Raw genomic sequence first — 57,671 nt, forward strand, 5'->3', positions numbered from 1 at the left:
ACCGGCGGGCGGTCATCGGTCGCCGCCCGTCGGGCGCGGGTCGTCGAGCGAGGCCAGCAGCGCGGTGGCCCGCGGCGCCTGCAGCGGGGAGAAGTGCGGGTCGAGGTCGAGCGCGGCCCGCAGGTCGACGACGGCGGCGTCACGCTGGCCGAGGGCCGCCTCGATGACGCCGACGTGGTAGCGGAACAGCGCTCGTGGCGTGCCGAGCGCGACGGCGGAGCGCGCATAGCCGAGCGCTTCGCCGTCGCGGCCGAGCCGGTGCAGAGCCCAGGCGTGGGCGTCGTCGACGAACACGCCGGCGCGGCGCGGCTGGGCGGGAGTGAGCGCGGCCAGCGCCGCCGCCGGGTCGCCGTGGTCGGCCTCGAACAACGCGAGCTCCACGTCGACGTCGACGCCCTGCGCGCGGAACAGGGCCGCGGTCGCCCGGGCGAGCGTGTACTGCTCCTGGGCCTCGGGCAGCCGGCCCAGCGACTCGAGCAGTTCGCCGTACTCGATGACGAGCGCCGGCTGCGGCGAGCGGCCGACGGCCGCCCGGTAGTCGGCCAACGCCGCGTCGGTCTGCCCGCGGGCGGCGGCGACGCGCGCCCGGCCGGCGAGCAGCGGGGCCGACACCGGGTCGGCGGCGAGGCCTCGGCGGTAGGCGTCATCGGCGCCGGCCAGATCACCGGTGTCGCGGGCGAGCTCGCCAAGGTGCAGCCAGGCGAAGGCGGCGTCGGCCGGCGAGGTGGCGTCGACCAGCAACCGCCGCAGCGTCTGCCTGGCGGGTTCGACCTCGCCGCGCAGCTCGAAGGCATAGGACGCCCTGGCCAGCGACGACACGTCCGGGCGTAGGTCGACCATCCGCTGCACCGCCTGCCAGGCCTCGGGGTAGCGGCCCAGCTCGACGAGCGCGTCGGCGCGCACGCCCTGGGCGGGTGCGCTGAACTCGTTGACGGCGATCGCGGCGTCGGCGAGGCGCAGCGCCGCCGGGAAGTCGTGCCGGGCGGCGGCCAGCGATGCCTGTCCGGCGAGCGCGAGGTCGTTGCCGCCGGGGTGGACCCGCAACGACTGGGCGAAGGCGTTCTCGGCCCGCGGGTAGGAGGTCGGGTCCCCGGTGACCCTCGCCTGCTCCACGTAGGCGGCGCCGAGCGCCGCCCAGCCCGGCCAGTCTCCGGGCAGGGTGCGCAGCCGCGCGGTCAGCGCGTCGATCTGACGGCCGACCTGGGCCGCCGGATCGGCGCTTCGCCCGCTGGCGGCGGCGCTGTCCCCTGCCGCCCGCCGGCCATCGCCGCCGGTCGGGCCCCAGCCCACCAGCACCGCGGCGGTTGCCGCCCCGGCCAGCACGGCCACGGTGAGCGCGGCGCCGACTGCGGCGCGGCCTGCTCGTCGTCTCATCGTTCGCCCCTTGACGTCCGCGACGGTGGCCGTCGGGCGCGAGTTGGCCCGGCCGGCCAGCCGACGGTTGCCGACGGTCTGCCGATTGCTTCTTCGGCGCCGAGCCGGTCGTGGACCGGTCACCTGACGTGTCAGCCACGCGACACGGCGCATCCACCGACGCGCACCCATCCGCGCCATGACCGGCCTCGAACAGCCCTTGCGAGGCCGGCGAAGAGCCGGCCCGGCGACCCTTCGAGGTGATCCGTGAACCGACAGGCAACCGACCGCGATGTTTCCCCCGATCCACGCCCCCGTTCTCGCCCGCGGCGCGACCCGCGGCGCCGCCTGGCGGGTGTCGCCGCGCTCGCCCTGGGCGTGGCGTCCGCCGTCGTCGCGACCCCGCTCGCCGGCCAGGCGTCCAGCCACCGGGAGGCGCCGCTGATCGCCGCCGACCCGACCGTGGACAACACGGACACCTATGCGTTCGTGAGCCCGGACGCGCCGGACACGGTGACCCTGGTGGCCAACTGGTCACCGTTCTCCGAGCCGGCCGGCGGCCCGAACTTCTTCCCGTTCGCGACCGACGCCCGTTACAACCTGCACGTCGACGCGGACGGCGACGCGAAGGCGGACTCGACCTACCGGTGGACGTTCACGTCCCACTACAAGAACCCGAACACGTTCCTGTACAACACCGGCTCGGTCACGGCGTTGAACGATCCGGACCTGAACTTCACCCAGACGTACAAGCTGGAGCTGGTCCGAGGCGGGAAGACCACGGTGCTGGCCGACAACGTGCCAGTGGCGCCGTCGAACGTCGGTGTCGCCTCGATGCCGGACTACGCGAAGCTGCGGTCCGACGCGGTACGCACCCTGCCCGGCGGCCTGAAGACCTTCGCTGGCCAGGCCGACGACCCGTTCTTCCTGGACCTGCGGGTGTTCGACCTGCTCTACGGCGGTAACGCGACGGAGATCGGGAAGGACACCCTCGCCGGATACAACGTGAACTCGATCGTGCTGCAGGTGCCGAAGAAGGACCTGGCGCTGAAGGGTGACCCGGCCCGAAACCCGGTGATCGGGGCCTGGAGCACCACCGACCGGCGCAGCCTGCGCGTCCTGCCCGGCACAGGCGGGAACGGCCAGCCGGCGAGCGGTGGCGGCTGGTCGCAGGTGTCCCGGCTCGGCTCGCCGCTCGTCAACGAGGTGGTCGTCCCGGTCGGGCAGAAGGACCGGTTCAACAACTCCAACCCGGACCGCGACGCACAGTTCCTGCGCTACGTCACCAACCCGGAGCTACCCAAGCTGATCGAGGCCATCTACCACGTCCCCGCGCCGAAGGAGCCGCGCAATGACCTGGTCGCGGCCTTCCTGACCGGGGTGAGCAAGGCGAACCTCGGCGTCGACCTGAACGCGCACACGCTGAACAAGGACGCCACCCCAAGCAGGATCGTCCCCTATGAGGCGCTGCGGCTGAACATGTCGGTCCCGCCGACGGCGCACCCGCATCGGCTTGGCGTGGTCGGCGGTGACACCGCCGGGTTCCCGAACGGGCGGCGGCTGACCGACGACGTCGTCGACATCGAGCTGCAGGCCGTCCAGGGCGTCCTGCTGCCGAACCCGCCGGCGGCGGCCAAGGCTCTCGGCGACGCGGTGAACGCCAACAACGTGCCCTTCGCCGCCGCGTTCCCCTACGTCGCCCTGCCCACTCCCGGCTCCCGCTGACCCGCGGCTGAGCCACCGCGGGCCTCATCGCGACACCGGACAGGGCCGCGACGCCACAGCGTCGCGGCCCTCGTTCCGGTCATGGACCGAAGGTGTGACCTGGTCGTCGTTCGTCGTTCGTCACGCGTCGCGGAAACGGAGGAGCAGCGCGCCGGTGAGGAGGGCCGCGGCGGCCCAGGCAGCGAGCACTCCCAGGCCGGACCACGGCGCGATGGGCAGGGCACTCAGGTTTGTGGTGGCCTGGATCTCCAGGCCGGCGGTCATGGGGCTGAGCTGCTCGATACGGCGTTGCCAGTGGGGGTTGGCGGTGGCCGCCGCGATGATCGGGAACAGGTACAGCAGGCCGAGGACGACGCCGATCGCGACGGCGGAGTCCCGGACGGCCGCTGCGACACCCAGAGCCAGCAGCGCAACCAGCTCCAGGTAGAGGATCGATCCGCCAGCGGCTCGCAGGACCGACCCGTCCGTCAGGGTCAGCGCCGTGAAACCGTGCGACGGGCCCAGGCCATGGCCGGGCAGCAGCAGCCCGCCGGCCAGCACCGAGCCGAGGACCCCCGCGGTCGCGGCGACCAGGACCGGGACCGTGACCGTGACGGCCTTCGCGGCCAGCAGCGTCAGCCGGCCGGGAACCGCCGTCAGGGTCACCCGGATCAGGCCGGTGCCGTACTCGGCACCGACGGCCGTCGTGGCGAGGACGGCGACCACCGCCTGGCCGAGCTGGACACCCGTGAGGCTCAGCTTCGCGGTGTCGACGGGGCATTCGCCGCCCGGCCTGCAGTGGGTGGCGGCCGCCGCCGCCACGCTGACCGCGATGGTCAGCACGGCGGCGGCGACGAGCAACCAGCCGGGCCCGGCTACGGTCCGCTGCTTGGTCCACTCCGCGCGCAACGCGCGCCGGCCGGTGAGCCAGGCATCTCGCGGCGATGGCCGCTGGTCCTGAGCCGTCAGGACCGGTGCCGTCGCCGTCATGCGTCGCGCCGGCGCAGCAGGACGTACGCGACGGCCAACGCGGCCACGGCGTAGCCACACAGAACGGCGAAGCCGGCCCACGGCGAGAGCGGGAAATAGGCCGGCGGCGAGTACTCGGCCGTGACCTGGGCATAGCGCGGGATGCTCTGCTCGATCGCGAAGCCGGCGGCCGGGGTGACCCGCAGAACCCATTCGCGGGCCTCGACGGGCAGCGCGGGTACCACGCCCAGCAGGTAGGGCAGCACGATCCCGACGACGACGGCGGCGACCGCGCCGGCGCCGCGCCGCAGGATCACCCCGACGGCGAGGGCGAGGACCGCGCAGACGGCGACGAGCAGCGCGGTCCCGACGATCACCCGTACCTCGGTCGGTCCGCTGACGGGCAGCACGTACGACCCCTCGTCGCGGGAGATCCGCGTGCCCATCAGGACCGCGATGGCGACCGCCACCAGCGCGGCGGCGAACGTGGCCGCGCCGATCACGACCGCCTTCGCGGCCAGCACCCGGCCCCGGTTCGGCATCGCGGCCAGGGTGACGCGGACCAGGCCGCGCCGGTACTCGGCGGTCGCGAACATCGCGGCGACGACGACCAGCGTGATCAGCCCGAGGAAGACGCCCGCGAGATGGTCCTCGACCGCCGCGGTCGGGGCGGGGCTGCTGCTCATGCCGGGCACCGCCGGCGCGATGTCGCCGGCCCCGGTGACCGTGATCTGGTCGCCGGCCCGCTCGTAGGAGCCCCGCTGATCGCCGCCCGGCCCCGCCCTCGGTGTGCCGGCGCCGATGCCGGCCCCAGCGCCGTCGCCAGTCCCAGCGCCGTCGCGGTCGCCGGCGATGGCCTGGCCGGTCCAGTCCGTGCCTGGCGTCGCGCCGGACAGGGAGACGTGGTCGAACGTGCCGGTCGCCGTGCTCGAGGTGCCGATCGCGGACGAACCGCCGAAGGACTCGGTGACGACCAGGACGCCGGGTGAGGTGGCGAACAGCCCGACCTGGACCGTCGCCGGCAGGCCGGCCAGGTGGGCGGTGGCCACCTTGGTCCAGGTGACGCCGTCGGCCGAGTCGTAGCCGGTGACCGTGTCGCCGGTGCGGGTGAGCCGCAGCCAGTGCGGTGACGCGGCGGCGACCTCGCCGGGCAGGCCGGCGGCGTCGTGGGTGTAGTTCCACTGCATCCGGGTGCCGTGGCCGCCGGTGGCCGTCATCGCGGCGTAGGCCGACCCGGGGGTCGTGCTCGCCTTGATGATGATGCCGGCCTTGGACCAGGGCTGGGTCGCGTCGACCTCGTCGGCCTGCTGCCCCGGGCTCGCCGGGGCGGTGGGAGGCGCCGAGTACTGGCCGGTCAGTGCGGTCATCCGGACGGTGATCCCGCCGTCTCCGGCGAGCGGCTGGCGCACGAAGTAGAAGGAGTCGGTGACCGCCTGGCCGCCCGGCCCGGTGGGCAGCGGCTGGTAGCAGTCCCGGCCGGATCCCTGTTCGCAGGAGATCGTGCTGTGGACGGCGAACAGCCCGATCACGTCGATGAGCGCGGCGCCGATCAGGAGGGCGAGGACCCAGCCGCGCAGCGTTCGGAACTTGGTCCATTCGGCCCGCAGTAGCCAGCCGAACGTGGACCGCCCATGCGGCCTGGCCGGCGTGGCGACGGGCGGCGACAGCGTGTCGGTCATCGGGTCAGGTCCCTTTCCGTCGCGTCCGCCGGGACGGCCGGCGTCGGGACTGCGGACGTTGGGACGACGGACGTTGGGACGACGGGCGTTGGGGACGCGGGCCGCGCGGCGTACTCGACGGACTCGCGGGTGAGGTCCAGGTAGGCCCGTTCGAGGCTGGCCTGCTCGGCGGCGACCTCGGCGAACGGGACACCGGCCGCGCTCAGCGCCGCGACGACCTCGGCGGCCCGAAGACCGGCGATGGTCAGCGTCTCCGCGCCCGTGGGCATCACCGACGCGCCCGCGCGTTCGAGCGCCACCGCCGCCGCCGGCGGGGCGCTCGTGCGCAGCCGGACCCTGTTTCCGGCCGCGGCCGCGAGCAGCGCCGCCGTGGACGTGTCCGCGATCAGCCGGCCGCGCCCGACGATGAGCAGGTGGTCGGCGGTGTCCTGCAGCTCGCCCATCAGATGGCTGGAGACCAGCACGGTCCGGCCGTCGGCCGCGAGCCCCCGCAGGAAGCCGCGCATCCACACGATCCCCTCGGGATCCATCCCGTTGAACGGCTCGTCGAACATCAGCACCGGCGGGTCGCCGAGCAGCGCCGCGGCGATCCCGAGCCGCTGGCGCATCCCCAGCGAGTAGCCCCCGGCCTTGCGCCGCGCCGCGCTGGCGAGGCCGACGAGGTCGAGCACCTCGTCGACGCGGCGACCGGTGAGGCCCTGCGAGTGGGCCAGCCAGAGCAGGTGGTTGCGGGCGCTGCGCCCCGGCTGCGGCGCCGCGGCGTCCAGCAGCGACCCGACGTGGCTCAGCGGGCGCGGCAGGGTCGCGTACCGCCGGCCGCCGACCAGCGCGGTGCCGGCGTCGGGTGCGTCCAGGCCGACGATCACCCGCATCGTCGTGGACTTGCCGGCCCCGTTGGGGCCGACGAACCCGGTGACCCGGCCGGGCGACACCGTGAACGTCATCCCGTCCAACGCTGTCGTCGACCCGAACCGTTTACGCAGGCTGTCGACCTCAATGCTTGTTCCCATCCGAGTAGCCCTCCCATGCCGTATGCCGTCGGTGGCATGACGGGGTTCTATGGAGCGGGCACTGACATGGGCCGAACGGCGACCGTTATCTCGCTGTTAGGGCCGGTCGGCCATCGTGGGCGGTCGGGGCCGCAGGCGGCGCAGGAGGCGACGATGATCCGGGTACGCCGCACCGTGCGGCTGCGGCTGACGGCGCTGTACAGCGGGCTGTTCGTGGTCTCGGCGATCGTGCTGCTGGCGATCACCAACGGCGTCGGTTCCTCGTCGTCGGCCACGGTCGCCGTGTCGATCTCCCCTGACAGATCCGTCCCGCCGACACAGGAGGCTGCCACCCAGGCCGTTTCCCACGGCTACCTGCTCGGGTCGGCTGTCGCCCTGGCGGTGATGGCGGTCGCGTCGCTCGTGGTCGGCTGGGTCGCCGCCGGTCGGGTGCTGCGCCCGCTGCGGGTGATCACGGCGGCCACCCGGCGGATCTCCGCCGACAGCCTGCACGAGCGGCTCGCCATGACCCGCCCAGATGGCGAGCTCAAGGACCTCTCCGACACCATCGACGCCCTGCTGGAACGCCTTGACGGCGCGTTCACCGCGCAGCGCCGCTTCGTGGCCAACGCCTCTCACGAGCTGCGCACCCCGCTGGCGACCGTCCGCGCGCTCGTCGACGTCGCCGCGGCCAAACCGGGCCCGGTCCCAGCCGAGACGCTCCTGCTCGCCGACCGGGTACGCGTCGAGCTCGACCGGGTCGACGAGCTGCTCGACGGGCTGCTCGCGCTCGCCCGCGGCCAGCACGGGGAGCTGCCCGACCGGGCGACCGTCTCCCTCGACGCGGCCGTCTCGGCGCGACTCGCCCCGCGCGCCGACGCGATTGGCGGCGCCGGCCTGGTGCTGCATCGCGTCCACAGCCTCGACGACGCCTGGGTCGTCGCCAGCCAGCCGCTGCTGTGCCGAATGATCGACAACCTGCTCGACAACGCGATCCGGCACAACCATGACGGAGGCTGGATCGGCGTCACCACCGCCGTGTCCGGCACGACTGCCCGGCTGGTCGTCGAGAACGGCGGCGACGTGCTGGACCAGGCGCAGGTAGCCGAGCTGGCCCAGCCGTTCCGCCGGCTCGGCGTCGAACGGACCGGTTCGGACGCCGCCGGCGCCGGGCTCGGCCTGTCGATCGTCGCCGCGATCACGGCGGCGCACGGCGGCACGCTCGAGCTGCGTGCCCGGGGCGACGGCGGCCTGCTGGTCATCGTCGCGCTGCCGCGGGTGGCCGCGCCAGGCCCGGCGGCCGCGGCGTGAGGGTCCTGGTCGTCGAGGACGCGCGCCGGCTCGCCGCCGTGCTCGTCGAAGGGCTGCGCGACCAGGCGATCGCCGCCGACGTCGCGCACGACGGCCTGGAGGCCGCCGCCAAGCTCGCCGCCACCAGCTACGACGTGGTCGTCCTCGACCGGGACCTGCCCGGCATCCACGGTGACACCCTCTGCCAGCTGATCCTGCAACGCGCCGAGCGGGCGATGGTGCTGATGCTCACCGCCGCGGACTCGCCCGTCGACCGGGTCAGCGGCCTGTCGATCGGTGCCGACGACTACCTCACCAAGCCGTTCCACTTCCCCGAGCTGGTGCTGCGCATCCGCGCGCTCGCGCGCCGCCGGCCCACCGTCCAGCCGGCGACGCTGCGAGCCGCCGGCCTCGAGCTCGACACGATCCGCCGGACCGTCACCCGCGACGGCCGCCCCCTCGACCTGTCCGTCAAGGAGTTCGCGGTCCTGGAGGCGCTGCTACGGGCCAGCCCCGCGTATCTGAGCGCCGAGGACCTCCTCGAACAGGTCTGGGACGAGCACGCCGACCCGTTCACCAACACCGTCCTCGTCACGATCGGCCGCCTGCGCCGCAAGCTCGGCGACCCCCCGGTCATCACCACCACCCCCCGCGTCGGCTACCGGATCGCCGCCGGGGACGGGGCCGGTGACTGACGACAGCGACCACACGGCGGTCATCGCCGGATCGTGCCGGCTCGTGATCAGCTGCGATGCCGGGCCTTCGCCGGCCCGGACAGGTCTGCGCGGGAGGCTCCGTCGTCTCCTCCGCCCAGACCCACTGGACGCACGGGTCGGATGGCAGACCACTAGTGGTGGTGCCCCGGATGGCGCCCGGTGGCCGAGGTCCGCGCGCGGGCTACGCGAAACGATCGCCGCCGAGCTCGGCGCCGACCAGGTTCCCGCCGAGCCAGCCCGCTTCAAGCCCCACGTCAGCGTCACCTACGGCAATGCCACCCCGCCGCCACCGAGGTCATCCGCAGGTTGACCGACCTTCTCCAGCTCCCGTCCATCGAGGTCCCGGTAGCCAGCGTGAGCCTGCTCGAACTCCGCCGCGAACGCCACACCTGCCGCTGGACCACCCGCCACGCTGCCACCTTCACCAACCGGTAGAAGGTCCGCCGCCACCCGAGGCCCGCACGTTGCCGAAAATCTCGTTCTGAGATCAGGTGGCTTCGCCGCGCCGCGTGCCGGCTGCGCGGCGCCGGCACGCTGTGCTCGCCGGCGCGTCGCAGACCCCGATTCGATGGAGCTAGTATTGCGTCCATTCGTGCCAGGGGAGCCCGGGGAACAGACTGTTGGAAGACACGAGAGAGCCCGACCAGGTTGGACCAGTGGATCTAACCTCAGCAAACTCCACAGAAACACGGTGGGACTATTTTGTCTCGTATACAAAAGAGGATCTGGCGTGGGCCGAGTGGATCGCCTGGAATATTGAGTCGACCGACAACAGCGTCCTACTTCAAGCATGGGATGTAGTTCCCGGCAGTCACTGGGCCACGGCGATGCAAGAGGCAATGGCAAAGTCGGATAGAACTATTGCCGTTGTGTCGAGGAACTACCTTGCGTCGGCCTACGGGCGCGTCGAGTGGCAGGCGGCCTTCAGCAAGGATCCCGCCGGGTTCAATCGCAAACTTGTTCCAATTCGGATAGATCGGTGCGATCTCCCCGGCGTACTAGGACAGGTCGTTCACCTTGACCTGTGCGGACTTACCGAAGAAAGTGCTCGAAGTACACTTATTACCAAACTTCGCGCGATTCGAACCGGTCGGGCGAAGCCTAGCGATCCGCCGATATTCCCGGGGCTCTCAAGTTCCCATGAAAGCAGTGAGAATACGAGCATCCTCGCTGCCGCAGGATCAGTATCCGCGAACCAGGTCCACACCATTGGATTCACATCCGACGGTCGGCGGCTAGTTGCCGGCTACCGCGATGGCACGTTCGCATCATGGGTGAGGGGTTACCGAAAAGACAAAGTCGCATGGCTGGAGAAGACCGGAGTTCAGATACCCTCCTTCGACTACACGTCCGATATTGTCGCGATTGCCGGTACGCAAAAATTTGTCGCCAACAGTGAAGAAAACGATGTCTGCCTGATCGACTTTGAGGGCGTTGGAGCTCCGAGGGTGCAGCGCAGTTTCATCCCTGTGACGTGGGCTCAAAACATATCGATCTCCGCCGACGGCACGCTGCTTGGCGCATCAGGGGAAAGGCCTTCTCTCTGGAACATAGAAGATCTCTCCAAACCCAGGCTAATTTTCCAGCTGGCGGAAGCGCCGGAGGTAGAATCCAGGGCCAGGTACATCGACGCGGCCGTGTCCCCGAGTGGCCGGCTATTTTGCTACGCCGACCACGAGGGCGCCATCAATGTGTCAAATATTGCATATAATTCAGTGCACAGCGCACGATGCTTCCGCCCAGCCCGGCCGGATGACGACGTTCCACACATTGTTTTTTCGGCCGACTCGGATAGGTATCTTTTTATCGCGAACTGCAAGGAACTTGAGATCTGGGCGTCCCATGGTCAAAATCCTCAGAGCGTGGGTGCTCTAAAATCCACCGTCGGCGACATTCTCCATGTCGCCTCCTCCCCGAGATCACCTCTGCTGGCAATCTCAGGATACAACGGATTTCAGATATGGGAATTTCGTAACCCCGCATCTCCCGTTCTTCGGTTTACCTTCGATTCTGACGATATGGTATGGTGCACCAGTTTCAGCCCCGATGGCACCCTTCTCGCAACATCCGACGTAGGTGTTGTGAGAAGTTGGAAAATCAATGAATGATCCAGCCGACGCAGGCTGACGGCGGTAAACAGGGCAGGGCTGTGACGGGAACGACGGGAGCAACCCGTTCAAGGGCGCCGGACTGGACCTGTCGAGACAGTGTCGACCCAGCGGGCAGCGGTCGCGGGCGGAGCGCGTCAGCGCAGGCCGCGGGCGAAGACGGGCGGACGGCGCTCGGTGAACGCCTTCACGGCCTCGAGATGGTCCGCGCTGCGGAAGGTGACCGCCTCCATGGCCAGCGCCATCTCGTAGATCCGGTCGACGCGGTCCTCCAGGTCCTTGTTGACCAGCCGCTTGGTGAAGCGCAGCGCGAGGGCGGCGCCCTTGGCGAGCCGGCGCGCGGTCGCGGTCGCCGCCGCCAGGACCTCGCCGGCCGGCACGGCGTGGTTGACCAGGCCGATGCGCTCCGCCTCGACGCCGGTGAGCAGGTCGCCGGTGAGCAGGTACTCCTTCGCCCGGTTCGCGCCGATCAGCATCGGCCACAGCACGACCCCGCCGTCGGCGGCCACGAGGCCCGCCTGCACGTGTGGGTCGCCGATCCGCGCCGTCTCGGAGATGTAGACGATGTCGCAGAACAGCGCGAGCGTCGCGCCGAGGCCGATCGCGTCGCCGTTCACGGCGGCGATCAGCGGCTGGCGCACGGCGAGGATGTTGCGGGCCATCGCGACCGCGTCGACGAACAGCTGGGAGAACCCGTCGTCATAGCCGGCGTCGTTGTTCGCAGCCATCTGGGTGAAGTCGCCGCCGGCGCAGAACCCGCGGCCCTCTCCGGTCAGCACGACGACCTCCGCCTCGGAGTCCGCGGCGATGCGCGCGTACAGCTCGATGAGCTCGCGGTGCATGACGTCGTTGATGGCGTTCCTGCGCTCGGGCCGCGCGAGCGTGACCAGCAGGACGCCGTCCGCCAGCTCGGTCCGGATCGTCGTCAGGCCGTACCTGTCCACCCCAGCCCCATCCCGGCGCCGGCCGCCCGCGCCACGCGGCGGCGGACCCTGGCGCCTGGTCGTCGTAACCCTCGGTCGTGACTCTGGCCGCGCGGCACCGTGCGGCACGGCACCGTGCGGTCCGGCGCGGGAGCGCCGTCAGCCGGCGGCGGCCACCGCCGGCGCGTCGTCGCCGTGCCCGAACAGCCCGCGCCTCTCGAACAGCTCGACGACGAGATCGCCCTGGCGGCCCATCATGTCGGCGTAGGCGGCGGCCGCGCCCTCGCCGTCCTGGCGCTCCACGCACCGCAGGATCGCCGCGGTGCCTACCAGCTCGACGTCGATCGATCCGGGCACGAGCTCGAAGAAGTTGCCCGGGATGATCCCCGACATCGCGCGCAGCAGCGGCGCCAGCCGCGGCGAGCGGGCCAGCTCGACGATCGTGGTGTGGAACTGCCGGTTGTGCCGCCAGACGGCGTAGGGGCGCGGGTCGGCGAGCAGCTCCCGGCGCTGGTCCACCAGCCTCGCGATGATCTCGGGCGTCTGGCGGGCGGCGGCGCGGCGGGCGGCGAAGCCGTAGAGCAGGCCGTACAGCTCGTAGTGGTCGCGGACGATGCTCTCGTCGATGGCGGCGATGAAGGTGCCGCGACGCGGCCGGACCGTCACCCAGCCCTCGTGCTTGAGGGTCAGCAGCGCCTCGCGCACCGGGATCCGGCTGATCCCGAGCGCCGCGGCGATGTCGTCCTGGGGCACGCGGTCTCCCTGGCGCAGCACGCCGTCGAAGACGAGCCGGCGCAGGTAGAGCACGGCCTCCTCGGCGACGGTCCGCTGGCCGCCGACGTCGTCCGGCGGCGGCAGGGCGATCCCGTCGGGGTCCCGCGTCGAAGGTGTCATCGCGCCGCCGTCCTCACCCGTGCCGCCCGCCGCACTCGACCGGTGAACCCGACGGCGACCATAAACGCATCATATATATTTGATCCGGTCGTGCCCAGTCCGACCGGGCACCTTCACCACCGACCGCCCGACCGACGGAGATCCCGACATGCGCCTGGACGACGTCGGCGAGGCCCGCCAGCCCACCCTCGGCAGACCGCTCGACGGCGTCCGGGTGCTCGCGCTGGAGCAGATGCAGGCGGTGCCGTCGGCCACGCTGCTGCTCGCCCGGCTCGGCGCGGACGTCGTCAAGGTCGAGCCGCTCGCGGGCGAGTCGGGCCGCGGGGCGCAGCCGGCCGTGACCGACCCGGCCGGGCGGCCGGCGGGCGCGACGTTCCTGCGCTACAACCTGGGCAAACGCGCCATCGCGCTCGACCTCAAGCGCGAGCGGGGTCGCGACCTGCTGCTGGAGCTGGCCGGGTCGTTCGACGTCGTCGCCGAGAACCTCGGGCCCGGCCGGGCGGACCGCCTCGGCGTCGGCTACGAGGCGATGGCGGCGCGCGACCCGCGGCTGATCTACCTGTCGGTGACCGGCTTCGGCGCGCGGGGAGACTCCCCGTACGCGTCCTGGCCGGCCTACGCCGCGGTGGCCGAGGCGATGTCGGGGATCTACGAGTACTCCCGCCGGCCACACCAGCCACCGGTGATCAACCCGGTGGGTGGCCTCGGCGACAACGGCTCGGGCCTGTACGGCGTCATCGGCGTCCTCGCCGCGCTGCGCCACCGGGACCGGACCGGCCTCGGCCAGCTCGTCGACGTGGCCATGTTCGACGCCATGGTGGCGATCTGCGACGTCGTCGCCAACTACTGGTCGCTGGGCATCCGCCCTGAGCCGGACACGGAGCGCCGCGCCCCCTACCTGGTCAACTCCTTCCGCGCCCGGGATGGCTGGTGCGTGGTCCAGCTGCTGCGCGACCACCAGTTCCCGCGCCTCGCCGAGCTGCTGGGGCACCCGGAGTGGCTGACGGACGACCGCTTCGCCACCCGCTGGGGCTGGCACGACCACTGGGCGGACGTGCTGTGCCCGGCGCTGGAGTCCTGGGCGGCGGACCGGTCCATGTTGTCCGCGGCCGGCGAGCTCGCCGCCGTCGGCGTCACCGCCGCGCCCTGCTTCGGTCCCGAGGACGTGGTGTCCGACCCGCACGTCACCGCGCGGCGCATGCTCGTCGAGATCCCCCGGACGGACGGGGTGGCCCAGCCGGTCCTGGTGGCCGGCAACCCGGTGAAGCTCTCCCGCGTGCCCGACGAGCCCGAGCCGGCGCCGCCGACGCTCGGCCAGCACACCGCCGAGCTGCTCACCGAGGTCCTGGGCCTCGACGCCGCCGCCATCGCCAGCCTCCACGAGGACGGCGTCATCGGCCTCGGCTGATCACGGCCGCAACGGCAGGTCGAAGAGGCGGATGGCGTTACCGCGGGCGATCTTGTGAATGTCGGCGGGGTCGAGGTGGCCGAACTGGGTGGCGGCGGCCTGGCGGCTGTGGGGCCAGGTGCCGTCCTGGTGGGGGTAGTCGGTCTCGAAGAGGATGTTGTCGACGCCGACGCGGTCGAGCAGCTCGATGCCGACCGAGTCCTTGAAGAAGCAGGCGTGGATCTGCCGGTAGTAGTAGGTCGACGGGCGTTCGGGGCACTTCAGCTGGGAGTTGCTCCAGCCGCGGTGGGTCTCCCAGACGTCGTCGATCCGCTCCAGCAGGTACGGGATCCAGCCGATCTGGCACTCCGCGTAGAGGAGCTTCAGGTCCGGCAGGCGGTCGAGGACGCCGGAGAAGGCGAAGTCGGTCAGGCTCGCGGCCGAGTTGCCGAAGATGATCGTCGCCGGGACGGCGTCGGGCGCGTCCGGTGAGGCCTGCGGCGTCTTCGTGCCCGAGCCGATGTGCATGCACAGCACGGTGCCGGTCTCGGCGCAGGCGCGGAAGAACGGGTCCCAGTAGCCGGTGTGGATGCTCGGCAGGCCCAGGTACGTGGGCAGCTCGGTGAACGCGACCGCCCGCACGCCACGGGCCGCGTTGCGTCGCACCTCGGCGGCGGCGAGCTCGGCGTCCCACAGCGGCACCAGGCACAGCGGCACCAGCCGGCCGCAGCCTCCACTACCGCTACTGCCGCCGCCGCACCACTCCTCCACCATCCAGTCGTTGTAGGCGCGCACGGACAGCAGCGCGAGATCGCGGTCCTTGCCCCACAGGAAGATCTGGCCGGCGAACCGCGGGTAGTTCGGGTAGCACAGCTGCGCCTCGACGCCGTTGAGCTCGTTGTCCGCGACCCGCGCGGCCGGGTCCCAGCAGCCGCGCCGCATCTCGTCGAAGGTCACGCCCGCCAGGCTGATCTCGTCGGCCGGGTAGCCGGCGGCCGCGATCAGTCGCTTCACCGAGTACCGGTGGTCCTCGTAGAACCACCAGGCGACCGGCGGGCCCTCCGTGCCCGGCTCCTCGATGTAGCTGCCGCCGTCGAGCTTCGGGCGCCCGGACGGGAGGTACCGGACGTGGGGCCCCGTCTCCCGGTAGCGCGCCGGCAGCCGCGAGGTCCACAGGTCCGGCGGCTCGACGACGTGCGCGTCCACGTCGATGATCATCGGGATCGCAGCGGCCCCCCGGCCGTCGCCGCCGGGATCGTCACGTCCGTCGGTCATCCGGGCTCCTCCCAGCACGCGACCAGCCAGCCGGCGACCAGGACCAGCCACGACCCGATCAGCCCACGATCTTGATCAGGCCATAGGCCTGGTCTGGTCGCGAGCTCGACCGCGAGCAATGATCGTATGTTTGATACATGATATTAGCGAGAGTGGTGAGCTCGCAATGGAGGAAGGCCGACCATGCTTGACCGACGGCTGCTCGCGCCGCATGCCCTGGCCACCTGGGCGGCGAGAACCCCGGACGCGCCAGCGCTGATCCACGTGGACGGCGCACGCCTGACCTACGCCGAGTTACTCGCCGAAAGCCACCGCTGGGCCACCTGCTTACGCGGGCTCGGAGTCGGCGCGGGCACCCACGTGGCGACGATGCTCCCCGACGGGTTCGATCCGCACCTGGCGATGCTCGGCCTGTCGTGGCTGCGCGCGGTCGAGGTCCCGCTCAACACCGCCTACGTCGGCCCGATGCTGCGGCACGCGCTGGCGGTGTCCGAGTCGACGGTCCTGATCACGACCAGCGCGATGCTGCCCCGGGTCGCGGCAGCCGCGGGCGCGGGCCCACGGGCGCTGCCGCTGCTCGCCACCGTGCTCCTCGCTGACGGCGCGGACGGTCTCGCTGACGACGCAGCCGGTCTCGATCGGGGCAGCGCCGGGTCGCTGCCATCCACTGTGGCGGTCGTCGACCTCGGCGCGGCGCTCGCCACCACCGAATCGGCGGCCGGTTTCGAGGGCCCAGCCGTGTCCGACGTCAGCAGCCTGCTGTTCACGTCCGGCACGACCGGCCCATCCAAGGCGGTGATCACTCCCTGGGGCCTGACCTACCAGATGTGGTCCTGGGTACCGGAGGACACGCTCGCCGCCGGGGAGGCGCTGTTCTCGGCCATGGCGCTGTTCCACAACTCCGGCCGGTCCGGCTTCAACTACGTGCTCGGCCGCGGCGGCTGCCTGGTGACGCGGCAGAAGTTCAGCGCCGCGCGGGTGTGGGACGACGTGCGCCGTCACGGCTGCGTCGCGCTCGCCCTCGTCGGCCCGCTGACCGCGCTGCTGCGCGCCGCGCCGCCCCGCCCGGATGACGCCGACAACCCGGTGCGCGGCGTCATCCTCGGCCCGATGATCCCGCGGATGGCCGACTTCGAGCGCCGCTTCGGCGTCCGGGTGGCGACCTGCTACGGCCAGACGGAGGTGGGCGCGCCGCTGGCCACCGGCTGGGACCACGGCCCGTGGGAGAACACCGGCACCCGCCGCGCGAGCTGGCCGGACTTCGAGGCGCGCGTCGTGGACGAGCGCGACGAGCCGGTCCCCGCCGGCCGGGTGGGCGAGCTCGTCGTGCGTGCCCGGGAGCCGTGGTCGCTGTGCCTCGGCTACCACGGGATGCCCGAGGCGACGGCCGAGGCCTGGCGCGGCGGCTGGTTCCACACCGGCGACGCGTTCCGCGCCGACGAGGCCGGCCACTACTACTTCGTCGACCGGCTGCGCGACACCATCCGCCGCCGCGGCGAGAACATCTCCTCGTTCGAGGTCGAGGCCGCGGTGGCGGCGCACCCCGGGGTGCGCGAGTGCGCCGCGGTGGCCGTGCGCACCGAGCTCGGCGACGACGAGGTCCTCGTCGCCGTCATCCCGACAGGCCCGGCGGACGCGGCAGGCCCAACGAACTCGACGGACCCGACAGACTTGGCGGACCCGGCGGCCGAGGGCTTCGACCCGGCCGGTCTGCTGGCGTTCCTCGACGGCCGGCTGCCCGCGTTCATGCTGCCGCGCTACGTCGACGTGGTCGCCGACCTGCCCCGCACCGAGACGACCGGCCGGGTCCGCAAGCACGAGCTGCGCGCCCGCGGCCTGCCCCCGACGGCCTGGGACCGGCTCGCCACCTCCCCCGCGTGACCCCGGCGGCGCCGCCTCGACGGCTACGACGGGCTACATCGGCAGGTAGACGTTCTTGGCGCGGACGAACTCGTCGAGGCCGGCGCGGCCGCCCTCCTTGCCGTACCCGCTGCGACCGAAGCCGCCGAACGGGGCGCTGGCGGGCAGCGCGGCGAAGCCACCCAGCGAGATGTAGCCGGCGTCGAGCCGGGCCGCGACCCGGTGGGCGCGGCGCAGGTCGGTGGTGTGGACGTAGCCGGCGAGGCCGTAGGGCGTGCCGTTGGCGAGCGCGACCGCCTCGTCCTCGTCGCGGAACGTCAGCACCGACAGGACCGGCCCGAAGACCTCCTCCTGGGCGATCTGGGCGGCCGGGTCGACGCGGTCGAGAATGGTCGGCGCGAGGAAGAAGCCATCGGCCAGCGCCGGGTCCGCCGACGCGTCCGCCGGGCCGCCGCCGAGCAGCAGCTCGCCGGCCGGCGTCGGCCCGGCGAGCGCCCGCCCGAGCATGCCGAGGATGCGGTCGCGCGCGGCGGCGCTGACAACCGGCCCGACGGCGGTCGCCGGGTCGAGCGGGTCGCCGACGGGCAGGGCGGCCGCGGTCACGACGGCCGTCGCCACCACCTGGTCGTGGACGGACTCGTGGACGATGAGCCGGGTCGGGAACACGCAGCCCTGACCGGCCATCCCCATGCACACCGTGCCGGCGAACCGGCCGGCCGCCGCGAGGTCCGCGTCGGGAAAGACGATGTTGCCGGACTTTCCGCCGAGCTCCAGGACGACCGGCTTGATGCTCTGGGCGGCGTCGGTGAGGATCGCGCGGGCGGCCCGCTGCCCACCGGTGAAGCTGATCTTGTCGACGCCCGGGTGGCGCACGAGCGCGGCTCCGGCCACCTCGTCGCCGGGGACGACGTTGACGACGCCGGCGGGCAGGCCGGCCTCCAGCGCCAGCTCACCGAACAGCAGGGACGAGAACGGCGCCAGCTCCATCGGCTTGACGACGACCGTGTTCCCGGCGGCCAGCGCCGCGCCCGCCTTGCGGGCGACCGACGAGATGCCGCCGTTCCAGGTCGAGATGATCCCGATGACGCCGTACGGCTCGGTGAGCGTGTAGTCGAACGCGTTCTCCGGGAAGATCGGGATGACCCGCCCCTCGAGCTTGTCCGCGTACCCGGCGTAGTACTCCAGGTAGTCCGCGGCCCGGCGGGGCAGCGCGGCCGCGGTCGCCGCCGGGACGGCGCACTCCAGGGTGAGCACGCCGCCGATCCGCTCGGCGTCTCGGCGCACCAGGGCCGCGAGCCGCAGCAGCGCGCCGCGCCGCCCGTCCGGCCGAAGGTCTCGCCAGCGCACGGCCGCGGCTCTCGCGGCGTCGACGGCGGCGCCGACCTGGCCGGGCCCGGCGAGGGTGACGGCCGCCTGCTCGCGGCCGGTCGCCGGGTTGACGTGCGCGTACGTCCCGGCGTCGCCGTCCGGGCGGTCGTCGCCGACGAGCAGCCGCCCCGGCGGCAGCAGTTCCTTCGCGAGAGCGGCGTGACGGTCCACGTCGACCGGCATCCATGCCTCCAGCAGAGCTCGATTCTGGTGGGAGTGCCGTCGATCCCGGTCAGAACGGGGACGGCAGGCGCTCCATCGGGACGGCGATGACGGTCGAGCAGTCGGCGGCGCAGGCGGCGCGCAGCACGGCGGGCAGGTCGGCGACGTCGTCTACCTGGACGCCCTCGGCGCCGAACGCCCGGGCGAGCGCCACCCAGTCGGGGTTGCGCAGCACGGTGCCGAGCTCGCGGCCCGCGTACTTCTCCCGCTGGTCGCGGTTGGAGTTGCCGTACGCGCCGTCGTCGAAGACCACGGTGACGGTGTGGATGCCGTGCTGGACGGCCGTCGCGAGCTCGTTGGACGTGAACAGGAACCCACCGTCGCCGACCACGGTGACGACGGGCCGGTCCGGCGCGGCGACCTTCGCGCCGAGCGCCGCCGGGTAGGCGAACCCGAGTGTGCCCATGTAGGAGGTGCTCAGGTACGTCCGCGGCTCGTACACCGGATACGCCAGGTGGCAGGCGTAGGCCACGGTCGTCGTGTCGGCGACGAGGATGCCGTCCGCCGGGATCCCGGCGCGCAGCGCGTCGACCAGCGCGAACTGCGGCCCGATCGCGTCGAGCTGGGCGCGCACCGCGCGCCGCGCCTCACCAGCCGCCGCCGCGCGGGCCGGGTCCAGCGGCCGGGCCGGGAGCAGCTCGGCGAGCGCGGCGAGCGCGAGCCGGGCGTCACCCGGCACCGCCATGGTCTGCTGGGCCGGCACGTTGCGCCCGAACGCCGCCGGGTCGGCATCCACGTGGACGACCTTCTGCCCGGGACGCGGGTTGATCCCCTGGACGCGGCTGCCCACGGCGAGGATCACGTCGGCGGACTCCAGCACCGGCCGCAGCCGCCGGTTCACCCAGGCCGTGCCGACGGACAGCGGGTGACGGTCGTCGATCGCGCCCTTGCCCTCCCGGGTCGTGACGACGGGGGCGGACAGCAGCTCGGCGACCCGGCGCAGCTCCTCGGCCGCCCCGGCGCCGACGACCCCGCCGCCGGCGAGCACCAGCGGCGCCGACGCGGCGGCGAGCACCGCTGCCGCCGCCTCCAGGTCCGCGGGATCCGGGACGACGGGCGCGGGGACGGCCGGCGCCAACGGCGGCGCCGCGGCGGTCGGCTCGGCGAACGCCTCCGGAGGGATCTCCACCTCGACCGGCCGCGGCACCCCGGCCAGCAGCTGGGTGAACGCCTCGTGCAGCGCGGGGGCGACGGCGTCCGCCTCGATCGCCCTGGCGGCCCACTTCGTCACCGGCCGGACGATGTCGAGCTGGTCGTGCACGTCGTGGAGCAGGCTCAGGCCGCGGCCGATGCCATGCCGGTTGATCTGCCCGGCCAGCAGGAGCACCGGCGAGCAGCAGGCGTAGGCGGTGGCCAGGCCCGAGGCGGCGTTGTAGACGCCGACGCCCGGGACCACCATCGCGACCCCGGGGCGCCCGGCCGTGCGGGCGTAGCCGTCGGCCATGTAGGTCGTCGCCTGCTCGTGCCGGGTGACGACGTAGCGGATCTCGGGGACGTCGACGAGCGCGTCGAGCGCCGCCATCAGCTGGTCGCCCGGCAGGCCGAAGATCACCTCGACGCCCTCGGCGCGCAGCTGCGCCGCCATCGCCGCGCCGCCGGTCATCGTCGCCGCGGGCGCCGCCGCCCGGTCGGTCACCGTCACGCCGCCCGTCACCGCCCCGCCAGTACCGATGTCGCCGCCGCCAGCGGCGGCCGCGGCGCCGGCGGATCGATTCCGGGCGGGCTCGCCTCTAGCGATCACCTCATGAATCATATATCTAATATGCAAAATGCGCGACCAGCCGGGGAGGGCACGACCTCATGACCACGACAGCCTCGAAGGTCGCGGTCGAGCGGCGGGCGGGCGCGCTGGGCGCGCTGGTCACCGGCGTCGACCTCGCCGCCGGCATCGACGACGAGACGTTCTCCGTCGTCCGCCAGGCGTTCCTCGACCACCAGGTGATCTGCCTGCGCGGCCAGGAGAACCTCACCCCCGCCGGCCAGCTGGAGTTCGCCGCCCGCTGGGGCACCATCTCGATCCACCCCTACGTGGCGTCGCTGGAAGGCCACCCCGGCCTGATGCGGATCTACGACCCGAACCCGGTCACCCAGACCTGGCACGCCGACACCACGCACACCGCCCGCCCGCCGGGGATCACCCTGCTGCTCGCGCGGACGATCCCGCCGTACGGCGGCGACACCATGTGGTCGAACATCCAGCGGGTCTACGAGGACCTCTCCCCCGGCCTGCGGGGGACCCTCGACGGCCTGCGCGCCGTGCACCGCGGCACCGAGCTCGCCGCGTCCGCGGGCCTGTCCGAGCAGGACGTCACCGTCACCCATCCGGTCGTCATCCACCACCCGGTGACCGGCCGCCCGGGCCTGTACGTCAACGGCAACTACACCGCCCGCATCGACGGCTGGACCGACGAGGAGTCCGCCCCGCTGCTGAGCTTCCTGTACGCCCGGGTCGGCCGGCCCGAGTACGTCTACCGGCACCACTGGCGGGTCGGCGATCTCGTCATCTGGGACAACCGGGCCACCCAGCACGCCGTCGTCGGCGACACCGCCGGCGCCGAGCGCACCCTGCACCGCGTCACCATCGAGGGCGGCGAGCCGGCGTGACCGGGACGAGGACGGGGACGGGGACGGGGACGGTCCTGATCACCGCCGCCGACCTGCGGGCGGCGCTCGCCGCGATCCTCGCCGGCTGGCGGGTCCCCGCCGAGCAGGCGGACGCCGTCGCCGAGCTGCTGGTCGAGGCGGACCTGCGCGGCGTCGACTCGCACGGCGCGCACCTGATGCCGATGTACGCGGCGCGGCTCGCGTCCGGGCACCTCACACCGCGCACCACGGTCACGGCCATCGCCGACGACGGGACGACGGCGATCCTCGACGGCGGCCTCGGCTTCGGGCAGCTCGCCGGGCTCGAGGCTGCCCGGCTGGTGTCGGCCCGGGCGGCCGAGCACGGCGTGGCGGCGGTCGCCGTCCGCGAGACCACCCACCTGGGGGCGCTCGGCGCCTACACCGCCCGGGTGGCGGCCGAGGGCCTGATCTGCCTGTGCGTGCAGAACGGGCCGACCTTCGTGCCGCCGTTCGGTGGCGTGACGCCGCTGCTGTCGACCAACCCGCTGTCGTACGCCGTCCCGGCCGGCGAGGAGCCGGCGATCGTCTACGACGTGGCGACGACCGCCGTGGCCGGCAACAAGCTGCTGCTCGCGAAGAAACGCGGCGACGCGGCCATCCCCACCGGCTGGGCGAACGACGAGCACGGCCGGCCGACGACGGACCCGGCGGCGGCGTCCGTGCGCCACCTGCAGTGGTTCGGCGGGCACAAGGGCTTCGGGCTCGCGCTGCTCGTCGAGCTGCTCGCCGGCGTGCTGGCCGGCAGCTCGTTCGGGACGACCGAACGCACCGCCTCCCCGCTGCACGGCGACGCCCGCGTCGCCAAGGGCGTCGTGTTCATCGCCATCGACCCGGCCAGGTTCGCCCCCCGGGCCGTGTTCACCGCCGCCGTCGACACCCTCGTCCGCGAGATCCGCGGGAGCGAGCGGGCCACCGGCGTCGAACGCATCTGGCTGCCCGGCGAGCCGGAGCACGAACGGGCTCGGCAGCGAGCCCGTGACGGCATCCCGCTGCCGGCGCCGCTGGTCGCGGAGCTGGACGAGCTCGCCGCCAAGGTCGGCGCGGCGCCCCCGCGGGTCCGCCCGGCGGGCCACGAGCAGCCAGGGGACCACGAGCAGGAGGAGGCCTAGATGGACCTCGCGCTGGACGAGACGGCGCTCGCGGCACGCGACCTGGTCAGGGCGGTGCTCGCCAGGCATCCGGGCCTCGCGCCGGCCCGGGCCGCGCAGCCGCTCGGGCATGACCCCGGGCTGTGGGACGACCTGCGCGCGGCCGGGTTACCCGGGCTCGCCGTCGGCGCCGAGCATGGCGGCGGTGGCGCCGGCCTGCACGCCGCGGCCGCCGCCGCCCTGGAACTCGGCCGGGTGCTCGCGCCCGTCCCCTTCGCCGAGCACACCGCCGCCGCACGGCTGCTGGCCGCGACCGCCCCGGACCATCCGCACCTGGCGGCCGTCGTCTCCGGCGAACTGGTGGCGACGCTCGCGCCACGGGTGCGCTGCGGCGTCGGCACCGCCGTGCCGGCGGGCGCCGTCGCCGGCGTGGTCCTCGCGATCGTCGACGAGACGCTGACAGCGACGCGGACCGACCCGCCAGGCGTCGCGACGCCGAACCAGGGCGACCTGCCGCTCGCCGACCGACCGCTGGGCCTGGGGTCGCCGGCCGCCGTGGTGCTCGGACAGGGGCCGGCGGCCGTCGCCGCCTTCGGCCGGGCCCGGCGGGAGTGGCTGACGCTCGCCGCGGCGTGGCTGGCCGGGCTGGGTGACGGCGCGCTCGACCTCGCGACCCGATGGGTGCGTGAACGCGTCCAGTTCGGCGTCCCGATCGGTTCCTTCCAGGGCGTCCAGCACGGGCTCGCCGACCTGCCGGGGCTCGTTGACGGCGCCGCGCTGCTCGCCCGCGAGGCAGCCTGGTGCCAGGACGCGGGGCGCCGGTCGTTGACGGGCGCGTCCGGTCCCGAGCTGGCGCTCATGGCCCTGCACTTCGCCACCGACGCGGCCAGGGCCACCGCCGGCCGGCTGGTGCAGTACCACGGCGGCCTCGGGGTCGCCGTCGAGCACGACGCGCAGCTGTTCTACCGCCGCGCCAGCGCCTATCCCCTGCTCGCAGGCGCCCCGCGCCACCTGCTGCGCGAGCTCGGCCAGCGCCTCCTCGGCGCCGCGGCCACCGACGGTTCCGTCGGGACGGTGGACGGCTCGATCGACGCCGGCGAGGGCGCCGGCGAGGGCGAGGGGTTCGGGCACCGGCCGGAGGTCGGCGCGTTCGCGGCCGAGGTGCGCGCGTTCCTCGCCACCTGGCTGACCGACGAGATCCGCCAGCGGATGCGCCGGACCGGGACCATGCACGTCCCCGCGCTGCACCGGGCCATGGCGGCCCGCGGCTGGCTCGCCGCGCCCACGCCCGGCGGGCGCGCCACCAGGAGCGTCTGGGAGCTCTCGGCCCTGTTCCGCGAGCTGGAGATCGCCGACGCGCCCTACCACGGCATCGCGACCACCATGATCGTGGCCGGGGTGCTCGACCAGCTCGCGGGCCCGGCGCTGCGCACAGGGGCACTGCCCCGGCTGCTGGCCGGCGAGGCGATCGCCGTGCTCGGCTACTCCGAGCCCGGCTCGGGCTCCGACGTCGCCGCCGCCCGCACCCGCGCCGAGCCGGTCGGCGACCCACCCACCGCCTGGCGGATCAACGGCCAGAAGATGTGGACCACCCTCGCCCACGAGGCCGCGTACTGCTTCCTGCTGGCCCGCACCAACCAGGACGTCCCCAAGCACCGCGGCCTCACGATGTTCCTGGTGCCGCTCGACACCCCGGGCATCACCATCCAGCCGATCCACACGATCGGCGACGAGCGCACCAACATCGTCTTCTATGACGACGTCGTCATCCCCGACGAGAACCGGATCGGCGAGGTCGACGGGGGCTGGCGGGTGATGGCCGTCGGGCTGAGCATGGAGCGGGGCGTGATGGGCGGCACCGGGATGCTCGAACCGCTCGTCCACGACGCGGTCGCCTGGGCGGCCCGGACCGGACCGGACGGGAGCCGGCCCGGCGACGACCCGGCCGTCCTGGAGACGGTCGCGCGGGCCCGCGTCGACGCGGAGGTCGCCTTCCTGCTCACCCGGCATACCGCGTTCCTGAGCGCGTCCGGCCAGTCCCCCGCCGTGGCGGGGACCGTGGCGAAGCTGTTCGCCTCGACGGCCTACCAGCGCGCCGCCGGCGAGCTGCGCGACGTCGCCGGGACGACGGGCATCCTGCGCGGCCTGGATCACGACGCCCTGGCCACCCCCGGCCCGGCGGACGCGGGCGGCACGGGCGGCGCGCTGGAACCAGCGGCCGGCGGGCAGATCGAGCGGGCGGCCCGGCACAGCGCCATGGTCACCATCCAGGGCGGCACCACCGAGATCGCGCGCAACCTCGTCGCCGAACAGCGCCTCGGCCTGCCGAAGGCCCGCGGCGGCACCCGCGCTGCCGGCGCCGTGGCTAACAGCGCGCCGGCGGCGACCGTGACGCCGGCCGGCGTGACGACGGCGTGAGCTGGCACGAGGGGCCGGGGCTCGGCCCGGACGCCGAGGCGTTCCGCGGCCAGGTCTGCGGCTGGCTCACCGACAGCCTCGCGCCGGCGCGCACCGCGGCGCATGCCGACCCCCGGGACCGGACCGGGCTCGACGAACAGTTCGAACGCCGCCTGCAGCGCGCGGCCGGCGCGCGTGGCTGGCTCGGGATCAGCGTGCCGACCGAGCTGGGCGGCGGGGGACGGCCCGCGTCGTTCGCGGCCGTCTTCGACTACGAGGCCGCGTACCACGACGCCCCGCTGGTCGACACCGCGTTGACGCTGGCCGGACCGCCCGTCCTCGCCTTCGCGAGCCCCGACCAGCGCGACCGGCTCGTCGGGCCGATGCTGCGCGGCGAGATCGAGATGTGCATCGCCTACTCCGAGCCTGGGGCCGGCAACGACCTGGCGTCCCTGACGAGCACCGCGCTCGCTCTCCCCGGCGGCGGCTACCGCCTGTCGGGGCACAAGACGCTCGTCACCGGCGGTGGCAAGGCGGACGTCTGCCTGACCGTCGCGCGCACGAACCCGGCGGTGCCCGCGCGTCGCGGCGTCAGCATGTTCCTCGTCGACACGGCACTGCCCGGAGTGACGCTGGTACCGCGGCGCACCATGGCCGGCTACGACCTGTGGGACGTGCTCTTCGACGACGTGGAGCTGCCCGCCGACGCCCTGCTGGGCACCCGTGACGACGGGTGGCGCCAGCTCAGCTACGCCGTCGAGCGGGAGCGCACCGGCATGTTCAGCCTCGGCTGGTGCCAGCGCCTGTTCGACGAGGTCCACCGCTACCTTGCGACCCCGGTCGACGGGGAGACCCCGGCCTGTGTGGGGACTCCAGCCTGTGTGGGGGCTCCGGCCGATGTGGGGACTCCGGCTGACGGGCACCGCCCGCTGGACGACCTGCGCCTGGCGGACGGGCTCGCCGCGCAGTGGACGCAGCTGCGCGACGCCCGGCACGCGGCGGCCCGCCTCATCCGCGAGGAGCTGGCGGGCCAGCGCAGCGGCGCGTCGGCGTCGGCCGCGAAGGTGCTGCTCACCGAGTACGCCCAGCGGCTGGCCCAGTTCGCGACGGAGGCCGCCGGCCCGGCGGGCACGATCGGGGGCACCCTGTTCGGCCCCGCCGCGCCGGGGGCGCCGGCGGCCGGCCGGTTCGCCTTCGAGTACCTCTTCCGTTTCGACGGCACCGTCTCCGTGGGCGCGAACGAGCTGCACCGCGACGGCATCGCCGCCTCGGCCCTCGGCCTGCGCGCCCCCCGCCCGAGCGCCGAAGCCAGGCAACCGGACCGCGTGCCGACGCGCCCCGGTCCGGCGGCACAGCGCCCGGGCGCCGGCTCGCTCGGCGACGCGGGCGCTCCAGGCGACGCACCCACGCTGCGCGCCCCGATCCGGGAACTGCTCGGCTCGTGGCGTCTCGGCCGGCTGGCCGGCGTCCAGTCCACGTCGCGGGGCTATGACGAGCGGCTCTGGTCGGCGCTGCTGCGCGAGGCGTGGCCGGCCGCCGCCGCGACCTCCGACGCCTGGCTGACGACGGCCCGGGTGGTGGCCGAGGAGCTCGGGTACGCGCGCTGCCCGCTGCCGGTCCATTCCGGGCTCGCGCAGGTCGACGCCGCCCTGTGGGCCCTCGGCGACGCCGGCGCCAAGCACCGGGAGGAGCTGCGCCGCGGTACGACCCGGTACGCGCTGTGCGCGCACGACGGGCTGGGATCGCCGGCCTGGGAGCGCGCCGGGGTGATCGCGCGGGCGGCGCCGGACGGCTCCTGGCGCCTGTCGGGCCGGGCACGGTTCGTGCCCTACGCCGACAGCGCGGACGTCTTCCTCCTGCCCGCCCGGCTCACCACCGGCCCCGGACGGCGTGGCCTTCTCCTCGCGGCCGTACCGGCGACCGCCGCCGGCCTGCGGCTTACGACGCACCGCACCCTCAGCGAGGACCACCTCGGCGACGTCGACCTGGCCGAGGTGGTACTCCGCCCCGACCAGGTCCTGGCCCAGGACGACACGGGGGGTCGCGACAGCGACCGCGCTGGCGATCGGAACGGCGGGGATGACGGGGATGGCGGTGGCGACGGGGCCGCCAGCCGGGCACTCGCCGCGGCACTCGCGATGGGGACCATGGCGCTGTCCGCGGAGCTGACCGGTCTGGCGGCGGGCCTGCTGCGCGCCGCCATCGACCATGCCCGCGCCCGGACGGCCTTCGGCCAGCCGCTGGCCGCGTTCCAGGCCGTCCGTCACCGGGCCGCGGACATGTACCTCGACGTGCTCTGCGCCCGCGACGCCACCGCCGCCGCCTGCGACGTGCTGACCACGACGGCGCCGGAGCCACTGGACGACCATGCCCGGGCCGTCGTCGCCGCCGCGAAGGTCACGGCCACGGCGGCGGCGCTACGCGCGGCCACCGGCGCCCACCAGCTGTGCGGCGGCTGGGGCCACCTCGACGACGCCGGCCTGCACCACTACACGAGGGCGGTCAAGGCCGCCGAGGGCCAGCTCGGCTCCCCGTCCTTCCATCGCGCCACCATCGCCCACCACCTGCGTGGATGCCACCCCGCGCCGGCGCCGAGATGATGGCGACCCGTCAACGGGCCGGGTCAGGCCACCCCCGGCCGGGCGCCGGCGCCGGCGCCCGCCGCCTCGGGCGTCTCGTCGGGCTCGGTCGCCGAGACGCGGGCGGGCAGCCGCAGCGCGAGCAGAACGGTCGCGACGGCGGCTCCGGCCGCGGCGATGAACGCCCACCGCATCCCGGCGACGAACGCGTCGGACTCGGCCGCGCCCGCGTTCGTGAGCTGGTCGGACCTGGTCTCCAGGATGACGACCATCAGGGCCGTACCGAGCGCGCCGGCCACCTGCATGATCGTGCCGAACAGCGAGCTGCCGTGCGAGTAGAGCTGCGGCGGCAGGGCACCCAGGCCGATGGTGAACACCGGGGTGAGCACCGCGGCCAACGAGGCCATCAGCACGACGTGCGCCGCGAGCAGCAGCAGATACGGAGTGTCGGTGCCGGTCCGGCTGAGCACACCGAGCGCGATGGCGGAACCGGTGGCGCCCGGAACGACGAGGGGACGGGCCCCGAACTGGTCGAAGAGACGGCCGACCACCGGCCCCAGCAGGCCCATCGCCAGGCCACCCGGCATCACCAGCAGCCCGGTCCTGAGGGAGCTGAGATCGCGCACGTCCTGCAGATACAGCGGCAGCAGGAACATCGAGCCGAGGAAGGCCATGTTCACGGCCGCCATCAGCAGCAGCGAGACCCGGAACGGGCGGTAGGTGAGCGTGCGCAGGTTCAGCAGCGGGCTGCCTGCCCGCTGCAGGCGTATCTGCAGCGCCGCGAAGGACCCGATCAGCGCCACGCCACCGCCGACGATCAGTGCCACGATGATCCCGTTGCGGGCGCCGACCTCGCTGAGCCCGAACAACAGACCGCCGAAGCCGAGCGCGGCCAGGGCGACGCTGGTCCAGCTCACGGAGCTTCGCTGGGTCTCGCCCACGTTCTCAAGCTGGCGCAGCCCGGCCACCGCGACGATGAGTGCCGCCGGGAGAACGAACACGAAGATCAGCCGCCACGACCCCAGCTGGAGGATGGCCCCGGACACGGCGGGGCCCAGCGCCGGCGCGCAGGACATCGCCATCGTGACGTTCCCCATCACCCGGCCGCGGTCCTGCTCGGGGACGACGGTCATCAGCGTCGTCATCAGCAGCGGCATCATCACGGCCGTCCCGGCGGCCTGCACGACCCGGCCGGCGAGCAGGACCGCGAAGACCGGCGCCACGGCGCCGATGACCGTGCCGACGCAGAAGGTCGCCATCGCGATCCCGTACGCCGTCCGGGTCGTCACCCGCTGCAGGAACCAGCCGGTCACCGGGATCACCGCGGCCATCGTGAGCATGAAGACGGTCGAGAGCCACTGCGCGGACCGCGGGGTGATGCCGAAGTCGGTCATCAGCCGCGGCACCGCATTGATCATGATGGTCTCGTTGAGGATCGCGACGAACGTCGCCCCGACCAGCAGCTTGATCACCAGCGGGGTCCGGCGCCGTGCCTCGCCGTCGGAGCCGGCCACCGTCCCGAGCCCGACGCCGGCCCTGCCCTCGCCCTCCCCGTCTCCCAGGGAGGTGGGGCCGCTCCCGCCGTCCCAGCGGGACGTCTCGTCCGATTGGAGGATCGCGGTCATCTCGGTCCTTCGGGTCGCAGGTGCTGGGGTCGGGCCGCCACGTGCTCGCTCCCGCCGGTCCGACACGTACGACAGATACGACCGGGCGTGGCCGGGGAACTCATCGGCGCGGCGGTGGCGGGCGGCCCCCGCCCGAGCCGGGCGGGTCCTGACAACCTTCGCCCGAACCTCCGACATTTTTCGGGTTGGCGGGCCGGCGGGCCGCGCGTTGGCGGACCGACGACGCTCACGTCCCGGCTGGCCGTGCGCGGTTCTGTCCGACCAGGTGGGCCAGCCGCAACCCGCCCTGGCGAGGTGGCCGGGCGGGAGCCGCCGACCTAGGGAGCATGGACGAGGCCAGGCGGGCTCGCAACGAAATTTGTGGCCGCGGAGTTCGGCGGCCAGCAGGCGGCGCACGGCCACTGCCACGGCGATCGGGCTGGGAATGCGCCCGCCACGTGGCTACGGTGAGGTCATGGCGAGCTGGGAGGATGTGCGCAGAATCGCGCTCGCGCTGCCGGAAACCGTCGAGGCCACCTCGCACGGCCAGTACGCCTGGAAGGTGAAGACGAAGGGATTCGTCTGGGAACGGCCGCTGGGCCGCGCCGACCTGAAGGCGCTCGGCGGCGCCGCGCCGGCCGGCCCGGTTCTCGGCGCCCACGTCGCCGACCTGGGCGTCAAGGCGGCGCTGATCGCCGACAACCCGGACGTCTACTTCACGATTCCGCACTTCGACGGCTATCCGGCGGTTCTGGTCCGCCTCGACCGGATCGAGGTGGGCGAGCTGGCGGAGCTCGCCGAGGAGGCGTGGCTCGCCCGCGCCCCCAAACGCCTCGCCCAGCAGTTCCTCGCGGGCCGCGGCTGACCGGGCGGACTGACTTCCGCCGAGGCCAATGATGGTGCCGCCGGCGGGGTGGGCATTCGCTCGAGCGGCACTAACCGAGGTCGGCGTCGGGGACGTAGCGGTCGGTGTCGAGAGGGCTGCCCGGGGTGGCCATGAACGTGTCCTGGTCGGTGATGCGGAACCCGGCCCCGACGAGGACCGCGGCGAGCGAGTGGGCGGCGAAGACGGCCAGGTGCACGGAGCGGGCGGCGCGGACGGAGCCCGCGGCTTCTCGGGCGGCGGCCAGCACGGCCCGGACCGTGGCGTCGGCGTCGTGACCGCCCGCCGGCCCGACGGCGCATCGGTCGCCGTGAACACGGGTGACGGCGTACCCGCCGGGCGTCCTCCAGGCGGCGACGCCCGGCTGGTCCAGGTACCAGGCGAGGTGCTCGACGCGGTGGCCGCCGCTGACCTCGGCGTCGAGCTCGGCGATGTCGTCGGCGGTGGCGGGGCGGATCTCGGCCGGGGCGTCGGGCAGCGCCGCGGCGCCGCCGCCCAGGTACCAGAGTGGCTGCCTGGGTCGCAGGCCCTGGCGTAGGTAGAGCGAGAGTGCCCGCGGGTCGGAGGATGCGAACGTCACCACGGGATGGCCGGGGCCGGGAAGCACTGCCTCCAGCAGCCGCCGGCCGAGGCCGGCGGACTGCGTCCCGGGGTCGATGAACAGGTCGCCCAGGTGGGTGAGGCCACCGCGGGTCAGTGCGCCCGCGAACCCGACCACACGGGCCACGCCGCCCGCGACGTCCGCGACGTCCGCGACGACGAGCCTGCCGGTCTCCCGTTCCAGGTCGAGGAAGTCCGGCTGGCTTGGCCAGGCGCCCAACAGGTCGAAGCCGGCGGCGATGCCCCGGACCGCGGCCATGTCCGCCGGGCGCGCCGCCCGTATGAGGGTCACACCACCATCCTGGCCACCGGACCGTCTCAGGTGCCCTTCTGGCCGCGGTTGCCGGTGACGGGTGAGCCGTTCGGCTGGCCGGGCGGGGGCGGCGCGGCACCCTCCGGTGACGTGGGCCTGGCCTGGCCCGGCGTGCTGCCGCTGAGCATGGTGCGGGCCATCTGGAGGGCGCTCGTTCCCTGGGAGAGCGCCTGGGCCAGAGCCTCGGAGAGGCCGGTCGCCCCGTTCAGGACGATCAGCTGGTCGATCGCGCCGAACGGCTTGGCCGCGGCCTCCACGATGGCCGGCCACTGCTGGGCGAGCTCCTGACCGATGACGGCGTCCTGGTTGACGGCGAGCGCGTCGGCACGTGCCTTGATCGCCTCCGCCTCGGCCAGGCCGTGGGCGCGCAGCGCGTCCGCCTCGGCCATGCCGACCGACCGCTTGGCGTGGGCGCTCGCCTCGCCGGCCTTGCGGGTCGACTCGGCGTCGGCGGTCGCCAGCAGCTCGATCTGCTGCGCCCTCGCTCCCGCCTCGGCGCGGACCCTGGTCGCGTTGGCCTCGGCGGCCAGCTGGATCTGGCGGGCGTCGGCCTCGGACGAGCTGATCTTGGCGTCGCGGTCGGCGCGGGCCAGGGTGGCCTTCTCGTACGCGCGGGCGTCGGCCGGCTTGCGGACGACGGCCTGCAGCCGCTGCTCCTCCCTGTTGGCCTCCAGCTCGGCGACCTTGGTCTGCTCGACGACGACCTGCTGGTTGGCGACGGCCTCGGCCAGCGGACCGGCCTGGGTGGCCCGGGCGGCGGCCTCGTCGACCTCGGCCTGGAAGCCGGACCGCTTGATCGAGCTGTTCCGGCTCGCCTCCGCCTTGAGCGCCAGGGCGATCTGCTCCTGCTCGGCGGCCTGCCGGTCGGCCTCGGCCTCGGCGATCCTGGCCTGGGCGGCCACGGCGGCGACATGCGGGCGGCCGAGGTTGTGGATGTAGCCGGTCGGGTCGTCGATCTCCTGGATCTGCAGCGAGTCGACGATCAGCCCCAGCTTCTCCATCTCGGTGCCGGAGCTCGCCCGGGTCAGCTGGGTCAGCTTCTCGCGGTCGCGGATGAGGTCCTCGACGGTGAGCTGGCCGACGATGGCCCGCAGGTGGCCGGCGAAGACGTTGTGCACCCGGGTGTCCATCTTGTCCTGCTGGTCGAGGAAACGGCGGGCCGCGTTCGCGATCGAGACGAAGTCGTCGCCCACCTTGAAGATGACGACACCGCGGATGCCGACCGGAATGCCCTGCTGGGTGACGCAGTCGATGCCGAGCTGGGCGGCCCGCAGGTCGAGGGACATCTTGCGGACCGTCTGGACCCCGGGCAGGACGAGCACACCCTTGCCCGTCACGATCTTGAATCCCAGGCTTTCTACCACCGAGTCGGCCGGACTCTTGCGCGCCCGCAGACCGGAGATAATCAGCGCCTCGTTCGGCTCGGCGACCCGCCACATCAGTCTGAACAGCCCCACCGCCAGCAGGACGCCAACCACGACCGCGACGATGGCAATGAGCAGCACGACGCCTCCAGGTTTCCCACGCGCCAGCCGAGCCCGGGCTCGGTGGCCGGACTTCCCGCCCGCCCGGGTCGGTTTCTCCTTCTACACGGAAGTGCGATCCGGACTGGCCGGGCGGAGCTTTGCGACCTTTCCGACCAGGAGCCGCGGGGCGCTTCCGGAGCGGAATTGTTACAGATGTCCGCCCGATTACAAGAGGATTCAGCCACGACGCCGCAAACGGGCGGCGCGGACCGTCACAGCCGGACGACGAGCACTGTCCGCGGCGGGAAATACTCGACGACGAGCACCCGTGAGCCGACCGTGATCGTGGCCTCGCCGTCCTCGGCATAGGCGTGGAAGGCCTCCGAGCCGCCGCGCACCGCCAGCATGACCTCGCCGACGGCCCCCGGCGCGATCTTCCCGGTGACCCGTCCCGACTTGCCGATCACCACGTGGTCAGCCATACCGCCCTCCGGATGACTACCGCTGGGCACGCACCGGTCAGGCCGCCTCGCCGCGCGCGGCTGGCCGGGCGGCGGTCTCCTTACGGGCGACGACACGGTAGACGTTCGACCGCCGGCCTGTCAGCAGCAACGGCAGCATCATCGCGTCCACGGCCGCGGCGAGCGGATAGAGCGGAACGGTCACCGCCTGGGCGGCGAGCCGGCGGGTGCGCCGCCAGCCGGTCGCCTCGTAGGGCAGCCAGGGCAGGGTCGGGTCCGGCTGCAGCTTCTGGGCCAGGTAGAAGACCGCGCCGACGGCGTCGCCGAACATGTGCGCCGGGCCGAACTCGGTCTTCAGGACCCGCAGCCCGCGTTCGGCGAGCGCCTTGACGAGCTCGTCGGGCGGGATGAGGTGCAGGTGCTGGGGCGGACACAGGCCGACCCAGAAACCGCGGAACAGGCGGAACGACAGCCCCTGCGCGTGTGGGACCTCGATGATCAGATGCCCGCCGGCGGGCAGGGCCGTGGCCGCCGTGTCGAGCTCGGCCCGCGGGTCGGGCGTGTGCTCCAGGTAGTGGAACATGCTGATCACGTCATAGCGGCCGGTGATGTCGTCGACGAGGTCGGGAAACATCTTGCGGTACGCGTGGCCCACCCAGCCGCGCCGTTCCGCCTCGTCGATCCCGTGGCCCATGTCGACCGCGTCGAACGTGACGCCCGGCAGCAGCCCGGCCGCGACGAGGCAGAAATGCCCGTACCCGGCGCCCACATCCAGCCAGCTGGTGGGCTTCGCCGCCGACGGCAGCAGCTTGGCCCGCGCCCGGTAGCCAAGGTCGGACGCGGCGAACATGCCCTCGATCTTCTCCGCCTGCAGCCCGTCGTAGAAGTCGCGGTAGTAGAAGTCGAGACCGGCGGGCGCGAGCCGCGGGTTCAGGAAGACGTGCCCGCAGGCGCGGCACTGGTCGTACCGGAACCGGCCGGGCTTGCGCAGGGTGATGTCGACGGTCTGGACGCGCGCCGCGAGCGCCGCCGACCCGCACCACGGGCAGGACTCACGCCGTTCCTCGAGCATCTCCGCCACCCCGGCGGTGATCTCCTCCTGGTAGAGCGCCCGGCGGCGGCGCTTCTCGGGGTCGGGCACCGCCAGCTCCCGACGCGCGCGGGCCGCCTCCTGCGCCGTCGCGCGGGCGGCCTGGGCGGCGAACACCGGCCAGCCGGCGAGCCTGCGGGCCGAGATGGCGACCGGGTTGCCGACCGCTGGGGAGAAACGGCCTGCGGCGACCGCGGCGGGCTGCGCCGCGGTCGCCGCCAGCGCCGCGAGGCCCCACGCCGGGCTCGCCAGGCACGAGGCCGCCACCGCGGCGGTGCGCGCCAGCGGCAGGAACGCCATCGACTGGTAGGGGTGCTGGCAGGCATCCACGCGCAGCCGGACGCGTTCCGCCGCGCCGGTCACGCCGCCCGCGCCGGTCACGCCGGTCGCCCCACCGCCGCGGGCGGCCGTCAGGCCCGGCACGATCGCCAGATCGGTCGTCGACGGCGCGTACTGCTTGAGTCGTCGCGTCAGCCTCGCCAGGTCAGGCGCACGGTAGTCGTCTCGTTCCTCGACGCCCGCGCGGGCGAGGATCTCGCGGTCGACGAGCAGTGCCTGGTTCGCTCCCCTGCCGGGCACGAAGCGGTTCGCACGGTACCGGGACGTGTCCACCAGCCGGGCGAGGTCGAGCACCAGCTCCGGCGCGAGATCCGCCGGCACGAGGTCGAGCACCTCGAGCCCGTGGCGCAGGGCGTGCGCGCTCGCGGCCCGGCGAGCGCCCTCCGACAGCCGCACCCCGGCCGCGATGAGAAAGACGTGTGCCCCGTCGACCGGGTCGGCGCTGTCGGCGGCCCTGGCGAGCCCCTTCAGGCGCCCGCGCAGCCGTGCCCCGTTCGCCAACACCAGGGCACATGTCGTCATCGCGAATAACCGGCGCATGAGGCACTCCTACTCGCAAGGTAGTCATGACCTTACAGATGCCCCCCGAAGCCGCCCCGGCCACCACCCCCCGCGATCTCGCCGCCCGACCTCCGTCGTCGGCACGCCCCAACCCCGTCTCTCACCCGGCCGGTTCGGCGCCGCCGGTCAGCCCTCCTCGATCACCCGCCGAACCGGCCCAGCGGGCCCTCGCCGGGGCTACCGACCCGCGACGGTGGGGCGCAGGGTGCCGAAGCCCGGGACCAGCGGGAGGTCGAGCGGCGAGAGGAGGCCGGGATCGGCGGCGACCACGGCGGGGATGGTGTTGACCGCGCGCATCCCGTTCGCCAGGCAGCCGCCCTCGTTGGGGTCGCCGGAGTCGAAGGCGCGGAACGCCGTCTCCTGCTCGATGTTCGGGCTGCCCTGCACCGTGACCCGGTAGGCGTCGTTGTCGACCATCTTCGGCCGGGGCCACTCGGGCGCCGCCGCGTGGGTGATGCGGTTGCAGTGCTCGACGACGATGCGGGGCTCGCCGTCGACCCATCCCCGGATCTCGAAACGCACGGCCGCGGTGTGGCCGACCTCGATCCGCCCGTTCGGGAAGTCGATGGGCTCGGGCGCCGCCCACTTCTCCCAGATCGTGTCGATCTTCTCCAGCTTCGCCCCGACGGCGTCGGCGATCATCGGGATCGTGTGGCCCCAGCCGAAGATGAGGAGCTCCGGGATCTCCAGGAGCGCCTGCGTCTCCACCGGGTCGCCGAGCCCCATCGGGCTGTAGTCGCCGGTATAGGTGGAATAGTCAAGGATCTCCTGGATCCGCACCGAGTCGACCCGCCCCGTCAGGCCCATCAGCGTCATCGGGAAGAGGTCGTTCGCGAATCCCGGGTCGATGCCGGTCGTGAAGCAGCTGGCCACGCCCTCGGCGCAGGCCTGGGACAGCTCGCTGGTGAGCTCTTCCGAGCAGGCGGGCGGGTAGACGAGCGGCGTCATGGCCGTGGAGACGACGTTGACGCCGGCGCGCAGCGCCAGTGACATGTTCGCGATGTTCTCGGCGGCGTACGCCGCGGTCGGGCCGAAATAGGCGACGGCGTCCGCGCCGCGGCCCAGAACCGACCGCGCGTCGCGCGTGGCCGTGACCCCGATGGGCCCGATGCCGGCGATCTCGCCGGCATCGACCCCGTCCTTTGCCGGGTCCGCGACGATGACTCCGACCAGTTCGAAGACCGGGTGTTCGACGAGCTCCCGGATGACCCGCTTGCCGACGAATCCAGTTCCCCACACGATGACCTGGTACTTCATGACGCACTCCTGGGTGGTCGGGATACCAGTTGGCGGTGCGTCGGCTAGCGCATCAGTTCGCCGCTGTTGACCAGGAGGTACTGGCCGGTGACGGCCCTGGAGAGGTCCGAGCAGAAGAACACCGCGGTGTCGGCCACCTCGCGGTCCTCCGTCATGCGGCGCAGCGGGAACCGCCCGGTGATCTCCTCGAGGATCTCGTCGGTCGACTTTCCCTCCGCCTGGGCGCGGAAGTCGACGTAGAGCTGGACGTTGGGGCCCCACATCCAGCTGGGCACGACGGTGTTCACCCGGATCCCGTCGGGGCCGAGCTCGTCGGCGAGGTAGTACATCGCCGACAGCAGGGCGCCCTTGGACGCCGCGTAACCCGCCTGGGGCATAGCGACCTTGAACGCCGACTGGCTGCCGACCAGGACGACCGAGCCGCCGCCCCGCTCCTTCATGACCGGGACGACGGCCCGCAGCAGCCGAAGACTGCCGAGGACATTCGTGTCGAAGGCCCGGCTCCATTTCGTGAGGTCCGCGTCGAACAGGCCGCCGAACGCGTCCTCGTAGGCGGCGACCTGGACCACGGCGTCGACCGAGCCGAAACGGTCCACGGCCGCGGCGACAAGCGACTGGCAGCTCTCCTCGTCGCAGATGTCCGCGGGGTGCGGGAGAATCCGCTCACCCGTCGGGTCTAACTCCTTCGCGGTCTGGCGTAAACCGTCGGCCGACCGGGCGGCGACGACCACGTTCGCGCCGGCGGCGAGCATGGAGGTGGCCATCTCCCGGCCCAGGCCACTTCCCACCCCGGTGACGACAGTGGTCTTGTTCCGCAGCAGCATTCTCGTTCCTCTCCCCTGGCCTCGACCCCGGCGGGCGAAACCGGATTTCACATAGTGACGCCGGTAACGCCTCGCCACCAGTCCCGCCAGCGGCTTTCGGGTTGGCTAGCGTCGGCGGGCGAGCTGGGACGCGGACGAGCCGGGAGGCCAGATGGAGCGGAGGGTGCCGTGACCGGCGGGCGGGTCGTGATCGTCGGTGGCGGGCTGATCGGCCTTTCGATCGCCCGCGCCCTGACCACCCGCGGGGTGCGCGACGTGCTCGTGCTCGAACGGGCGACGCTGGCGAGCGGCGGGACCGGGAAGTCCAGCGGCATCGTGCGGTGCCACTACGGCGTGCCGTCCCTCGCCGCGATGGCCTGGCGCAGCCTGCCGGTGTTCGAGGAGCTGGGCGCGGCCGTCGGGTTCCGGCAGGTCGGCTACCTGGTCGCCGTGGGCGCCGGGAACGCGGAACCTCTGCGCGCCAACACCGAGATCCACCAGCGGCTCGGGATCGACGTCGAGATGATCTCCCACGACCGGGCGGCCGGGCTGTGGCCGTACCTGCGCCTCGACGACCTCGCCGCCTTCTCCTACGAACCCCGTGGTGGGTACGCCGACGCCTCGCAGCTCGCGAACCACTTCGGCCGCGAAGCCCGCGACGGCGGCGCCCGCATCCGGCAGGGAACGCCGGTGGCCCGCGTCCTGACCCGCGGCGACGCGGTGACCGGCGTCGAGCTGGCCGGCGGCGACGTGGTCGACGCGGACGTCGTCGTCGTGGCCGCGGGCTGGTGGTCAGGCGGGCTGATGGCCGGCGTCGGCGTCGACCTGCCCGTCCAGTCGGTTCGCTCGGAGCTGCTGGTCGTCGACGCCGGCGAGCCGCTGCGGGACCTGCCGGTGCTCTCCGACCTGGTCAGCCTGCAGTACGCGCGGATCGAGGGCTCGGGCGAACTGCTGGTCGGCAACAGCGACCACAGCCAGCCGTCGTTCGCCGACCCGGACGACTACTCCAACCAGGCCAGCGAGGCCGGCCTGGAGCGGGCGGCCGAGAAGGTGCTGCACCGCTTCGACGGGTTCCCCGAGCCGTCGGTGGCCCATACATACGCCGGCTGCTACGACGTCACGCCCGACTGGAACCCCGTTGTCGCGCCGGCCGGCGCGGCCGGGCTGTTCCTCGCGGCCGGCTTCTCCGGCCACGGCTTCAAGATCAGCCCAGCGGTCGGCGTGCTGATGGCCGACCTGGTCCTCGACGGCGACAGCCACGACCCGGACATCCCGGGGGCCGACTTCCGCCTGGAGCGCTTCGCCGAGGGGAATCCGCTGACGAGCCGATTCCCGTACGTGGGCGCCGGCGAGATGCGCTGAGCGAGGCGCGCCGGATGATGAACGGCGCGCGACGAGCGACGCGACGAGCGATGAGCGATGAGCGATGAGCGACGGCCGAACGAGCGTTGGAGGAGCCTGATGTCCGTCGAGAGCATGCTGGGCGATCTCGACGACGTCGGGCGCGCCCCGACCGGGGGCTACCGCCGCTTCGCCTGGACGGACGAGGACCTCACGCTGCGGGAGTGGTTCCGCGCAGCGGCCGAGGCCGTGGGACTCACCGTCACCGAGGACCGGGTGGGAAACCAGTGGGCCTGGTGGGGCGACCCCGACGCGTCCCTGGCCGCCGGGCGCCCCGGTGTGGTGACCGGGTCGCACCTCGACTCGGTGCCCGGCGGGGGCAACTTCGACGGCCCGCTCGGCGTGGTCTCGGCCCTGCGCGCCGTCGAGGCGCTGCGCCGCGACGGGTTCACCCCGGCTCGCGCGATCGGCGTCGCGAACTTCGTCGACGAGGAGGGCGCCCGCTTCGGCGTCGCCTGCACCGGTTCGCGGGTGCTGACCGGCGCGATGCCGCGCGACCGCGCCCTCGCCCTCACGGACGGCGACGGCGTCACGCTCGCCGAGGCGCTCGCCCGCGCGGGCCGGGACCCCAACGAGCTCGACCGCGACGACGCCGCCCTCGCGCGGGTCGGGACCTTCGTCGAGCTGCACATCGAGCAGGGCCGCTGGCTCGTCGACGAGGGCTCGCCCGTCGCGGTGGCCTCCTCGATCTGGCCGCACGGGCGCTGGCGCTTCGACTTCGCCGGCGAGGCCAACCACGCCGGCACGACCCGGCTGGCCGATCGTGACGACCCGTCGCTGAAGCTCGCGGCGCTGATCCTGACGGCCCGTGAGGTGGCCACCGGGCTGGGCTGCTTCGCGACCGTGGGCAAGGTACGCATGATCCCGAACGGGGTCAACGCGATCCCCTCGGCGGCGACCGGCTGGCTCGACGGCCGCGGGGCCGACGAGGAGGCCGTCCGCCGCCTGGTCCCGTCGATCGAGGACGCCCTGGGCATCCGCGCCGTCGAGGAGTCGTTCACCGCCACCACCCGGTTCGATCCGGCCCTGGCGGCCGATCTCGCGGAGCTGCTCGGCGGGGCTCCGATCATCGGTACCGGCGCGGGGCACGACGCCGGCGTGCTCGCCGCGCACGGCATCCGCTCGGCGATGCTGTTCGTGCGCAACCCGACGGGTGTCTCGCATTCCCCCGCCGAGTACGCCGAGCCGGCCGACTGCGAGGCCGGCGCCGTGGCGCTGGCGACGGTGCTGCGCTCGCTGGCGGCAAGCTGACCGGACCGCCTGATGGGACCTATTCGACGCCCCGCGGCACGGTTCCGATGACGCCGGCCGCCGCGAGCTCGGCGAGCCGCGCCTCGTCCAGGCCCAGCTCGGCGCCCAGCACCTCGATGTTGTGCTCGCCGAGCGTCGGCGGGCGGCGGCGATGCGCCCAGCCGCCGGAGGCGGCGCGGACCGGCAGCGACGGCAGCGGGACGGTCCCCGCCCACGGCAGCTCGACGGGCCGGTAGGAACCACGCGCCGCCAGGTGCGGGTGGTCGTGGACGAACCGGCCGTCCCTGACTTCGCCCGCCGGAATGCCCGCCGCGACCAGCCGCTCGACGAGCGCCCCGCGTTCCTGCCCGGCCGTCCACGCGGCGATCCGCCTCTCGAGCTCGTCGGCCCGCGCCCGCCGGCCCTCGGCGGTGGCGAGTTCCGGGTCGTCGGCCCAGGGGCCGGAGTCCATCAGCCTGGCGAGCGCCCGCCACTGCTCGTCGGCCGCGACGGTGAGGGCGACCCATCGGTCGGGCTCGGCCGTCGGGAAGACGCCCTGCGGAGCGGCGACGGCGTCCCGGTTGCCCAGCCGTTCCAACAGGACACCCTCGGACGTCCAGGTGATGACCTGTTCGCTCGCCATCACCAGCGCGGCCTCGGCCAACGGCGACTCGACGAGCGTCCCCGTCCGCATGCCCGTGCTCGTGCCCGTCCGGCGGGCGGCGAGCAGCGCCGAGGAGAGCGCGAAGAACGAGTTCGCGGCGGCCATCGGGTCGGCGGGGCCGCTGGGGTTGTGCGGGGCGACGTCCGGGTAGCCGGTCCGCCAGCACAGGCCGGAGAACTGTTCGACGGTCTGCGCGTAGCCGACCATCGATCGGCGCGGCCCCGTCAGGCCGAACGCGGGCATCCGGAGCATGACCAGCCGCGGGTTGATCTCGTGCACCGTGTCCCAGTCGAACCCGGCCGACTCCAGCACCCGCGGCGCGTAGTTCTCGATCAGCACGTCGGCCTCCGCGATCAACCGCGTCAGCAGCTCCCGGCCGGCGGGCGCGGAGAAGTCGACGGTGATGGAGCGCTTGTCGCTGTTCGCGCCCAGGTAGAAGGCGCCCAGCTCCCACCAGTGGTCCTGGGTCGCCGGGGCGGGGCCGACCAGGCGGGCGCCGTCGACGCGCCGGGTGCTCTCCACCTTGAGCACATCCGCGCCGAGCGCGCCGAGCGCCGTACCGACGAAGCCGCCAACCCACCAGGTGCCGAGGTCGAGCACGCGCAGGCCCTCGAAGGGCAGGGCGTCGTCCGGCGAGTCGGCCCCAACACCAACACCAGTCCCAGTCCCAGTACCGGCACCGGCACCGGCACCGGCACCGGCACCGGCCCACGTTGCCGCCCGCGCCACGGGACGTGGCTCCTTGTCGCGTCGCGGCCGGACCCCGTCGAACAGGAACGGCGGCGCCGGCTCCAGGAAGCCGGGGTCGTGCGCGTTCGGCTGGTAGAAGCCACGGTCGACGACGTGCGGGTCCGTCAGGATCGTCTGGCCGTTGTGCACCGGCGCGCACGGGATCCGGAAGGCGGACGCCTGCTCGACCACCTCGGCGACGGTGTGCCGCCGGGTCCAGGCCCGCACCGCGGCGGTGAACTCGTCAAACCGCTGGTAACGACCGAGGTGCGTGGTCATCTGCGGGTCGCCGAGCCAGTCGGGGCGCTCGATCAGGACGACGAAGTCCTCGTGGTTCTGGGCCGAGGCCAGGTTGAAGCCGACCCAGCCGTCCGAGGCCGGCTCGACCGACGGGTTCAGCCGGTTGCGGGACGGCGGCGTCGCCGGCGAGGCGGCGGTGATGGAGGCGCCGACGTCCTGGAAGAGGTTCGTGGCGTACGCGGTGACCTCGAGCAGCGGGGCGTCGACCAGCCGGTGGGCGCGGCCACCCTGGAGGGCGGCGACGGCGGCCGCCGCGGCCATCGTGCCCGTGACCCAGAGGCCCTCGGAGCTGCCGGTCATGAGCGGGGGTCGGCCCGGCAGCCCACGCATGGACAGCGAGCCGGACTCCGCCTGGATCGTCAGCTCGCTCCAGGGTCGGCCGGTACCCGCCCAGGGCCCACGCAGGCCCCAGGGGGTGATCACCACCACGGCCGCGTCGCCGAAGCCGGCGAGGAGCTCCTCGCCGGGGGCGTCGGGAAGCTCGAGGATGACGATGTCGGCGCCGAGCGCGGCGACGTCGGCCAGAACGCCTGGCTGGTCGACCTTGCCGAAGTGCAGATAGCCGCTGAGCGCCGGTCGGAGCGACGGGGCGCCCGGGGCACCGAGGCGGGTCACGTGCGCGCCGGCGTCGTGGAGGAGGCGGCCGGCATAGCCGCCAGCGATGGATCGGGACCACTCGGCCACCCGCAGGCCCGTCAGCGGGCCGCCAGGTGGCGGGCCGTCAGGCGGCGGACCGCCGGTCGGCGGGGCATCAGCCGGCGGTCCGCCGGCCGGCGCCTCGCCCATCGCTAAGTGGTCGGGGTCCGGGTCGGGCCGCGCAGTCACGCCAGCTCACCGCCATCAGGTCGCGCAGGACGGCCCGCCGCTCGTCCGGTCGCCACCTTCATACGACCGCCGACGCCCAGACGCCAGGCAAACAGGTGGACGGTCCGCCGCGACGCCGGGAACGCCAGGAACGCCGGCGGCGAGGCGGTGACGGCGCGTCACTGCAGCAGGCCGGACCTCCGGGCCACGTTGACGGCCGCGGTCCGGTTGCGCACGCCGAGCTTGCTCCGGATGGTGCGCAGGTAGGCCTTGACCGTCTCCGGGCTCACCACCAGCCGCTCCGCGGTCTCGGCGTTGGAGAGCCCTTCGGCCACCAGCCCGAGAACGTCCAGCTCCCGGCGGGTGAGCGCGACCGCGACCTCCGCCGCGGCCTCATCCCCGGCCTCATCCCCGGCGATCGACTTCAGGACGCTGTCCTCGAGCAGGTTGCGGATGGCGGCGATCCTCGCCCGGGCGGGCGGCGCGGAGACCTCGTCGGTCAGTCGTTCCAGTTCGCCGTCGATCTGGAGCAGCGCCCGCGCGTCCACGTTCCACTGCCGCGGGGCGGCGATCCCGTGCCTCCTGGCGGCCTGGGCGGCGAAGGCCTCCACCTCCCGGACGAACGACAGCGCGGACCTGGTCGTCGTGGCACCCGTCGACTTGTCGGACCGCCAGGCCAGGTAGAAGACGAACACCACGCGGCCGTCCAATCGCAGTGGGACGGCGAGCATGGAACAGATGTCCTCCTGGCAGTCCGCCAGACCCGGGCAGGCGGCGGTGGCCTGCGCGCGCCCGTCTCTGGTCGCGGTCGTCACGTGCCGGCCCAGGGCGACGACCCGACCGCCAATACCCTGATCCGGAGCCGCTGTCGCCCCCAGATATTGGTCCATTCGCGCACCGTCGGCGCATCGTATGGTCAGCGCCCTGGTGCGGGGATGGACGCGGCCGGCAAGGGCGATATCGGCGTCGAAACGTTCCCTCAACCGGGACGTCACCTTGGTGAGAAACTCGTCGACCTCGACGCGGTCAGACGACTCAGATGTCATTGTTGCTCTCCTCAACAACCCCCCAAGCCACCAACCTACGGGATCTCGACGATCGAGGCGACCAGGTGTTCCTCCATTTCCTGAACCTGGCCGGCGACCCGTGCCGGAAGAATACGGCCGGTGTCTCGTCCCGGACAACCAATAGACCGGGCCGGCCAATAAGCCGAGCCGGCCAGGAGGTTGCTTACCGGCCAAATGACCGTGCATATACACACCCACCAGGGCACCGCACGAGGGCACCGGTGGAAGACCGACCCGAGTCCTGGGCCACCGAAGTGAGCGGCCCGGCCTCGGGTATCACCCCTTGGGGCGTCATCCGTCAGGGTGTAGCTCCTCAGGCGGTCGTCACCGAGCGCGGAGACCGTCGAGGATGAGCGCCAGGATCCGGTCGATGCGCGCGTCACCGTTCTTCGGGTCGATCCGCCACAGCACGCTGAGCTGCAGAAGCACGTCCTCGGGATCGAGTCCGGGCTTGAGAACGCCGGCCTTCTCCCCCGCCGTCAGCAGGGTCGCGATAGCCGCGACAAACGGCTCGTACGCCGGATCGTCGAGGCCGCCGTTCGTCGCGGCGTGCACGACCTCGGAGACGCCGAACTTGAGCCGGGCGTAGCGGGCGACCTCATCGAACCAGCGCCCGAGCGCCTCCAGCGGCGGATACTCCGTCAGCAACGCGGGCGCCAGGTCGATGAGCTGGCCGATGTCGTTGCGGTAGAGCTCCATCACCAGCGCCTCCCGGGTGGGGAAGCGCCGGTACAGGGTCGCGATCCCGACCCCCGCGCGCCGGGCGATCGCGCTCAGCGAGGCCGCGCCGTCCTCGCTGAGCGCGGCCCGCGCGGCGGCCAGGATCCGCTCCCGGTTCTGGAGCGCGTCGGCGCGGGTCGGCTGCGAGCTCATGTGCGCGGTCCTTCGAGGCTTGGCAGATCTCGGGTTTGGCGGATCTCGGGTTCGGCAAAGTGGAGCGCCCTCCACTACAGTCGACCCATCAACGGAGACCACTCCACTTATATTGCCACCCCGCCTCGAAGGAGCCGACCATGACCGGACCAATCCTCGTCACCGGCGGTAGCGGCTACGTCGGCGGCTGGGTCATCGCCGAGCTGCTGCGCCGCGGCCTCGACGTTCGCGCGACCCTGCGCGATCAGGCCCGGGCGGCCGAGGTCGCCAAGACCACGGCCCCCGCCACCGGCTCGTCCGGCCGCCTCAGCTTCACCACGGCCGACCTGTCCGCGGACGACGGCTGGGCAGAGGCGATGGTCGGGGTCGAGCACGTCCTGCACGTCGCGTCCCCGATGGGAATCAGCTCGGACGCGGGCCCCGAGTCGCTCATCCGCCCGGCGGTGGACGGCACCCTGCGGGTCCTGCACGCCGCCGCGGACGCGGGCGTGCGTCGCGTGGTGCTGACCTCGGCGGCGAACGCGGCCAGCCCGTCGTCGTACACGACCGAGGGCGTCACCGACGAGACGCTGTGGACCGACCCCGACGACCTCACCCTGATCCCCTACCGGCGCGCCAAGACACTCGCCGAGAAGGCGGCCTGGGAATTCACGGCCTCGCGGGCGAGCGCACCGGAGCTCGTCACGGTCCTGCCCGGCGCCGTCTTCGGCCCGATCCTGTCCACCGCGACGATCGGCTCGGTCGGGATCATCGCCCGCATGCTCAGTGGCACGATGCCTCGCGTCCCCCGCATCGGGCTCGAGGTCGTCGACGTCCGCGACCTCGTCGACCTCCACCTGCGCGCCCTGGAGAGCTCGGCGGGGGCCGGGCAGCGCTTCCTCGGCACCGGAGAGTTCATCTGGATGCGGGAGATCGCACAGCTGCTGCGCTCGTGCCTCGGCCCGGCGGCCGCGCGGGTGTCCACCAGGGGGGTGCCCGACTTCGCCGTCCGGCTGGCGGCGCGGCGCGACCCGGCGTTGCGCGAGATCGCCCCGGCGCTCGGCCGCCGGAGCAGGCACAGCACCGCCAAGGCTCACGAGCTGCTGGGCTGGCGGCCGCGCCCGGCCGCCGACGCCGTCCTCGACTGCGCTCGCAGCCTGCGCGAGCACGGCGTCGTCTGACCACCTCGCCCAGCTCAGCCCGGTCTCTCAGGCCTGTCTCTCACGCCGGCCGCTCAGGCCTGTCGCTCAGCGCGCGAAGTTGAGCCGAAGGCCCGGCCAGGGCCACTGGAGCGAGTAGAGAACGCCGCGCCCCGCCGAGCAGATGAACGCGGTGTCGCCGTCCGGGCCACCGAAGCAGATGTTGGTCACGTAGGGGTCGTGCTCGGGCGTCACGAACTCCCGGAGAACCTCGCCGCCCGGGCTGATCACCGTGATCCCCGACTTCTCCAGATTCGAGGCGCAGACGTTGCCGGCCCCGTCGATCGCCAGGCCGTCCCAGTGATGCTCGCCGCCGGTGGAGTACAGCTCGGTGGTGGCGCCGAGGGAGCCGGGTGCCTTCACGTCCCAGGCGAGCACCCGCCCCGAGTAGGTCTCCGAGGCGTAGAGCTTCGCGCCGTCCGGCGACAGCCCCATACCGTTGGGATACTCGAGGCCTTCCATAGCGATCCGGATCGTGCCCGCCGCGGGATCGGCGTAGTACAGCACGCCGCGGGTGGTGTCGACGATGTAGCACGAGCCGTGCTCGTCGAACACGATGTCGTTGAGATTGCCGATAGGCGTGCCGTCTACCTGGGTGAACACGACCTCGACGCTGCCCGTGGACAGGTCGACTCGTTGGACGTATCCGCCCTCGTTGCCCTCGGCCATCCAGTACGGAAACCGGATCTGGTCCTCGGTCTTGAAGGCCAGCCCACCGTTGTTGCAGACGTAGACGGCGCCGTCGGGGCCGAGGGCCGCGCCGTTGGGACCACCGCCGCAGTGGATGGGGGACAGCGCGCCGTCCGCCGCGACGCGGGTCAGCGCGCCACCCTCGATCTCGACCACGAGCACCGAACCGTCATCGAGCGCGATCGGTCCTTCGGGGAACCGCAAGCCGCTGGCCAGGACCTTCATGCGTGGACCTCCATGCCGCACCGGGCGTACCGAATCGAGCACCCGGATCGAATCGGGCACACGGTCCGACATTGTGCTCAACCGGACGAACCCGGTCGAGCACTGGTCCACGGCCCGGTCGGCGGCGTCGGTGTCCTGTGACATCCCTCCGTCGACGGCGAGGGTGTCGCCGGAGACGTACGGCGACGCCGGACCGCGGCCGCCGCCTAGTCGGTGACGAACCAGATGGCACGGACGAGCTGGCTGGTCTCGTTGCGCAGCCGGTGGGGGACGTCGCCGCTGATCCTGATCGCCTCGCCCGGCCCTACCTGGCGGGTCTGGCCGTCGATGATGATGGTCAGCGTTCCTTCGAGGATGTAGCCGTAGTCGGTGCCCCGATGCCGTTGCGGCTGGTCGGCCGGCGCCGAGTCCGCCCCCGGCTCGTAGTCCGTCAGCAGGAAGTCGACGTGCTCGTCGACCGGCTCGACCAGGCGGCGCCAGCGGACACCGGTCTGGAAGGCGAGGTACTCCGGCACCGGGGTCGGCTCCGGCGCGGGGCCCGTCGGCGCGGCGCCGTTCGCCCCTCGCCCATCGCCGACGCCGTCGGCGTTCGCCGCCGGGGCGGCCGGCGGCGCGGCCCGCGGCGGCACGCTGTGGCCCAGCAGCTCGTCGAGGGAGACGCCGAGCTCCGTCGCGATGGCGAACAGCGTGTTCACCGCCGCCTGGCTCTGGCCCAGCTCGAACTGGGACAGGAAGCTCGCGGAGACCCCGAGGCGGCGCGCCAGCTCCCGCACGGACAGGCCAGCGCGTTCCCGCGCGTGCCGAACGTTAGACCCAACGGACACGCTCATACCCCCAGGGCCAGATCGATCGGCCTTGCGTGACCCGGCCACGTGGGGCTCCTCCGTGTGACGACCACAAAATCGTCACCGAGCGTACGCGGCGCGCACCGGGATGCCCCGCTCTTCGTCAGTCCCACGCGGGTCAGTTCCCTCCCGCCTCGGGCCGGTCCTCGCCGGCGCCGACCGACGCGGGTGGTGAGGAGCCGGCCGCCGCGCGACGCCGCAGCACGAACTTCTGCACCTTCCCACTCGGGGTGCGTGGCAGGTCGTCGACCACGACCAGCAGCTCCGGGGCCTTCTGGATGGCGAGGCCCGCCCCGGTCAGGTGGTCGCGCAGGTCGGCCAGCGTCGGCGGGGTCCGGCCCGGCGCCGGCACGACGAACGCGCAGGCACGCTCCACCAGCGTCGGGTCGGGGCTGGCGACGACGGCGACGTCCTGGACGGCGGGGTGGGTGAGCAGCACCGCCTCCACCTCGGCGGCGCTGAACTTCTCGCCGCCGCGGTTGATGATGTCCTTGATCCGCCCGGAGATGACCAGGGTGCCGTCGGGGCCGATCCGGGCCACGTCCCCGGTACGGAAGAAGCCGTCCGGGGTGAACGCGTCCCGGTTCAGCTCCCGGTCGAGGTAGCCCAGGAACAGCTCCGGGCCGCGCACCAGCAGCTCCCCCTCGCGTCCGGCACCGACGGCGGCAGCCGAGCCGGCGGCTCCAGCTCCAGCTCCAGCCCCGGCCCCGGCCCCAGCTCCAGCCCCGGCCCCGGCCCCGGCCCCGGCTGAGCTCTCCGGCCCGCCGGACAGGGCGTCGGGGTCGCAACGCAGCTCGTTGTCACCCATCGGCGGTCCTTCCCCGGCAGCGGCGGCGTCCAGGTCCCCGTACGGGTCGGCCATCGAGGAGGTCGGCAGCTCGGTCGAGCCGTAGGTGCGCACCACCCGCGTGCCCATCGCCGCGTGGGCCCGGCGGACCAGCGCGGCCGGGATGTCCGCGCCGCCGCAGACGAACACCCGCAGCGCGCTGCGACGCCCCCGCTCGGCGTAGACGTCGGCCAGCCCGCGCAGGAACGGCGTGGCGCTGACGGTGAAGGCGCAGCGGTACTCCTCGATCAGGTCGAGGGCGGCCGCGGCGTCCCACCGGCTCTGCAGGACGACCGGGCAGCCGAGGTCCGCCGGCAGCAGCAACCCGTACGACAGACCGGTGATGTGGCTGAGCGGGGAGGCCATGAACACCCGGTCGGCCGGGCCGAGCCGGGCGGCGCTCGCCATGGCGCGGGTCTCGGCGAGCAGCGTCTGGTGGCTGTGCAGCACGCCCTTCGGCGCTGAGGTGGTGCCCGAGGTGTAGAGCACGACCGCGATGTCACCCGGATCGGCCCGTGCCTGTCCCCGTGCGGCGGCGGGCTCCGGCGCGCCGGCGGGCGGGTCGGCCAGCCAGTCGGACAGCGACTCGACACCCGCGGCACCCGCGATGCCCTCGACACCCACGCGCACGGCGACCACCGTCGCCTCCGGCCGGTCGTCCGCCGGCGATGATCCGCTCCGGGCGGGCCGCGCCGCGCGCAGCGCCTCCCGCAGCACCTCGGCGTGCCGGTAGGAGCGGTACTGCTCGGGCACGAACGCCGCGGCCGGCCGGGTCTGGCGGACGATGTGGCCCAGCTCCCGTTCCCGGTAGATGGGCACCACCGGCACCAGCACCGCGCCGGCGAGGAAGACGCCCCAGGAGACCACCATCGTCTCCCACCAGTTGGGGAGCTGGATCAGCACGGCGTCGCCGGTGCCGACGTGGCGAGCCCGCAGCCCGGCGGCGACCCGCTCGGCCGCCGCGGCGAGCTCGGCGTAGGTCAGCCGGCGCTCCCCCTCGACCACCGCGAGCTCGTCGCCGCGCGCGGCCACGGTCTCGCGCAGCCGGTCGGTGAACGTCGCCTGGGGAAGAACGTAGTGGTCCACCGCGTGCGGCCTGGTCGGGCTCAGCATGCCGTCACCTCCCGGACGGCCTGGACGATGTCGGCGGCGCCCGCCTCCCAGCGGCGTTCCAGCGACGGGGCGTACGGCGCCGGCGTGTAGCCGGCCCCGACCCGGCGCACCGGCGCGTCGAGCGACCAGAACCCCTCGTTCACGGCTAGCGCGGCGATCTCCGCGCCGACCCCGAAGTCGACCACCGCCTCGTGCGCGATGACCAGCCGGTTCGTCCGGGCGAGTGAGGCGAGCACCGCCTCCCGGTCCAGTGGGACGATCGTGCGCAGGTCCAGGACCTCCGCGTCGATGCCTTCCGTCGACAGTGTCTCGGCGGCGGCGAGCGCCTCGAACACCATTCGCGACCAGGACACGATCGTGACGTCGGTGCCCGGACGGACCACCCGGGCCTGGCCCAGCGGAACGCGGTGGTCGGGGGTGGGCATCGCCCACTTCCGCTCGTACAACAGCCGGTTCTCGATGAACACCACCGGGTTGTCGTCCTCGATGGCGGTCCGCAGCAGGCCGTAGGCGTCGTCGCCGAAGCTGGGCATCACCACGGTCAGGCCCGGGATGTGCGCGAAGAGCGTCTCCAGGCTCTGCGAGTGCTGGCTGCCCGACGAGCGGCCCGACCCGAACTGGGTGCGCACGACCATCGGAACGGTGACCGCGCCGCCGGTCATGAACCGCAGCTTGGCCGCCTGGTTCATGATCTGATCGAGACAGACCCCCAGGAAGTCCAGGTACATCAGCTCGACGACGGGACGCAGGCCCGCCATGGCCGCGCCCACCCCCAGGCCCATGATCGCGGTCTCCGCGATCGGCGTGTCCAGCACGCGGTCGGGGAACTCGCCGGCGAGGCCGCGGGTGAGACCGAAGACGTTGCCGCCGGCGACGTCGATGCCGGCGAGGAAGACCGACGGGTCCGCGGCGAGGGCGTCGCGCATCGCCTGCCGCAGGATGCGCGAGCCCGACGACGGGCGGCTGCCGGCCTCGTCGGCGGACACCGCCGCCGGGGACGGCCCGCCAGCCGGGGACAGCCCCGCCGCCGAGACGGCGCTCCCACCGACGGCCGTCGACGTGGCCGGGATTGCCGCGACGGCCGACGCGGCCCGGCGAGCCGGTCGCCCCGCATAGACATGGTCGGCGGCTCCGGCCGGATCCGGTTCGGGAGACTCCCGGGCGAACTTCTCGGCGTCCTCGACGTCCGCCTCAGCCCGCCGCTCGGCGCGCTCGACGTCCGCCGCCGGCACGCCCAGGTCGAGCAGCCGCGCCCGGGTCAGCAGCAGCGGGTCCCGGGCCGTCGCGTCGGCGAGGTCCGCCCGCTCCCGGTAGCGCTGCTCGTCGCCCTCGTAGTGGCCGCGCACCCGGGTGGTGACGCTCTCGACCAGCACCGGGCCATTCCCGGCCCGGACCTGGTCCAGCACCAGGCGCATCCCGTCGGCGACCGCCTCCACGTCGTTGCCGGCCAGCTCCACGAACGCCATGCCGTAGGCGCCGGCCCGCGCGCGCAACGGCACCGGATGCTGGTCCTCGGCCCGGGAGAACTCGGAGAAGCGGTTGTTCTCGCAGAAGAACACCAGCGGCAGCCGCCAGAGCGCGGCCATGTTCATCGCCTCGTGGAAGGCCCCGGTCGCGACGGCGCCGTCGCCGAAGAAGGCGATGACGGCATCTCCGCCGCCGCGGCGGCGCAGGGCGTGCGCGGCGCCGAGCGCGATCGGCAGCCCGGCGCCGACGATGCCGTTCGCGCCGAAGATGCCGAGCCCGGGGTCGGCGACGTGCATGGAGCCGCCGCGGCCGCGGCAGGCGCCGGTCTCCTTGGCCATCAGCTCGGCCATCATCTGTCGTGGGGGCAGGCCCTTGGCGAGGACGTGACCGTGCCCGCGGTGCGTCGACGTGATCACGTCGCTGGTGCGGGCGTGGGCGAGGGCGCCGACCGCGCAGGCCTCCTGGCCGACCGACGTGTGGACGAATCCCGGCACCAGCCCGTCGCGGTACAGCACGGCGACCCGCTCCTCCACACGGCGGATCAGCACCATGCGTTCGTAGGCGTCGAGTAAGCGCGCGCAATCCATCTGGCTCTCCCGTCCGGGGGCACGACGACCGCCGGCTGCTCGCCGGGGCGTGACGGCTCGACCCGCCGAGGCTCCGCTGCCCCGCCGGCCGCGCGCGACGGGCGGCGACGAGCGGCGATGGTCCGTCCGTGGGGTCGGCCGAGGGGGTCGGGCCGGTCGACTCGGCCGTGGCGGCCAACGTAGCCCCAACCGAACAGGAGTGTCCAGTGGGACTTGACACCCCCGTTCGTCAACACCGAGAGTAACCAGGGTCGGCCACGCAGACCGACTGTCAAGTGCCACTTGACAACGTGACGGACGCCATCCACGATGGTCGACACGCCCACGGGTAACGCACCCGTAATAAGCAGGACGCCGCGAAACCGAGAAGTCGCCGCGACCGCTTCCTATACCAGCCCCAAGACCATGGGCCGGGGCGGGCGAACGCCTGACCAAAGGCATTCCACACGCTCCTGCCCACGCCGGAGGACTTCCGATGCGCCGAGAAGACGTCGAGTTCAGCAGCGACGGCACGACCGTACGCGGCTGGCTCTACCGCCCGGATGTCGACGCGAGCACCGAGAAGGTTCCCGCCGTCGTGCTGGCCGGTGGCTGGTGCTATGTGCGAGAACTCGTCATGCCCTACTACGCGGAGGCGTTCGCATCCCTGGGAATCGCGGCGCTGGTGTTCGACTACCGCAATCTCGGGGTCTCCGACGGTGAGCCGCGCCAGCACCTCGACCCGTGGGCACAGATCCGCGACTACCAGAACGCGCTGAGCTTCCTGGAACGCGCCGACGGCATCGACCCGGACCGGCTCGGCGCCTGGGGCATCTCCTACTCCGGCGGCCACGTGCTCGTCCTGGCGGCCACCGACCCGCGGGTGAAGGCGATCGTCAGCCAGATCCCGGTGGTCGACGGCTACCGGAACATGCGCCGGGTCCACGGCGGCCTCGGCTACCGCAAGCTGTGGGACGCCGTCCTCGAGGACCGCCGGCTGCGCTACGAGGACCCGGCAAAACGCCTGTACATCCCGCATGCCAGCGAGACACCCGACAGCGAGCTGTCGTCCTGGCCGTTCCCCGAGACGCGCACCACCTTCGCCGCGCTGCAGGCCACCGAGGCGCCGCTGTACGAGAACCGCAGCACGATGGAGTCGGTCGACCTGCTGCTGAACTACGACGTCACGCCGTTCGCCGACCGGATCTACGACACCCCGGCGATGGTCATCGTGGCCGAGGGCGACGACATCACCCTGTGGGACCTCGAGATCGGCGTGTACAACCGCCTCCCGACCGCGAAGAAGGAACTCGTGGTCCTTCCGCACACGACGCACATGACCCTATACAGCGACCGGTCGAAGCTCGACCAGGCCGCCGCGCACGCGTCGCGCTGGTTCGCCGCCCAGCTGCTCGTTACGACCTCGCGCAGGCCGGGCTGACCCGCACCAACCGCATTCATCGCTATTCCCCGAGCGCCCTCGCCCGGCTTGTGACGCAGCTTCCCCCTCCACCTTCCGCGCCATCACGCGATGGCATCACCCGGCCGGCGGGAACGTTTCGGGCAGACGATATACCGACTGATTCACGGGCTCCGGCGGTGCGACCGCCACCGCGGTTCCGCGCGCCCCGACCGGTCCGTCACCCGCCGCGCCGAGGCGGAAAACCGGCTCATCAAGGAGACAGCACGATGGCATCGAACGAGTCACGCATCGTCGATTTCGCAAGGAACGCAAGATTCTCGCACCCGACCTCACGGCGCTCGTTCCTCGCCGCCATGGGCGCCGCGGGCATCGCTCTGGGTATCGGTGCCTGCGGCTCGGACTCCGGCTCGTCGACCGCCGCGGCCGGGGCGAGCGGCGCGGCCGGCGGCGGCAAGCTGGTCCGGAAGCGCACCTTCTCCCAGGTCACCACGCTGTCCAACGACTACTTCGTCGCCTTCAACGACGGCGGCAAGCAGGCGATGGCCGCGTTAGGCGTGCCGATGTCCAGCCTGGAGGACCAGGGAAACGTCAACACCGCCATCGGGCAGGTGGGCAACGTCCGGACCTCCGGCGGCGCGTCGATCTTCGGCACCCCGGCGACCGAGGCCCAGGCCGCGGCCGTCACCAAGGCCTGCCAGGCCGCCGGCATCCTCTACGCCAGCTCGTACACCGCCCCGGCCTGGTACACCCCGGCGGACGCCGACAAGTGGGTCCGGTTCATCACGCCGCCGTCGGTGAAGATCGCGGAGGCCACCGCGCGCGCCATGTTCCAGAAGGTCGGCGGCTCCGGCACGATCATCCACGTCCCGGGCCAGAAGGGCTCGTCGGCCGACGACCAGCGCACCGCCGGCCTGAACACGGCGCTGAAGGACTTCCCGAACATCAAGATCGTCACCGCGTCGCCCGGCAACTGGACCTCCGAGGACGCCCGGACCTCGCTGACGAACATCCTGCCGTCGGTCAAGGACTTCGTCGGCGTCTTCGCCCAGAACGACAGCGAGGCCGCCGGCGTCATCGCGGCGCTGGACGCCCAGCGCATCACCGGCAAGATCGTCGTCGGCTTCGACGGCAACAAGCAGAACATCCAGTACATCGCCGACGGCAAGCAGTACCTGACCAGCGCGACCGTCGGCGGCCTGACCGCCGGCCTGCTCGGGATCACCGTCTTCGACGTGCTGAACGACGTCGAGTTCTCCCTCCCGGAGAAGTTCATCTCCCAGGGCGCGCTGCTGGTCACCCCCGAGACCGCCGACAAGGTGCTCTCCACCGTCTACGCGGACAAGCTGCCGTTCGAGTGGGAGCGGATGAGCAAGGCCCTGCACCCGAACGACTGGGACCCGCAGACCCTGCTGAACCCGATCGACCCCAACGAGTACTACAAGGGCGTCCCCCAGGACGAGTACAAGCTGAACTCCGCCTGGGCGTCCGCCGACATCGCCTCGGTGCGGACCACCTACGCCAGCGCCTTCAAGTCCGGCCCGCTGCTCGAGTTCAAGGACAGCCTCGTCGCCTAGCCGGACCCAGGCAGCACGCCTGGGCAGCGGACCCAGGCAGCACGCCCAGGCACACAGAAAGTGGGGTGGATCCAGCCCGTGCCTACCCAATCGACCGTCGCCCTCACGGGAATCTCCAAGCGCTACGGTCCAGTCCACGCGCTGCGCGACGTGTCCATGACGGTGGGTACGGGCGAGGTGCTGGGCCTCGTCGGCGAGAACGGCGCCGGCAAGTCGACCCTGATCGGGGTGCTCAGCGGCACCGTCCGCCCGGACACCGGAACGATGACGGTGGGCGGCCAGGACGCGCCGCTGGGCAGCCCACGCGCGCTGGCCGCCCTGGGTGTCGCGGTCGTCGTGCAGGAGCAGGCGCTCGTCGAGTCGCTGCGCGTCTACGAGAACATCTACCTCGGCCGGGAGATCCGGACCGGCGGCCGGGGGCCGGGGCGGAAACGGCGGCTGCGGGCCGCCGCGGCGGCGCTGCTGCGGGACATGCACGTCGACGACATCAGGGCCGACGCCGTCGTCGCCGACCTGACCTATCCGCAGCGCCAGTTCGTCGAGATCGCCAAGGCGTTCGCGGACGCCCGCATCGCGGACACCCCGCCGCTCATCCTGCTCGACGAGCCGACCAGTGCCCTGAGCGAGCATGAGGCCGAGCTGCTGTTCTCGCTGATCGAGCGGTGGCGGGACCGGGCGTCGTTCATCTACGTCTCGCACATCCTGCCCGACGTGCTGCGCCTTGCCACCCGGCTACTGGTGCTGCGGGACGGGAAGGTGGTCGACGACCTGCGCAACGAGGGCGTCACCGACCGGCGGCTGCACGAGCTGATGGTCGGCCGGGAACGCAGCGTCGACTACTACCGGGAGACCGAGCAGACCGGCGCCGCGGCGGCCGCCGAGCCGATCCTGGAGATCACGGGCGGCTCGGTGGCCGGCGCGTTCACGGACGTGAACCTGGCGATCCGGCCGGGCGAGATCGTCGGCGTGGCGGGTGTCATCGGGTCGGGCAAGTCGGAGCTGGCCGCCGCCGTGGCCGGCGCGACCCGGCTCGGCGGCGGCTCGCTCACCGTCGACGGGCGCCGGCGGGACCGCTGGTCGGTCCGCCGCGCGGTGCGGGCCGGGGTCTGCTATGTCCCGCCAGAGCGGGCGAACGACTCCCTGTTCAGCGCGATGTCGGTGCGCGGCAACATCTCCATCGGCTTCCTCGACCTGCTCACCTCCCGCTGGTCCGGGCTGCTGCGGCTGCGGGACGAGCGCGGCCGCGCGGCCAGCCTGTCGTCGCGGCTGCGCATCAAGACGGACTCGCTGGCCACCCCCATCCGCGAGCTCTCCGGCGGGAACCAGCAGAAGGCGGTGTTCGCCCGCTGGCTGGCCCGCAGGGTCCGGGTGTTCGTGCTCGACGACCCCACCCGCGGCATCGACGTGGGTACCCGCGAGGAGATCTACACGATGATCCGCGACCTGACCCGGGACGGCGTCGGCGTGCTGCTGTGCGCCGAGTCCCTGGAGGAGGTCATCGGCCTGGCTGACCGGATCGTCGTGCTGCGGGACGGCCGGGTGACGGCCGAGATCCCGTCGCCCGCGACCGGCAAACCCACCGACGTCGACGTCATCAGCCACATGATGTGAGGACCACCGTGACCCACAACTCGACCGATCTGGCCGCGCCGCAGGTCGCCGGCTCCGGGGGTGACCCTTCGACGCCGGCCGGCCGTTCCGGGCTCAGCGGGCTCACCGCGGTCACCGCCACGCTGTCGCGGAGCCGGACGATCGCCGTCCCGCTTGTCGCGCTGCTGGCGCTCATCATCTACTTCGGCAGCCGGAACTCGGCGTTCCTGTCGACCGACTCGGCGCAGAACATCCTGCGGCAGATGGCGTTCCTGACCGTCATCGCGCTGGCCGGGACGTTCGTCATCCTCATCGGCGGCATCGACCTGTCGGTGGCGGCGAACGCGACGCTCGCCGGCATCCTCATCGCCAAGTGGATCGACTCGTTCGGCGGCCCGTTGGCGATCATCATGGTGCTCGCCGTCGGTGGGCTGGTCGGCCTGGTCAACGGGCTCGTCACCACCGTGTTGCGCGTTCCGTCGTTCCTGGTGACGCTGGGAATGATGTCGGTGCTGGACGGGATCTCGAACACGATCTCCCACGGCGGCCCGGTGGCCTTCAGCTCCGGGCTGCTGCACACGCTCGTCAACGACTCGTCGATCCCGGGCATCCCGAACGGCGCGCTCACCGCGCTGATCCTGACCGGCCTGCTCACCGTGCTCGCGTTCGCCACCTCCTTCGGCCGGCACCTCTACGCGGTGGGCGGCAACGAGCGCGCGGCGCGCCTGTCCGGGGTGCGGGTGCAGGTCGTGAAGCTGCTGGTCTTCGCGCTCGCCGGGGTCATCGCGGCGGTCGCGGGCATCATCTTCACCGGCCAGGCGAGCACCGGCGTGCCGCTCGGCGCCGATCCCAGCCTGCTGAACTCGATCGCGGCCATCGTCGTCGGTGGCACCGCCCTGTCCGGCGGCGTCGGCGGCCCGCACCGCACCCTGCTCGGCGCGCTGGTCATCGTCATCCTCGGTGCGGGCATGGACATCACCGCCGTCGACCCGTACACGCAGCTCATCGTCAAGGGCACGGTGGTCATCGCCGCTGTCGCGATCACCATCGACCGGCGGCGCTACGGGGTGATCAAGTGAGCGTGCCGAACGAGTCGGGGGCGAACGGACCGGGGCCGAACAGACCGGGACGCGTGGCCGGCAAGGTCGCCCTGATCACCGGCGCCGCCCGCGGGCAGGGCCGCGCCCACGCCGTCCGGCTGGCCCAGGAGGGCGCCGACATCATCGCGCTCGACGCCTGCGCGCCGATGACCACCGTGCCCTACCCGCTGGCCGGCGAGGCGGAGCTGGCCGAGACGGCCGCGCTGGTCGAGGCGCTGGGGCGCCGCGTCGTCGCCCGCCGGGCCGACGTGCGTGACCTGGCGGCGGTGACGGCCGCCGTCGACGAGGGGGTCGCCGAGCTCGGCCGGCTCGACATCGTCTGCGCCAACGCCGGTGTCAACACGCCCGCGCCCATGATGGAGATGACCGAGGAGATCTGGACCGAGATCATCGACGTCGACCTGAGCGGGGCCTGGCGCACCTGCCGGGCGGCGATCCCGCACCTCATCGCGGGCGGCCGTGGCGGCGCGATCATCCTCACCAGCTCCGCGGCCGGTCTGAAGGCGTACGCCAACATCGCCCACTACACGGCGGCCAAGCACGGCGTCGTCGGGCTGATGAAGACGCTGGCCCAGGAGCTGGCCCCACACCGGATCAGGGTCACCACGGTGAACCCGACCCAGGTCGACACACCAATGATCATGAACGAGCCGATGTACCGGCTGTTCTGCCCGGATGTCGACAACCCCACCCGGGCGGACTTCGCACCGGTGTCGCAGGCGATGAACGCGCTCCCGATCCCCTGGGTCGAGCCCGAGGACGTCAGCAACGCGGTCCTCTTCCTCGCCTCGGACGAGGCCCGCTACATCACCGGGATCGCCCTGCCGGTGGATGCCGGCGTACTGGTCAAGTGATCAAGTGACGTCACGACGCAAGGAGACGGACATGGCGGGACGAGTCGAAGGCAAGGTCGCGTTCATCACCGGGGCCGCCCGGGGGCAGGGCCGCAGCCACGCGGTGCGGCTGGCCGAGGAGGGCGCCGACATCATCGCGGTCGACCTCTGCGCCGAGATCGACACCACCGACTACGCGGGGGCGACCCCCGAGGACCTCGCCGAGACCGTCGCGATGGTCGAGAAGCTGGGCCGCAGGATCGTCGCGGCCGAAGGGGACGTGCGCGACACCGACTCGCTGCGCGCCGCGGTCGACCGCGGGGTCGCCGAGCTCGGCCGGCTCGACATCGTCGTCGCCAACGCCGGCATC

Annotated in this window: 44 protein-coding genes (1 of these 44 running past the window's edge); 20 read left to right on the forward strand and 24 right to left on the reverse strand. The window is 73.0% G+C overall.

Annotation, left to right across the window (positions count from 1 at the left end):
• Window positions 1-12: 12 nt before the first annotated feature.
• Entirely contained in the window at window positions 13-1,374 is a 1,362-nt protein-coding gene (locus tag FRCN3DRAFT_RS0228395; RefSeq protein WP_035929934.1) for a tetratricopeptide repeat protein, read from the reverse strand.
• A gap of 246 nt (window positions 1,375-1,620) precedes the next feature.
• Here FRCN3DRAFT_RS0228395 and FRCN3DRAFT_RS0228400 point away from each other — a divergent pair, with 246 nt between their 5' ends.
• A complete protein-coding gene (locus FRCN3DRAFT_RS0228400; RefSeq protein WP_007513925.1) occupies window positions 1,621-3,078 on the forward strand; it encodes a DUF4331 domain-containing protein in 1,458 nt (485 codons plus the stop codon).
• 120 nt (window positions 3,079-3,198) lie between these two features.
• Here FRCN3DRAFT_RS0228400 and FRCN3DRAFT_RS54380 read toward each other — a convergent pair whose 3' ends face one another.
• Genes FRCN3DRAFT_RS54380 through FRCN3DRAFT_RS0228415 form a run of 3 tightly spaced genes read right to left on the reverse strand, consistent with a single transcriptional unit; the run spans window position 3,199 to window position 6,715 of the window.
• A complete protein-coding gene (locus FRCN3DRAFT_RS54380) occupies window positions 3,199-4,047 on the reverse strand; it encodes a hypothetical protein (RefSeq protein ID WP_007513927.1) in 849 nt (282 codons plus the stop codon).
• Window positions 4,044-5,705, reverse strand: a complete 1,662-nt coding sequence (locus FRCN3DRAFT_RS0228410) for a DUF1349 domain-containing protein (protein WP_007513929.1) — start codon at window positions 5,703-5,705, stop codon at window positions 4,044-4,046. The genes FRCN3DRAFT_RS54380 and FRCN3DRAFT_RS0228410 overlap by 4 nt, the downstream gene beginning before the upstream one ends.
• A complete protein-coding gene (locus FRCN3DRAFT_RS0228415; protein WP_007513931.1) occupies window positions 5,702-6,715 on the reverse strand; it encodes an ABC transporter ATP-binding protein in 1,014 nt (337 codons plus the stop codon). The genes FRCN3DRAFT_RS0228410 and FRCN3DRAFT_RS0228415 overlap by 4 nt, the downstream gene beginning before the upstream one ends.
• Window positions 6,716-6,868: 153 nt before the next feature.
• Between FRCN3DRAFT_RS0228415 and FRCN3DRAFT_RS0228420 the strand changes: the two genes are divergently transcribed.
• Both FRCN3DRAFT_RS0228420 and FRCN3DRAFT_RS0228425 read left to right on the forward strand, forming a co-directional pair.
• On the forward strand, window positions 6,869-8,005 hold the full coding sequence (locus FRCN3DRAFT_RS0228420) for a sensor histidine kinase (RefSeq protein ID WP_027141022.1): 1,137 nt from the start codon (window positions 6,869-6,871) through the stop codon (window positions 8,003-8,005).
• Window positions 8,002-8,679 (forward strand): response regulator transcription factor, encoded by a 678-nt coding sequence (locus FRCN3DRAFT_RS0228425; protein ID WP_007513935.1) that lies wholly within the window; start codon window positions 8,002-8,004, stop codon window positions 8,677-8,679. The genes FRCN3DRAFT_RS0228420 and FRCN3DRAFT_RS0228425 overlap by 4 nt, the downstream gene beginning before the upstream one ends.
• Before the next feature lie 285 nt (window positions 8,680-8,964).
• Here the strand turns inward: FRCN3DRAFT_RS0228425 and FRCN3DRAFT_RS54385 are convergent, their stop codons facing one another.
• Window positions 8,965-9,111 (reverse strand): hypothetical protein, encoded by a 147-nt coding sequence (locus FRCN3DRAFT_RS54385; protein ID WP_157845271.1) that lies wholly within the window; start codon window positions 9,109-9,111, stop codon window positions 8,965-8,967.
• Window positions 9,112-9,320: 209 nt separating this feature from the next.
• Here FRCN3DRAFT_RS54385 and FRCN3DRAFT_RS51995 point away from each other — a divergent pair, with 209 nt between their 5' ends.
• Window positions 9,321-10,808, forward strand: a complete 1,488-nt coding sequence (locus tag FRCN3DRAFT_RS51995; RefSeq protein WP_232794180.1) for a toll/interleukin-1 receptor domain-containing protein — start codon at window positions 9,321-9,323, stop codon at window positions 10,806-10,808.
• Between the two features lie 137 nt (window positions 10,809-10,945).
• On the opposite strand, the gene FRCN3DRAFT_RS0228435 is transcribed toward FRCN3DRAFT_RS51995, so the two are convergent.
• Both FRCN3DRAFT_RS0228435 and FRCN3DRAFT_RS0228440 read right to left on the reverse strand, forming a co-directional pair.
• Window positions 10,946-11,752, reverse strand: a complete 807-nt coding sequence (locus FRCN3DRAFT_RS0228435) for an enoyl-CoA hydratase/isomerase family protein (RefSeq protein ID WP_007513939.1) — start codon at window positions 11,750-11,752, stop codon at window positions 10,946-10,948.
• 138 nt (window positions 11,753-11,890) lie between these two features.
• Window positions 11,891-12,625 carry a GntR family transcriptional regulator gene (locus tag FRCN3DRAFT_RS0228440; protein ID WP_007513941.1) on the reverse strand — a complete coding sequence of 245 codons (735 nt, stop codon included), beginning with the start codon at window positions 12,623-12,625 and terminating at the stop codon, window positions 11,891-11,893.
• Window positions 12,626-12,773: 148 nt separating this feature from the next.
• On the opposite strand from FRCN3DRAFT_RS0228440, the gene FRCN3DRAFT_RS0228445 reads away from it, so the two are divergent.
• Window positions 12,774-14,033, forward strand: a complete 1,260-nt coding sequence (locus FRCN3DRAFT_RS0228445) for a CaiB/BaiF CoA transferase family protein (protein ID WP_007513942.1) — start codon at window positions 12,774-12,776, stop codon at window positions 14,031-14,033.
• Here FRCN3DRAFT_RS0228445 and FRCN3DRAFT_RS0228450 read toward each other — a convergent pair whose 3' ends face one another.
• Window positions 14,034-15,287, reverse strand: a complete 1,254-nt coding sequence (locus tag FRCN3DRAFT_RS0228450) for an amidohydrolase family protein (protein ID WP_007513944.1) — start codon at window positions 15,285-15,287, stop codon at window positions 14,034-14,036.
• Between the two features lie 183 nt (window positions 15,288-15,470).
• Between FRCN3DRAFT_RS0228450 and FRCN3DRAFT_RS46790 the strand changes: the two genes are divergently transcribed.
• The gene (locus FRCN3DRAFT_RS46790) at window positions 15,471-17,168 is read left to right on the forward strand and encodes an AMP-binding protein (RefSeq protein ID WP_007513945.1); all 1,698 of its coding nucleotides are present in this window, start codon (window positions 15,471-15,473) and stop codon (window positions 17,166-17,168) included.
• Window positions 17,169-17,201: 33 nt separating this feature from the next.
• Here FRCN3DRAFT_RS46790 and FRCN3DRAFT_RS0228460 read toward each other — a convergent pair whose 3' ends face one another.
• Together FRCN3DRAFT_RS0228460 and FRCN3DRAFT_RS0228465 are read right to left on the reverse strand one after the other, a co-directional pair.
• Window positions 17,202-18,698, reverse strand: a complete 1,497-nt coding sequence (locus FRCN3DRAFT_RS0228460) for an aldehyde dehydrogenase family protein (protein ID WP_007513946.1) — start codon at window positions 18,696-18,698, stop codon at window positions 17,202-17,204.
• 49 nt (window positions 18,699-18,747) lie between these two features.
• The gene (locus FRCN3DRAFT_RS0228465; protein WP_158072959.1) at window positions 18,748-20,478 is read right to left on the reverse strand and encodes a thiamine pyrophosphate-dependent enzyme; all 1,731 of its coding nucleotides are present in this window, start codon (window positions 20,476-20,478) and stop codon (window positions 18,748-18,750) included.
• A gap of 59 nt (window positions 20,479-20,537) precedes the next feature.
• Between FRCN3DRAFT_RS0228465 and FRCN3DRAFT_RS0228470 the strand changes: the two genes are divergently transcribed.
• From FRCN3DRAFT_RS0228470 to FRCN3DRAFT_RS0228485, 4 genes are read left to right on the forward strand one after another with little or no spacing between them, the layout of a single operon-like run.
• Window positions 20,538-21,341, forward strand: coding sequence for a TauD/TfdA dioxygenase family protein (locus tag FRCN3DRAFT_RS0228470; protein ID WP_007513948.1), 804 nt, complete (start codon window positions 20,538-20,540; stop codon window positions 21,339-21,341).
• A complete protein-coding gene (locus FRCN3DRAFT_RS46795) occupies window positions 21,338-22,471 on the forward strand; it encodes an Ldh family oxidoreductase (RefSeq protein WP_007513949.1) in 1,134 nt (377 codons plus the stop codon). The genes FRCN3DRAFT_RS0228470 and FRCN3DRAFT_RS46795 overlap by 4 nt, the downstream gene beginning before the upstream one ends.
• Window positions 22,472-24,868: an acyl-CoA dehydrogenase family protein gene (locus FRCN3DRAFT_RS0228480; RefSeq protein ID WP_007513950.1), complete on the forward strand. Its 2,397-nt coding sequence runs from the start codon at window positions 22,472-22,474 to the stop codon at window positions 24,866-24,868. It begins immediately after the preceding gene.
• A complete protein-coding gene (locus FRCN3DRAFT_RS0228485; RefSeq protein WP_007513951.1) occupies window positions 24,865-27,447 on the forward strand; it encodes an acyl-CoA dehydrogenase family protein in 2,583 nt (860 codons plus the stop codon). Before FRCN3DRAFT_RS0228480 ends, FRCN3DRAFT_RS0228485 begins: the two co-directional genes overlap by 4 nt.
• Before the next feature lie 23 nt (window positions 27,448-27,470).
• Here the strand turns inward: FRCN3DRAFT_RS0228485 and FRCN3DRAFT_RS0228490 are convergent, their stop codons facing one another.
• Window positions 27,471-29,051 (reverse strand): MDR family MFS transporter, encoded by a 1,581-nt coding sequence (locus tag FRCN3DRAFT_RS0228490; protein WP_007513952.1) that lies wholly within the window; start codon window positions 29,049-29,051, stop codon window positions 27,471-27,473.
• 454 nt (window positions 29,052-29,505) lie between these two features.
• Here FRCN3DRAFT_RS0228490 and FRCN3DRAFT_RS0228495 point away from each other — a divergent pair, with 454 nt between their 5' ends.
• The gene (locus tag FRCN3DRAFT_RS0228495; protein ID WP_007513953.1) at window positions 29,506-29,895 is read left to right on the forward strand and encodes an MmcQ/YjbR family DNA-binding protein; all 390 of its coding nucleotides are present in this window, start codon (window positions 29,506-29,508) and stop codon (window positions 29,893-29,895) included.
• 70 nt (window positions 29,896-29,965) lie between these two features.
• Here the strand turns inward: FRCN3DRAFT_RS0228495 and FRCN3DRAFT_RS49940 are convergent, their stop codons facing one another.
• From FRCN3DRAFT_RS49940 to FRCN3DRAFT_RS0228525, 6 genes are all read right to left on the reverse strand, one after another.
• Window positions 29,966-30,805 carry a GNAT family N-acetyltransferase gene (locus tag FRCN3DRAFT_RS49940; protein ID WP_007513954.1) on the reverse strand — a complete coding sequence of 280 codons (840 nt, stop codon included), beginning with the start codon at window positions 30,803-30,805 and terminating at the stop codon, window positions 29,966-29,968.
• A 26-nt stretch (window positions 30,806-30,831) separates the two neighbouring features.
• On the reverse strand, window positions 30,832-32,331 hold the full coding sequence (locus tag FRCN3DRAFT_RS0228505) for a flotillin family protein (protein ID WP_007513955.1): 1,500 nt from the start codon (window positions 32,329-32,331) through the stop codon (window positions 30,832-30,834).
• 233 nt (window positions 32,332-32,564) lie between these two features.
• Complete coding sequence (locus FRCN3DRAFT_RS0228510) at window positions 32,565-32,774, reverse strand: hypothetical protein (protein WP_007513956.1); 210 nt, start codon at window positions 32,772-32,774, stop codon at window positions 32,565-32,567.
• A gap of 37 nt (window positions 32,775-32,811) precedes the next feature.
• Window positions 32,812-34,722, reverse strand: coding sequence for a class I SAM-dependent methyltransferase (locus FRCN3DRAFT_RS0228515; RefSeq protein ID WP_007513957.1), 1,911 nt, complete (start codon window positions 34,720-34,722; stop codon window positions 32,812-32,814).
• 198 nt (window positions 34,723-34,920) lie between these two features.
• Window positions 34,921-36,000, reverse strand: coding sequence for an NAD(P)H-dependent amine dehydrogenase family protein (locus FRCN3DRAFT_RS0228520; protein WP_007513958.1), 1,080 nt, complete (start codon window positions 35,998-36,000; stop codon window positions 34,921-34,923).
• A 44-nt stretch (window positions 36,001-36,044) separates the two neighbouring features.
• Window positions 36,045-36,824: an SDR family oxidoreductase gene (locus tag FRCN3DRAFT_RS0228525; protein WP_007513959.1), complete on the reverse strand. Its 780-nt coding sequence runs from the start codon at window positions 36,822-36,824 to the stop codon at window positions 36,045-36,047.
• A gap of 168 nt (window positions 36,825-36,992) precedes the next feature.
• Between FRCN3DRAFT_RS0228525 and FRCN3DRAFT_RS0228530 the strand changes: the two genes are divergently transcribed.
• Window positions 36,993-38,165: an NAD(P)/FAD-dependent oxidoreductase gene (locus FRCN3DRAFT_RS0228530; protein WP_007513960.1), complete on the forward strand. Its 1,173-nt coding sequence runs from the start codon at window positions 36,993-36,995 to the stop codon at window positions 38,163-38,165.
• Window positions 38,166-38,264: 99 nt separating this feature from the next.
• Window positions 38,265-39,455 (forward strand): allantoate amidohydrolase, encoded by a 1,191-nt coding sequence (locus tag FRCN3DRAFT_RS0228535; RefSeq protein WP_007513962.1) that lies wholly within the window; start codon window positions 38,265-38,267, stop codon window positions 39,453-39,455.
• A gap of 19 nt (window positions 39,456-39,474) precedes the next feature.
• Here the strand turns inward: FRCN3DRAFT_RS0228535 and FRCN3DRAFT_RS0228540 are convergent, their stop codons facing one another.
• The 3 genes from FRCN3DRAFT_RS0228540 to FRCN3DRAFT_RS0228550 all read right to left on the reverse strand — a co-directional run bounded on the left by FRCN3DRAFT_RS0228540 (window position 39,475) and on the right by FRCN3DRAFT_RS0228550 (window position 43,871).
• Window positions 39,475-41,952 (reverse strand): CaiB/BaiF CoA-transferase family protein, encoded by a 2,478-nt coding sequence (locus FRCN3DRAFT_RS0228540; protein WP_007513963.1) that lies wholly within the window; start codon window positions 41,950-41,952, stop codon window positions 39,475-39,477.
• 158 nt (window positions 41,953-42,110) lie between these two features.
• A complete protein-coding gene (locus tag FRCN3DRAFT_RS0228545; RefSeq protein ID WP_007513965.1) occupies window positions 42,111-42,977 on the reverse strand; it encodes a LuxR C-terminal-related transcriptional regulator in 867 nt (288 codons plus the stop codon).
• Window positions 42,978-43,322: 345 nt separating this feature from the next.
• Window positions 43,323-43,871, reverse strand: a complete 549-nt coding sequence (locus FRCN3DRAFT_RS0228550) for a TetR/AcrR family transcriptional regulator (RefSeq protein ID WP_007513967.1) — start codon at window positions 43,869-43,871, stop codon at window positions 43,323-43,325.
• A gap of 140 nt (window positions 43,872-44,011) precedes the next feature.
• Here FRCN3DRAFT_RS0228550 and FRCN3DRAFT_RS0228555 point away from each other — a divergent pair, with 140 nt between their 5' ends.
• Window positions 44,012-45,031 (forward strand): NAD-dependent epimerase/dehydratase family protein, encoded by a 1,020-nt coding sequence (locus FRCN3DRAFT_RS0228555; RefSeq protein ID WP_007513969.1) that lies wholly within the window; start codon window positions 44,012-44,014, stop codon window positions 45,029-45,031.
• Between the two features lie 66 nt (window positions 45,032-45,097).
• On the opposite strand, the gene FRCN3DRAFT_RS0228560 is transcribed toward FRCN3DRAFT_RS0228555, so the two are convergent.
• The 4 genes from FRCN3DRAFT_RS0228560 to FRCN3DRAFT_RS0228575 form a co-directional block, all read right to left on the reverse strand.
• On the reverse strand, window positions 45,098-45,964 hold the full coding sequence (locus FRCN3DRAFT_RS0228560; RefSeq protein ID WP_007513971.1) for an SMP-30/gluconolactonase/LRE family protein: 867 nt from the start codon (window positions 45,962-45,964) through the stop codon (window positions 45,098-45,100).
• 206 nt (window positions 45,965-46,170) lie between these two features.
• Window positions 46,171-46,788 carry a helix-turn-helix domain-containing protein gene (locus FRCN3DRAFT_RS0228565; protein WP_158072958.1) on the reverse strand — a complete coding sequence of 206 codons (618 nt, stop codon included), beginning with the start codon at window positions 46,786-46,788 and terminating at the stop codon, window positions 46,171-46,173.
• Between the two features lie 139 nt (window positions 46,789-46,927).
• The gene (locus FRCN3DRAFT_RS46805; RefSeq protein ID WP_007513974.1) at window positions 46,928-48,748 is read right to left on the reverse strand and encodes an AMP-binding protein; all 1,821 of its coding nucleotides are present in this window, start codon (window positions 48,746-48,748) and stop codon (window positions 46,928-46,930) included.
• Window positions 48,742-50,802, reverse strand: a complete 2,061-nt coding sequence (locus FRCN3DRAFT_RS0228575; protein ID WP_007513976.1) for an alpha-ketoacid dehydrogenase subunit alpha/beta — start codon at window positions 50,800-50,802, stop codon at window positions 48,742-48,744. The genes FRCN3DRAFT_RS46805 and FRCN3DRAFT_RS0228575 overlap by 7 nt, the downstream gene beginning before the upstream one ends.
• 475 nt (window positions 50,803-51,277) lie before the next feature.
• Between FRCN3DRAFT_RS0228575 and FRCN3DRAFT_RS0228580 the strand changes: the two genes are divergently transcribed.
• The 6 genes from FRCN3DRAFT_RS0228580 to FRCN3DRAFT_RS0228605 form a co-directional block, all read left to right on the forward strand.
• On the forward strand, window positions 51,278-52,222 hold the full coding sequence (locus tag FRCN3DRAFT_RS0228580; protein WP_007513978.1) for an alpha/beta hydrolase: 945 nt from the start codon (window positions 51,278-51,280) through the stop codon (window positions 52,220-52,222).
• A 248-nt stretch (window positions 52,223-52,470) separates the two neighbouring features.
• A complete protein-coding gene (locus FRCN3DRAFT_RS0228585) occupies window positions 52,471-53,778 on the forward strand; it encodes a sugar ABC transporter substrate-binding protein (RefSeq protein WP_007513980.1) in 1,308 nt (435 codons plus the stop codon).
• Between the two features lie 78 nt (window positions 53,779-53,856).
• Complete coding sequence (locus tag FRCN3DRAFT_RS0228590; protein ID WP_007513982.1) at window positions 53,857-55,389, forward strand: sugar ABC transporter ATP-binding protein; 1,533 nt, start codon at window positions 53,857-53,859, stop codon at window positions 55,387-55,389.
• An 8-nt stretch (window positions 55,390-55,397) separates the two neighbouring features.
• Window positions 55,398-56,447, forward strand: coding sequence for an ABC transporter permease (locus FRCN3DRAFT_RS0228595; protein WP_007513984.1), 1,050 nt, complete (start codon window positions 55,398-55,400; stop codon window positions 56,445-56,447).
• The gene (locus FRCN3DRAFT_RS0228600) at window positions 56,444-57,322 is read left to right on the forward strand and encodes a mycofactocin-coupled SDR family oxidoreductase (protein WP_007513985.1); all 879 of its coding nucleotides are present in this window, start codon (window positions 56,444-56,446) and stop codon (window positions 57,320-57,322) included. The genes FRCN3DRAFT_RS0228595 and FRCN3DRAFT_RS0228600 overlap by 4 nt, the downstream gene beginning before the upstream one ends.
• 31 nt (window positions 57,323-57,353) lie before the next feature.
• On the forward strand, window positions 57,354-57,671 hold the start of the coding sequence (locus tag FRCN3DRAFT_RS0228605) for a mycofactocin-coupled SDR family oxidoreductase (RefSeq protein ID WP_007513987.1). The gene runs 516 nt beyond the window's last position; 318 of the gene's 834 nt are visible here — the first part of the coding sequence; its start codon is at window positions 57,354-57,356; its stop codon lies off the right edge, out of view.

The organism is Pseudofrankia saprophytica (genome assembly GCF_000235425.2).
GTDB lineage: Bacteria > Actinomycetota > Actinomycetes > Frankiales > Frankiaceae > Pseudofrankia > Pseudofrankia saprophytica.

Coding starts and splice junctions, on each gene's coding strand:
- FRCN3DRAFT_RS0228545 (WP_007513965.1), bottom strand. CDS start 42,977: ATGACATCTGAGTCGTCTGACCGCGTCGAGGTCGACGAGTTTCTCACC.
- FRCN3DRAFT_RS0228410 (WP_007513929.1), bottom strand. CDS start 5,705: ATGACCGACACGCTGTCGCCGCCCGTCGCCACGCCGGCCAGGCCGCAT.
- FRCN3DRAFT_RS0228415 (WP_007513931.1), bottom strand. CDS start 6,715: ATGGGAACAAGCATTGAGGTCGACAGCCTGCGTAAACGGTTCGGGTCG.
- FRCN3DRAFT_RS0228560 (WP_007513971.1), bottom strand. CDS start 45,964: ATGAAGGTCCTGGCCAGCGGCTTGCGGTTCCCCGAAGGACCGATCGCG.
- FRCN3DRAFT_RS0228525 (WP_007513959.1), bottom strand. CDS start 36,824: ATGCTGCTGCGGAACAAGACCACTGTCGTCACCGGGGTGGGAAGTGGC.
- FRCN3DRAFT_RS0228395 (WP_035929934.1), bottom strand. CDS start 1,374: ATGAGACGACGAGCAGGCCGCGCCGCAGTCGGCGCCGCGCTCACCGTG.
- FRCN3DRAFT_RS0228445 (WP_007513942.1), top strand. CDS start 12,774: ATGCGCCTGGACGACGTCGGCGAGGCCCGCCAGCCCACCCTCGGCAGA.
- FRCN3DRAFT_RS0228575 (WP_007513976.1), bottom strand. CDS start 50,802: ATGGATTGCGCGCGCTTACTCGACGCCTACGAACGCATGGTGCTGATC.
- FRCN3DRAFT_RS0228510 (WP_007513956.1), bottom strand. CDS start 32,774: ATGGCTGACCACGTGGTGATCGGCAAGTCGGGACGGGTCACCGGGAAG.
- FRCN3DRAFT_RS0228495 (WP_007513953.1), top strand. CDS start 29,506: ATGGCGAGCTGGGAGGATGTGCGCAGAATCGCGCTCGCGCTGCCGGAA.
- FRCN3DRAFT_RS46805 (WP_007513974.1), bottom strand. CDS start 48,748: ATGCTGAGCCCGACCAGGCCGCACGCGGTGGACCACTACGTTCTTCCC.
- FRCN3DRAFT_RS0228450 (WP_007513944.1), bottom strand. CDS start 15,287: ATGACCGACGGACGTGACGATCCCGGCGGCGACGGCCGGGGGGCCGCT.
- FRCN3DRAFT_RS54380 (WP_007513927.1), bottom strand. CDS start 4,047: ATGACGGCGACGGCACCGGTCCTGACGGCTCAGGACCAGCGGCCATCG.
- FRCN3DRAFT_RS0228515 (WP_007513957.1), bottom strand. CDS start 34,722: ATGCGCCGGTTATTCGCGATGACGACATGTGCCCTGGTGTTGGCGAAC.
- FRCN3DRAFT_RS0228480 (WP_007513950.1), top strand. CDS start 22,472: ATGGACCTCGCGCTGGACGAGACGGCGCTCGCGGCACGCGACCTGGTC.
- FRCN3DRAFT_RS0228580 (WP_007513978.1), top strand. CDS start 51,278: ATGCGCCGAGAAGACGTCGAGTTCAGCAGCGACGGCACGACCGTACGC.
- FRCN3DRAFT_RS0228550 (WP_007513967.1), bottom strand. CDS start 43,871: ATGAGCTCGCAGCCGACCCGCGCCGACGCGCTCCAGAACCGGGAGCGG.
- FRCN3DRAFT_RS0228490 (WP_007513952.1), bottom strand. CDS start 29,051: ATGACCGCGATCCTCCAATCGGACGAGACGTCCCGCTGGGACGGCGGG.
- FRCN3DRAFT_RS0228520 (WP_007513958.1), bottom strand. CDS start 36,000: ATGAAGTACCAGGTCATCGTGTGGGGAACTGGATTCGTCGGCAAGCGG.
- FRCN3DRAFT_RS46790 (WP_007513945.1), top strand. CDS start 15,471: ATGCTTGACCGACGGCTGCTCGCGCCGCATGCCCTGGCCACCTGGGCG.
- FRCN3DRAFT_RS0228440 (WP_007513941.1), bottom strand. CDS start 12,625: ATGACACCTTCGACGCGGGACCCCGACGGGATCGCCCTGCCGCCGCCG.
- FRCN3DRAFT_RS0228585 (WP_007513980.1), top strand. CDS start 52,471: ATGGCATCGAACGAGTCACGCATCGTCGATTTCGCAAGGAACGCAAGA.
- FRCN3DRAFT_RS0228535 (WP_007513962.1), top strand. CDS start 38,265: ATGTCCGTCGAGAGCATGCTGGGCGATCTCGACGACGTCGGGCGCGCC.
- FRCN3DRAFT_RS0228420 (WP_027141022.1), top strand. CDS start 6,869: ATGATCCGGGTACGCCGCACCGTGCGGCTGCGGCTGACGGCGCTGTAC.
- FRCN3DRAFT_RS0228460 (WP_007513946.1), bottom strand. CDS start 18,698: ATGCCGGTCGACGTGGACCGTCACGCCGCTCTCGCGAAGGAACTGCTG.
- FRCN3DRAFT_RS0228555 (WP_007513969.1), top strand. CDS start 44,012: ATGACCGGACCAATCCTCGTCACCGGCGGTAGCGGCTACGTCGGCGGC.
- FRCN3DRAFT_RS0228470 (WP_007513948.1), top strand. CDS start 20,538: ATGACCACGACAGCCTCGAAGGTCGCGGTCGAGCGGCGGGCGGGCGCG.